Below are 43040 nucleotides of genomic sequence, written 5' to 3' on the forward strand. Positions count from 1 at the left end.
GGACGGCGTGCCGCTCTACGACCGTGGTCCGGCGCTGGAGAACATCTGGGGCTCAACCACGATCGATCCGCACATGATCGAGAACATCGAAGTCTTCCGCGGCGGCAACAGCCTTTACTTCGGCTCGAACGGCGGCATCGGCGTCGTCAATGTCGTCACCAAGAAGCCCGACGGCACGACCAAGGGCGAGTTCGGCATTTCCTACGGCTCGTTCGCCACGCGCGAAATCTGGGGCAACTACTCCTTCGCGCTCGATGACGCAGGCAAGCATTCGGTGATGTTCTATGGCGCCATGCTGGCGACCGATGGCCCGCGCATCTTTGATCCGGCCAAGTTCACCGACAACGTCGCCCTTTCCGGCGGCATCCAGGACTATCCGCTCAACAAGAACGATGTCGGCGCTAAGTATCTCTGGAAGATCGACGACGATACCGAGTTCCGAGCCAACGTCATCTACATGGAAAGCTGGTTCCAGGACGCCTTTCCATCGGGTGAGAGCTATTCGCCGAACACCCTGCGCTATCCAATCGCCGACATCTCCTTCACCAAGCGGTTCAGCGACAACATCTTGCTCGAAGCCTCGGCCTATTATTCCAACCCGGAATTGTGGAACGCCGAAGTCTATCCGGAAATCTGCATGGTCCAACCCGCCGGCTGGGACCCGTCCCAACCGGTTCCAAACACCTGCGTTAACCCGAACGATCCGAAACAAACGCCGACCTTCCCGAACGGCACGCCAACTATTCCCTACGGCGCCTGGACGGGCGCGGTTGAACCGGCCCTGGGCCACGGCTTCGGCACATCCAACCAGTTCCGCAGCGGTTTCAAAGAACAGGGTGCGACGGTCCGCACCACGCTCAACCTGAGCCGTTACCTGGAACTCGTCGCCGGCGTCCAGTACGTCTCCTACGCCGACGACTCCGACAAGCGCTTCGCCACACCAGACAACAATTCGACCACGACCGGCGTCTTCCTCGACTTCCATCCCAAGCTGCCGTTCAGCCCGGCGACCAACATCTCCGTGGCGATCCGCCAGGACTACTCGGAAGCCTTCGACAGCAAGACGGTGTGGAAGTTCGGCTTCAAGCATCCGGTCGGCAATTTCTACGTCCGTGGTAATGGCGGCGTCTCCTACAGCCTGCCCCAGACCAACGAACTCTACATCAACAATCCCCGCCCGCCGGAAACCAATTCCAGCGTCCCCTATACGGTTATCGGCAATCCCAACCTGCAGGCTGAAGAGACGCAGACCTATAACGGCGCGGTCGGTTATCGTCACGTCGCGGGTAACTTCACCTTCTCAGGTGAAATCGGCGCCTTCGACACCGAAATCTCGAACCGCATCCGCACGACCACGGGCCAGCCGATTACCATCAACGTCAATGGCGCCAACCGTAATGTCGATACCTATTACAACGACACGGCCATTACCAAGATCAAGGGCCTGACCGCCGATGCGGACTTCACCGTCGGCGGCCAGTGGACGTTCGGCTTCGGCTACACCGCCCAGGACGCCGCCGCCGCTAGCGGGCCGCGCCAGGGTATCCAGATCAACGAGACCCCGGAATGGTTCATTATCGGCCGTCTGAACTGGGAATCGCAAGACGGCCGCCTGAAGGCACAACTGCTGTCGCGGACGCAAGGGCCTGAATGGGCGACCGGCGGACCGGCCGAGAAGTTCCGCGTCAACTTCGGCGATTATACAGTCGTCAACGGCACGCTGACCTACTTGGCCGGCAAGAACAAGGAGCATCGCTTCCAGCTGCGCGTCGCCAACCTGTTCGACACCTACTATGCCGAACGTTACGGCTTCGGCAACCAGCAGTATGGCGCCGAGTACAACCGCCTCAAGAACCTGCCCACGAACGACCCGCGCCGCATGACGACAGCCAGCGACGCCTACTATTACGGCTATCCGTTCGAAGGCAAGCCGCGCAGCTTCTACCTGACCTATTCGACGAAGTTCTAAGCTTCGGAGATACGAGCGATATCCAAGAAGTGTGCAGCGGTTTTTGGGTAAATATCGCGCCAAAACAAATAACTATCTCCTGACGACATCACACTGATGTCGTCAGGAGATAGCGAGGACCGGTAATTCCCCAGCCGGTCCTCGCCTTCTTATTTTCGAGGTCCTCCATGTTTACGCGCCGCCTGTTTCTCACATCGGCTTCGGCCGCCCTCTGGCTTCCGGCGGCCGCACGATCGGCCGCCCGTTATCCATTCACGCTTGGCGTCGCTTCCGGCAGCCCGCGTGACGACGGCATGGTGCTGTGGACGCGGCTGGCGCCCGATCCGCTCAATGGTGGCGGCATGCCGAAAGGTACAACCGAGGTACGCTGGCGGCTGTGCAGCGACGCCGCCATGTCGCAGGAGGTCCGCCAAGGCGTCTTCACCACCTCGGATGCCGTCGGCCACAGCGTCCACCTCGTCCTGAAGGGGCTCAAGCCCGGGCGCGAATACTGGTACCAGTTCCATTACGCCGACGCCGACAGCCCTGTCGGCCGGACGCGCACGACGTCGCGCGCAGATGCCAGCATCAAACTGGCCCATGCCAGCTGCCAGAGCTATGAGGGCGGCTACTTCACCGCCTACAAGGACATGGCCGAATGGACGCCCGACTGCGTCATCCATGTCGGCGACTATATTTACGAAGGCGGTATCGGCACGCTGGGCACACGAATGCGCGACATTGGACGCGGCCGCCGCCAGGCCTTCGAGACCGTCCGCCTGCACAACAGCGCCGAGATCGTCACCCTCTGGGATTACCGCAACCGCTACGCCCTCTACAAAAGCGACACAAACCTTCAGGCCGCCCATGCCGCGGCGCCGTGGATCGTCGCCATGGACGACCACGAGGTCGACAACAACTGGGCCGCCGGCATCCCGCAGGACCCGCACGCCCAGACCGAACTTGAATTCCGCGTCCGCAAGCTGGCGGCGTTCCAGGCCTACTGGGAGCACATGCCGATCGAAAAGCCGCCGGTGCTCAACGGCATCGACAGCACGCTCCAGCTTTACGGCCGCTATCGCTTCGGGCCGGCGGAGATCAATCTGCTGGATACGCGCCAGTACCGCGACGACCAGGCGTGCGGCGACAATCGCAAGCAACCGTGCGGGGTCCTGACCGATCCGGACCGCACCCTGACCGGCCGCGCCCAGGAACAATGGCTGCTCGACGGCATAGCGCGGTCCGACGCCGCCTTTACCGTCCTGGCGTCACAGACCTGGTTCTCGTCCTTCCGCTATAATCCCGCCCCCGAAGCGCCCGAGCGAAATCTCGACCAGTGGGACGGCTACCCGGCCCAGCGCCAGAAGCTGACCGACGCCCTGCAACGCGGCAAGGGACATCCGGTCGTCGTCTCGGGTGACTGGCACTGTTCGGCAGCCACGACGCTGCACAGCGATCCCTATGATGCCAAGACCAAGCGCATCGGCCATGAGTTCGCCGGCACGTCGATCGCTTCGGGCTGCCCGTGGGCGCGCGACATGACCGACGCGCTGAGCGAGAACCCGCACGTCCGCTACTACAACGGCGACAAGCGCGGCTATGTCCGCCACGTCGTGACCGCCGGCGACTGGACGGCGCAGTTCCGCACCGTCACCGATCCGGGCGTCGAAAACAGCCCCGTCACCACCGACACCGAAGTTCACACGAAGGATATCTGACATGACGCAGACCGACCGCCGTTCCTTCCTAAGCCTGATGGGCGCGGGCGCCGCCATGGCCGCCACGCCGTTCGCCAGCGCCATCGCCCAGGCCGCCAGCCTGCCGGCCAGACGCGTCACCGGCACCATCAAGGACGTGAAGCACATCGTCATCCTGATGCAGGAGAACCGCTCCTTCGACCACTATTTCGGCACGATGCGCGGCGTGCGCGGCTTCGGCGATCGCTTCCCGGTCCCGATGAGCGCCGGCCCGGTCTGGCAGCAATCCGACGGCCAGAAGGTCATCCCGCCCTATCACCTCAATACCCAGAAGACCAACGCCATCGCCGTCCCGGGTACGCCGCATAGCTTCTCGGACAGCCAGGCCGCCTGGAACCAGGGCAAGTTCGGCTTCTGGCCAAAGTACAAGAACCCCTATTCGATGGGCTATTACCAGCGCGACGACATCCCGTTCCAGTTCGCCCTGGCCGAAGCCTTCACCATCTGCGACCACTATCACTGCTCGATCACCACCGGCACTGATCCGAACCGCATCGTCTTCTGGTCGGGATCGAACCACGATCCCAAGCTGCGCGAACAGGGCATCAACGGCACCGAGGCCGATTCCGAGCCCAACAACATGCGCTGCTGGGTCAAGGGCGCCCTGCCCGAGCCCGGCTATCAGTACCAGGGCTCGGCCTTTCCGTGGCTGACGCTTCCCGACGTATTGGAAAACGCCGGCGTGTCGTGGCGCATCTACCAGGACCCGAACGACAACTGGACCGGCGCCATGCACGGCGGCCTGGCTTTCGAGAGCTTCCGCAATGCCAAGCCGGGTTCGCCTATCTATGAAAAGGGTATGAGCCACTGGTCGCTGGAACAGTTTGCCAAGGATGTGAAGGACAATGCCCTGCCGGCCGTCTCGTGGATTCTGCCGAACAAGGAATGGTCTGAACATCCGTCCGCCTCGACGCCTTTGCAGGGCGCGGAATTCACCGCCGGCATCCTCAACGCCCTGACCGCCAATCCGGATGTGTGGGGCTCGACCGTCTTCTTCCAGACCTTCGACGAGAATGACGGCCTGTTCGACCACCTGCCGCCGTCGGCGCCGCCCTCCTATGCCGCAGACGGTACGCTGATGGGGAAATCAACTGTTGATTTGAAAGGCTTCTACTTCAACGATCCACAGCGCAAGTTCCTTGATCCGTCCGACACGATCAGCGGCACAGTTCGCCCGTGGGGCCTGAGCGCGCGCGTGCCGATGTATGTCGTCTCGCCTTGGTCGAAAGGCGGTTGGGTGACGTCGCAGGTTTTCGACCACACTTCGGTCGGCCAGTTCCTGGAGAAGCGTTTCGGCGTCACTGTGCCGGCGATCAGCCCGTGGCACCGCGCGGTGTGCGGGGACCTGACCTCGGCGTTCGATTTCAGCCACGTCGAAGATCCGGCCTTCCCGGGTCTGCCGGATGCGTCGGGATCGGAAAAGGCCGTGCTGGCGCAGATCCACCGCAAGCGGATCGAGCCGCCGGTAAAGCCGGAGCCTCTGATCCAGGAAAAAGGCTCGCGGCCGTCGCGTGCCCTGCCCTATGCGCTGGATGTCAAGGCCGCAACCAAGGCTGGCGGCGTAGAACTGACCTTTGTCAATACCGGCACGGCCGGAGCGGTCTTCCACGTCTATGACAAGCTGGACCTCGAAGCCATCCCGCGCCGCTATACGGTCGAAGCCGGCAAGACTTTAAGCGATAGCTTCACCGGCGCGCGTCATGACCTGTGGCTGCTGGGACCGAACGGCTTCCACCGCGCTTTTGTCGGGACGGCGGAGACGGCCGGGATCGAAGTGACAGCCACCACGACGCCGCTCGCCTTGACTGTCCAGATGCGCAATCGCAGTTCGGCTTCCGTGACCTTGACTGTGGATGCCGAGGTTTATGGCCTGGGCGTGAAGACGGTGACACTGGCGGCGGGGGCGTCTCGCAAGGAGATGTTCGATCTGGCCAAGCAGGGGCACTGGTACGATGTGTCGGTCCGCACCGAAGGTTTCGAGCGCCGCTTTGCCGGACGTGTGGAAACCGGTGCGCATGGCATCAGCGACCCGGCCATGGCTGCCGTCGAACAGCCTGTGCCCGCTGCGAAACCGGAAATGCGCCTGCCGAAATTTTAAACTGCGTCACTCCTCCCTGTCGCGCAGCGATGGGGAGGGGGACCGCCAGCGAAGCGCAGCGGTGGTGGGGCCTACCGCCTGAGTCACCCCCCTCCGTCATCTTCGCTTCGCTCGATGCCACCTCCCCATGCCTTCGGCACAGGGAGGAGAATTCTTCGCATTAACCAATCTTAAGGCGTCGTTCACCATACTGTCCCGCATGGAACAACTGGTGCACCTCGCCCGCAATATCGACCCGATGCGTGTCTTCGGCCGGGTCGCCGTGGTCAACGGCCTGCTGATCGAAGCCAAGGGCGGCCTCAGCTACATGCAAGTCGGCGCGCGCTGCGAAATCATCCGCCGCCACGAAGCGCCCCTGCCTGTCGAAGTCGTCGGCTTCCGCGAGGACCGCGCCCTGATGATGCCCTTCGGCCCGGTCGAAGGCATCACGCCGGGCGCCGAAATCCGCATCTCGTCCGAAGGCGCCAAGGTCCATCCTACCACCGCCTGGCTTGGGCGCATCATCGATAGCTTCGGCGAGCCGATCGACGGCTTTGGCCCTTTGCCGCAAGGCCCGGAAGGCTATTTGCTCAAGGCCTCGCCGCCATCCGCCCACTCGCGCCAAAAGGTCGGCGAGCGCCTCAATCTCGGCGTCCGCGCCATGGATGTCTTCACCACCTGCTGCCGCGGTCAGCGCCTGGGCGTTTTCGCCGGTTCCGGCGTCGGCAAGTCGGTGCTTTTGTCCATGCTGGCGCGGGAAGCCACCTGCGACGCCGTCGTCGTCGGCCTGATCGGTGAACGCGGCCGCGAAGTGCGCGAATTCGTCGAAGAAACCCTTGGCCCCGAAGGCCTGCGCCGCGCCATCGTCGTTGTCGCCACCTCGGATGAGCCCGCGCTGAAACGCCGCCAGGCCGCCTATATGACCCTGGCGCTATCGGAATATCTGCGCGACCAGGGGCTGGAAGTCCTGTGCCTGATGGATTCGGTGACGCGTTTCGCCATGGCCCAGCGCGAGATCGGCCTGGCGACCGGCGAGCCGCCAACGACCAAGGGCTATACACCCACCTGTTTCGCCGAACTGCCGAAACTGCTGGAGCGCGCCGGGCCCGGCCCTATCCTGCCCGACGGCACGCGCACCGGCCCGATCACCGGCCTGTTCACCGTGCTGGTCGACGGCGACGACCACAACGAGCCAATCGCCGACGCCGTGCGCGGTATCCTCGATGGCCACATCGTCATGAGCCGGGGCATTGCCGAGCGCGGCCGCTTCCCGGCGATCGACGTGCTTAAAAGCATCAGCCGGACCATGCCCGACTGCCAGACCATCCCCGAACGTGAGATCGTTCGCCAGGCGCGCAAGGTGCTGTCAAGCTATACCAACATGGAAGAGCTGATCCGCATCGGCGCCTATCGCCAGGGCGCCGACCCTGACGTCGATCGCGCCATCATCCTTAACCCTGCCGTCGAAGATTTCCTGCGCCAGGGTAAGGATGAATACACACCTCTTGACGAGTCCTTTACACTTTTGGGTCAGATTTTAAGTCAGTCCTGATCGCCAGGATTAACGAAGTTCCGAATGCCCAGCATTCGGCAAGGGCGACCGCCCGCCGCGCATGTTTGCGCGTAGAAAGTGAAGGGTAGTGAAATGACCAAGTGGGCAAAGTCTCTGATCCGTCTGTCTACGTTCGAAGTCGAGACGCTGCAGAAACGCCTCGCTGAAGTGGTCACCCGCCGCACGCACATCGAAATGCGCGTTGCGACCCTGGATGCCGAATTTGAGCTGGAATGCGTTCGCGCCTCCCAGGACGCCACGCTGGCGCACGGCCTTTCCGCCTATAAGCACGGTTATAAGTTCCGCCGCGACACCGCCGTCGCCGAACTGGACCTGATCTCCCAGGAAGAAGCCGGCGTTCGTGACTCTTTGAGCAGCGCCTTCGAAGACCTCAAGAAGTTCGAACACGTCGCCGAAGTCACCAAGTTGAAGCAGGTCGCCGCCGCCAAGCGCGTCGAGGACGCCATGCTCGACGAAGCCGCGCTGCGCATCGCCGGCAATGCCGCCAAGGTCCAGCGCCGCGCCTGATCGCATGCAGCTGTCGCGGCGTAACCTGATCGCGGGCGCTTCGGCCCTCTTTGCCGCCCCTGCCTGCGCCAAGCAGGACTATATCTCCTTACCCCCGCTGAAATCGCTGCTGGCCTCACCGCTCGGCGTGGCCGTGCGCGACCTGCAGCTAGACGATCCTGAGTGGACGAAGCTTGCGACCACCCACTTTTCGCGCCTGACGGCCGAGTGGGAAAGCAAGATGGAATATGTGCTGAAGCCCGACGGCACACTGCAGTTCGACCGCGGCGACCGCCTGGCCCAGTTTGCCCGCGATAACGGCATGACCGTCCACGGCCACACCCTTGTCTGGTACGAGCAGGACGGCGAGCCCTTCCAGAAACTGAAAACGAACCGCGACGCCTTCCTGGCCTTCTATGCCGACTATATCAAGGCCGTCATGACGCGTTATCGCGGCATCGCCACAGGCTGGGATGTCGTCAATGAGCCCATCCTGTTCGAAGGCGAAGGCCTGCGCGACTGCCTGTGGCGCCAGGTCCTGGGCGACGACTATATCGGCCTGGCCTTCGCCGCCGCCCGCGAGGCCGACCCCGATGCTGTTTTGTTCGTCAACGAGTACCATCTCGAACACCGGCCGGTGAAGCGCAAGACCCTGCTGAAACTGGTCGAGAGCCTGCTGAAATCCGGCGCGCCGATCACCGGCATCGGCACCCAGACCCATATCTCGGCCGACATCAAGCCGGGCATGATTACCGAGGCCATCCGCGATATCACCTCGATGGGCCTGAAGGTCCATGTCTCCGAAGTCGATATCGCCATTTCGGACTACAAGTTCGGCAGCATGGCTGAACCGCGTCTCGACCAGATTCGGGCGCTGGAGGAGATCATCACCGCCTACAAGGCCATTCCGGCCAGCCAGCAGTACGGCCTGACCTTCTGGGGTCTGCGCGACTCCGATTCGTGGATCAATGCGCCACGCGAGACCAATGGCCGCGACGAGCCTTTGCTCTTCGACAAACTGGGCCGGCCGAAGCCATTGACGGCGGCCCTGGCCAAGGTGCTCGCCTAAGCTTTCTTAAACGGCAATTACTGCTCGGCCTTGCCGAAGCGCGGGCGGAAGAAGGGATCTTCCAGGATATTGCCGGTTTCCGGCTCGACGGTGGCCGGTGGTTCCGACGACGGCACTTCGAAGCGCAACGGATCGGGCCGCGACGTCGCCGGCTGGACCGTCGGCGCGGGTTGGGGTTGGGCGGCGGCCTCGGTCTGGGGCGCCATATACGGTGATTGCGGCCGCCCGGCCGGCGCCGGTTCCAGCTTTTCCTGATACTGGCGAAGCACGCGCAGGTCGTCGGCGATGCTCAACACCGCCATATAGAATTCGCAGAAGGCGCGCCACAGCATGACGCCGATCAGGACCATCAGCCAGCTGACGATCAGCACGCCGAAGGCCAGTAACGCGCCCCACACTGTGCTGTCCTTGATCGCCGACCCCACGGCAACACCCAGGAAACCCATGGCGGCGATGAAAAACAGGCCCAGGCCCAGCCAGTAGACGATATGGACGATCGGTCGCGCCGTCAGCCGGTCAAAGGTCAGAAGCGTGCGCGTGATGTCCGAAGGGCGAGTGCTGCCGAATGCCTGACGGATAATCTTGCTCATGGTATCCCTAACCTGGTCGTGTCGCGGGGCGCACTATACACGCAATTGCGCCAAAAAAACGAACTCTCACCGTCTGTTTCGTTCAAAAGGGACTTTGACGCAAAAATGTCAAGAGTGGAGCCATCAGCAGCATGGCGTCATCCTTAGACACAGAGTAACCTGCTAAAGCACGAACAGTGATTTTCAGCAAAGTCCCCCTTCCGTCAGCTTCGCTTAGGCTCGCTGCCACCTTCCCCGTAAACGGGGAGGAAAAGTGTATGGCATCTGTATTGTTCCTTCCCCGTTTACGGGGAAGGTGGCATTTGCAGAGCAAATGACGGAAGGGGGATTACCGTCTCAAGAAGGATTCAATGTACCGCATCGTGCTCCAACAATCGATCGCGGAGCGCCCTATGGAAAATAAGCTGATTACTGAAGAAGAAGCTGATCTGGAAGACATGATTGCTCGGCTAACGCCTGATGTCCTTCATGAGCCGGTTAGCACAGGTCCAGCGCTGGGCAACGAGTACGCTTAAACTCAAACCTGCCCGACGGTTTTCAACCGCACCTTCGGGTGGATTTCATTCTGGCTCATCACCACCGTATTGGCGCGGAAACGCTCAACGATTGACCGTACATAGGGGCGGATGTTCGGCGAGGTCAGGAGCACCGCGACCTCGCCCGTCATCGACACGCGCTCGAAGGTATCGCGCACGGTGCGGATGAATTCCTGCAGGGCCGACGGCGCCATGGTCAACTGGCGGTCTTCGCCCTGCCCCACCAGCGATGAAGCAAAGGCATTTTCCCAGTCGTGCGACAGGGTAACGATCGGCAGCGAATTGTCTTCCGAGCGGTTCTGCCAGCACAGTTGCCTTGCCAGACGAGAACGCACGTGTTCGACCATGTTGGTGATCGACTTGGTGTGCGCGGCGGCTTCGCCCAGGGCCTCGAGAATGGCCGGCAGGTCGCGGATCGACACGCGTTCCTTGAGCAGGGCCTGCAGCACGCGCTGGACCGTCGCTGTCGTCACCACGCTGGGGATCAGGTCGTCGGCCAGCTTCTTCTGTTCGGCCGGCAGGTCGCGCAGAAGCTTGGTCAGCTCGGCATAGGACAGCAGGTCGGCCATGTTGTCCTTGAGGATTTCGGTCAGGTGCGTGGTAATGACGGTCGCCGGATCGACGATGGTGTAGCCCAGAAAGGTCGCTTCCTCCCTCAGGTTCTGGTCGATCCAGGTGGCCGGCAGGCCGAAGGCCGGTTCCTTCATGTGCTCGCCGGGCAGTTCGACTTGGCGGCCCGATGGGTCCATGGCCATAAGCTGGCCGATGCGCACCTCGCCAGAGCCCGCTTCCATCTCCTTGATGCGCAGGCAATAGCCCTGGTTGGGCAGGCGCATATTGTCCAGTATGCGCACCGACGGCATGATGAAGCCGTATTCCTGGGCCAGCGTCCGGCGCAGGGCCTTGATCTGGTCGGTCAGTTTTCGGCCGTCGAGATCGTTGATGAGCCCGAGAAGCCCCAGGCCTAGTTCCATCTTGACGTCGTCGATGGCCAGGGCCGCCGAGATCGGTTCTTCCTCGGGGGGGAGGTTCTGTTGCTGTTCGCTGGCGGCGATTTCTTCCGGCGTTGGTCCCCTGGGCTTGGTGCCCATCTTGTAGGCCAGGAAGCCGGCGCCCAGGGCGACCGCGGCGAACGGCAGGATCGGCATGCCCGGGATAAGGCCCAGCACGCCCGATGCCGCCGACACCATGCCCAATGCCACCGGGTTGGTCGCCAGCTGGGCGACCAGCGCCTTGTCGGCCGAACCGTCGACGCCCGCCTTCGACACCAGGAAGCCCGCGGCCAGCGAAATGATCAGGGCCGGAATCTGGGTGACCAGGCCGTCACCGACCGTCAGGGCGATGTAGTTCTGCGCGGCTTCCCCGATAGGCAGCTGGTGGCTGAACATCCCGATCAGGATGCCGCCGACGATATTGATGGCGGTGATAATGAGGCCCGCGACCGCGTCGCCGCGCACGAACTTGGACGCACCGTCCATGGCGCCGAAGAAGCCCGATTCCTGCTCGACCTCCTTGCGGCGCTTCTTGGCTTCTTCCTGGTCGATCAGGCCCGACGACAGGTCGGCGTCGATGGCCATCTGCTTGCCGGGCATCGAATCGAGGGTGAAGCGCGCGGCGACTTCGGCGATACGGCCGGAACCCTTGGTGATGACGACGAAGTTGATCAGGATGAAGATGGCGAACAGCACGATGCCGATGATGAAGTTGCCTTGCATCAACAGCTGGCCGAACGCCTTGATCAGGGCGCCGGCGGCCTCTTCGCCTTCGTGACCGTGGCTGAGGATCAGGCGGGTCGAGGCCACGTTCAGCGACAGGCGGAACATGGTGGTGACCAGCAGCACGGTCGGGAAGGCCGAGAAATCGAGCGGCTTCTTGATCAGGATGGCGGTCATCAGGATCAGGATCGACGACGTGACCGACAGCGACAGCAGCGCGTCGAGCATCACAGCCGGGATCGGGATGATCAGGAAGACGATGATCAGGATGACGCCAAGCGCCATCACGACTTCGCCGCGTCTCAGCCAGCCTACGACGTCATTAAAGGAGATGGCAGGCCCATTGCCCGCGGCCGCAGCCTCAGCCACTTCGACGGCCTCCGGAAAACGCAAATAATGACGAGATGGCGCATGCAAAAACGCATGGCAGCTAGGCAAAATTTACCCGGAAGGTGGTGAACAAGGTGTTAAGAATGATGAATTTGGCGCATTGGACAGCGCCAACTGTCGTCGACCATCCGTCCGCTGTACTGGCGCGCTTCGGAGATTTCACCATGGCGGGCGACCATGGGGTTTATTGAGCCGGAATAGGCTTCGTCGCGCTTCAGAATGGTCTCGCGCATGGTGTCGTAACGACCTTCCTTGCGCAGGGTTTCGAACTGGTCATGGGCATTGAAGACCAGGACCGGCACTTCGAAGCGGCGTGCGGCACGGCTGGCGCCGGGATGCAGGCCGACCACGAAGAAGGCCTCGCCGCCGAAGCTTAAAGAAAAGGTGGCGTCTTCAGGATCGGAGCTGACGCGGGGATCGTAGGCCTGGCCGCGAGCCGCATCTATGCCTTCCAGAGCTTCGAGCCGTTTCCACAAAGCGGTTTCAAAGGCTTCTTCGCTTAAACGCTCCCCCATGTCGAACAGGACGACAAAGGTCTGGAACGGCTCGGGCGCGCCCTTGAAATTCTGGGCGAAGTCGCGAATAGCATCATACAAGGCGACGTCGTCGCGCGGGCAGCGAATGTCGCCGGCAACGAAGAACTGCATCTGCCGCCGCGCCAGGGCCGACTTGGCACCGACGCAGGGAAAATCCTTAGCCCTTATGTGGGATTCGAAACGCTCGATCAGTGCGCCTTGTGCGCGGATGGTATCTTCTGAAATCTGGGGTACGGGATACACGGCTACGCTTCCTTTGCTGGAAGCCGAACCTATCCGGAGCGAGGTAAGATCGAACCGTGAAAGCCGCTCCGCCCCGGCAAGAACCGTATAAGCCCTGGCGCAAGCCGGAATTTTATCAAAGACCGCGCGACGTCGCATAGGTTTGCGCCGCCTTTGCGAAAGCGCGCAGGCTTCATATGCCGTCCTTATCTTCCCTTGCCTATTGTGGGGGACAAGCATTCCTCAGGAGACGACATGATTACCGAAATCCCGCCGCGCTCAGGCGCCGCCTTCCGGCTTGCCAAGGGTCAACGGCTGCGCGTCATCGACCCCAACGGCGAACAGGTTTCGGACATGCTGGCCTTCAACGCGGAAGACACCAACGAAGTCATCTCATCCGGCCGGACGCTCGACTATGCGTCCAAGCTGTTCTTAAGCGTCGGCGATCCGCTCTATTCCAACCGCAGCAATGTCATGCTCAGGATCGTTGAGGACACCGTCGGGCGGCACGACTTCCTGCTGACCCCGTGTTCGAAGGATACGTTCCGCATCATCTACGGCGATGAACATCCGCATCACGGCTGTTTCGGCAACCTGGCGCACGCGCTGGAGCCCTATGGCATCCAGCCTGACCAGATCCCGGTGGCGTTCAACATCTTCATGAATGTCCAGGTCAATGGCGAGACCGGCGAACTGCGCGTCGATCCGCCGAAAAGCAAGGCCGGCGACCACATCCTGTTCGAAGCCGAGATGGACCTGATCGTGGCGCTGACGGCCTGTTCGGCCCTGCAGTCGAACAACTACGCGTTCAAGCCGATCCATTACCGGGTTGAGGAGACAGCGCTCGTTTAAGCAGGTGGGATATCTTACCTTCGCCTCCCCTATTTATGGGGGAGGTGGATTTGAGCGCGATCAGCGCTCAAAGACGGAAGGGGCCCAGCCATAGATGATGCGGGCGCCGGAGTATATTTTAACAAAGAAAGCCCCGCCCACCATCTGCTCCGCAGATGGTCCCCCCTCCCCATAAATGGGGAGGGCGAAAGTGCTTTTGCAACCAATAATTTTGCTATGGTGTTGCGGGAACTTACGCCGCGCTGGCGCCCGACTGCGGCGCAGGCACCGACACACCGGCCGCCGAGTACTCATTCAGTTTGTTGCGCAGGGTGCGGATCGAGATGCCCAGGATATTCGCCGCATGCGTCCGGTTGCCGAAACAATGGCTGAGCGTATCAAGGATCAGCTTCTGCTCGACTTCGGCAACGGTCGACCCAACAAACGTCCGCGCGGCGCTTTCCGCCGCCAGCGCCACGCGGCCGACATAGTCCGAGCCGATCGGCGCCACCGGATTGAGCGGCTGGCCATCCGGCAGACGGATGGCATCAGCGTCAATCTCGGCGCCGGCCGACAGCAGTACGGCGCGGTGCATGGCGTTTTCCAGTTCGCGGACATTGCCCGGCCACGGATGGGCTTGCAGACGGCGCTTGGCCTCGAGGCTGATTGGCTTCAAGGGAATGGCGTTGGCTTCGGAGTACTTCTTGGCGAAATATTCCGACAGGGCCAGGATGTCGGCCGGGCGCTGGCGCAGGGGCGGCAGGGCCAGGTTGATGACGTTCAGGCGGTAAAGCAGGTCTTCGCGGAAGGTGCCGTCCTTGACCGCCTGGGCGAGGTTGCGGTTGGAGGTCGCCAGGACGCGGATATTGACCGGCACCGGCTTGGCGCCGCCGACGCGGTCGATGACGCGTTCCTGGAGCGCGCGCAGCAGCTTGGCCTGCAGGCGCGCGTCCATTTCCGAGATTTCGTCGAGCAGCAGCGTGCCGCCGTCGGCCTCTTCGAACTTGCCGATGCGGCGGGCCATGGCGCCGGTAAACGCGCCCTTTTCGTGGCCGAACAGTTCCGATTCCAGCAGGTTATCGGGAATCGCGGCGCAGTTGACGCTGATGAACGGCTTTTGCGCCCGGCGCGACTTTTCGTGGAGGTAACGCGCCATGACTTCCTTACCGACACCGCTTTCGCCGGTGATCAGGATGGAGGCGTCGGACGCGGCGACCTGGTCGGCCAGCTTGACGACGGCCTGCATGGCCGGGTCGTTGGTGACCAGCGGGCGGGCGTCGTCCGAGACGGCGGCCAGGACGGCGGCGATCAGTTCGGCGTCAGGCGGCAGCGGGATGAATTCCTTGGCGCCGGCGGTGATCGCCTGGGCGGCCTTGCGCGGGTCGGGATTGACGCCGCAGGCGACGACATTGACCGAGATGTGCTCGCGCTCATTGGCCTCGATCAGGCCGGCGATATCCAGCTCGTAATCGACCATGAGCAGGTCCGCGCCCTGCCCTTTGCGCAAGGCGTCGGTGGCTTGGGTCACGGTTTCGACGTGAGCGACCTTGGCGCCGGTGTCCATGGCCATCTTGACGGCGACCGACAGCTGGCCGCTCAGCTTTCCAACGACTAAGAGCCTCATTGTCCCGCGTCCTCGCTTTTGATGATTTCCGTCATGGTCACGCCCAGGCGGTCGTCCACGACCACCACTTCGCCGCGCGCCACCAGGCGGTTGTTGACATAGATATCGATGGCTTCCCCGACCTTGCGGTCCAGTTCCAGCACGCTGCCCTGGCCCAGCTTGAGGAGCTGCGACACCGACATGTAGGATTTTCCCAGCACGGCCGAGATGTTGACCGGCACGTCGAAGACAGGCGCCAGGTCTGCCGCCGCCTTGTCGCCGCCATCGTCTTCCGTCATGGCGGGGCCGCCACTTTCGTCGAAATCTTCCAAACCGAGATCGGCCATGGGAGGTAACCTTTACTAAAGCGCCAGGCCAATCGGCATAGCGCGGGAAAAATTCAGTGCCCTGGGCCTTGCGAGCCAGAGACGCGGTTAGCGTGATAGGCCTCGGCTTCGAGCGCTTCGTTAAGCGCCTGGCTGAGGGTATCGAAAACCTGTTGCGGGTCGAAGCTGGCGCGGCCATCGGACCAGACGATCTCGAACGCGCCCTTCGGCATCTGCGGTGTGTCCCGGAACTGGATGGCGCCGGCGAAACCAGCCATCATTGCCGCTTCCTCGGCGGCGGCCTTGACCGCGTCGTCGGCATCGCGCGCCAGCAGCACCAGCCGCGTCGCCTTCTCGATCTCCATGCCTAGCGATTCCAGAGCGGCCTTGACAGGCGCCTGCGGGAAACGGTCGAGTGCCTCGGCCGCGATCTTCTGAGCGCAGACAAGCGCCAGTTGCACGCTGGCCTGCTTGTGGGCGTGGATCGCCTGGGTCAGGCCTGACAGGCCCTGCTGGGCGCTGCCGGCCAGATCCTGAATGGCCGCGGCCTGAGCCATCTGCGCGCGGGCCATGGCGGAATTTTCACCCTCGGCATAGGCCTGGGCGCGGATGGCTTCGACCTCTTCAGGGGTAAAGGCCTTCTTTTCGCGCTTCGGCTGGGCGACGACATGGCCGCCGTCGCCGAAAACAGTGCCGAATTCGAACTTCTTGTGCGGAACGGCGGTCATGCAGCCCTCCGCGTGTTAGGAAGGGTTGAGAACTCTTCGCCTCCCCCATTTATGGGGGAGGTGGCGCGGCGCTTTAGCGCCGTGACGGAAGGGGCCAACTGAGAAGTAAAAGCAAGCGCCAGCGTTTGATGTTGGCTAAGAAGGCCCCGCCCACCGCCTTCGGCGGTCCCCCCTCCCCATGAATGGGGAGGGCGAAGAATAGAGCCTCCCAGACCCAGCGAGCCCGCGCTCAAGCAGCGAAGCAATAGCGCAACGAAATGACGAGCTGAATGCAAACTAGTAAATAAGCTCATCATCGCCTCCCTGACCGGCAAGCATGATTTCGCCCTTGGCCGCCAGGTCCTTGGCGATCTGGACCATCGACATCTGGGCGGCATCGACGTCCTTGAGGCGCACAGGGCCCATGCTTTCCATGTCGTCGCGCATGATCTTGGCGGCGCGTTCGGACATGTTGGACATGAACATGTCGCGCAGACTGTCCGACGCCCCCTTGAGCGCCAGGGCCAGCTGGTCCTTTTCAACCGCGCGCAGCAAGGTCTGGACGCCGCCCGGATCGAGCTTCGACAGATCTTCGAAGACGAACATCAGGGCACGGATACGCTCGGCCGATTCGCGGTTGCGTTCTTCCAGGGCGGCGACGAAGCGGCTTTCGGTCTGGCGGTCGAAATTGTTGAAAATCTCGGCCATCAGTTCGTGGCTGTCACGCTTGGACGTCCGCGCCAGGTTCGACATGAATTCGACGCGCAGGGTCTGCTCGATCTTGTCGAGGATTTCGCGCTGCACCGGCTCCATGCGCAGCATGCGCTGCACGCATTCCAACGCGAAGTCTTCCGGCAGGGACGACAGGACGCGCGCGGCGTGGTCGGCTTTGATCTTGGACAGGACGACGGCCACAGTCTGCGGGTATTCGTTCTTGAGGTAGTTGGCCAGGACGCCTTCATTGACGTTGCCCAGCTTGTCCCACATGGTCCGCCCGGCCGGACCACGGATCTCCTCCATGAGGGATTCGACTTTTTCCGGCGGCAGGAAGTTGCCGAGCAGGCGCTGGGTCTGCTCGAACGAACCCATGATGGTGCCGGAATTGCTCATGCCTGAGACGAATTCGACCAGCAGTTCTTCGACGACGTTCGACGCGACCGTGCCGAGCGACGACATGGCCTGGGAGATTTCCTTGATCTCCTCCTCGTCCATGGCCTGCCACAGGGCGACGTGGTCTTCACCCAGCGCCAGCAGCACGACGGCGGCCTTTTCGACCCCGCTCAGGCGCTTCGGATCATCGATGACGTTCTTACGTGCCATGGATCACCCTTACGAATCGTGCAGCCAGGAGCGGAGAATCGACACCGACTCTTCCGGATGGCGGTCGACGAACTCCGACACCTTCTTGACCGAGGAGGCCTTCACCTGGCCCTCGATGCGCGCGATGTCGATGCGCTGTTCGGCTTCGCTATGGGGCGCCATGGCGGTGGCGGGCGCCGATAGCGGCGGCGCTCCGGCAGCGGCGGCCTGAGGCAACGGGGCCGCGCCTCCGGCCGTGGCCAGTTGCGGTCCGCCGGCGATGCCGGACACGTACGTCGTCGGACCCGAATTGATGAACTTCATCAGCGGCTTGGCGACAAAGAACAGGGTCAGGAGCGCCACGATCAGCAGGACGGCGATTTCGGCGCCGCGCATGATGTCGTTCTTGTCGAAGTCAAACAGGGGCGCCTTGGAGGCTTCGCCGCCGGCCGTACCGCCGACGTCGTGGCTGAAGCGGACATTGACAACCTGGACCTGGTCGCCGCGTGCCTGGTCGAAGCCGATGGCGGCCTTCACCAGGGCGTCGATCTTCTGCATGTCCTCGGCCGAACGCTTGGCATAGGTATCGGGCGCCTTGCCGTCCGCCGACGGCGTGACGACGTCGTCGACCGCGACCGAGACGGCCAGCTTGCGGATATCGCCCGGACCGGTAACGGTCGTCGTCTTGGTCGTCGAGATCTCGTAATTGGTGGTTTCGGATGTCGTGCCGGACTGGGTGCCGCTGCCCGTTACGCCGGGCGTCTGGGCGCCGCCGGGGATGTTGGCGGCGGCGGTGGTGACCCCGTTGGGATCGGCTTCGGTCGAACGGTCGTTCGATTCCGAGGTCTGGGTCGAGCGGACGACCTGGCCGTCGGGGTTATATTCAACGGACTCACGCGTCGTCGAGGTCTTGTCGAGATCGGCGGTGACCGTCACGCGGGCCGCGCCTGAGCCTACGACGCCTTCGACGATTTCCTTGACGCGCTTGCGCAGGGATTCTTCGAGGTCGCTCTTGTGCGCCGCGCCCGCGCCGCTCATGGCCTCTTCCTCGCCGGCGGCGGCCAGCAGGCGGTTACGGTCATCGACGACGGTCACCTTGTCAGGCTTCAGGTTCGGCACGGCCGAGGCCACCAGGTTGCGGATGGCGCTGACCTGATCCGCATTGAAGTCACCGCCGGCGATACCCAGAACGACCGAGGCGGTCGGCTGCTGGGCGGCGTCATCGAACAGTTCGCGCTTGGGCATGACCAGAAGCACCCGCGCCGAAGTAATGCCGCGAATTGAGCGTATGGTTCGCGCCAGTTCGCCCTCCAGCGCCCGTTGATTGTTCAGGTTCTGGACGAATTCGGTCTGGCCCAGGGCCGGGGCATTGTCGAATATCTCATAACCGACGCTGGCGGCGGTCGGCAGCCCCTTGGATGCCAGCATCATGCGCGCGGTGGCGACTTCGTCGCGGTTGACCATGATGGTCGACCCGTCGCCCTTGACCTCGTGCTTGATGCCGGCCTGTTCCAGCGCCACGCTGATTTCGCCCGCTTCCTTGAGATCGAGATTGGAGAAGAGCAGCGCCTTTGGCTGGGCGGCGAAATTAAGGAAGACAGCAGCCAGCACCCCGGCCACGCCGGCGGCGATGCCAAGGATGGTCATCAGGCGGCCAAGGCCAAACTTCTGTAAACCTGAGAAAAACGAACCCACGCCGGCTCCATCACCATTAAAGGCGAGGTTCGACCTCACCTGTCACTAGGCAGTAATTTCCCAGTGGTGGGTTAATGTGGGTTTAATTTTCACGCCGATGTGAAGCGATTTTTAAGATTCGACTTTGATTATAAGCCTATAGAATAACAATGGTTTTAGAAATTTGGTTAAAGTCGATTAACCAATGCCCAAAGGTCTGCCGGTACCAAATCCGTGAACGCCTTTAACGGACCTGGGCGTATGCCCGGATCCGTCAAAGAAAATAACCGGATGCCCGCAAACCGCGCAGGCCTCCCCTATTCACAGCCTATCATGCGCTGAGACGGCGTCATGCCATCTCACCCACGATATTTAGCGATACTGCTGGATGCGCGTGGTGCGCAGGCCGGCCATGCCGTGGTTCTCGATCGCCTTCTGCCACGCCAGGAATTCCTCCGACGTGATATTGTAGCGTTCACACGCCTCATCGAAGGTCAGAAGACCGCCGCGCACGGCAGCGACCACCTCAGCCTTGCGGCGGATAACCCAGCGCTCCGTTCCCGGAGGCGGCAGGTCGGCCAGTGTCAGTTTAGCCCCAGTCGGACCAATCACGTATTTTTCGCCCTTACTATCGCGGCGTTGCTGTTCTTGAAGCATGGCATTTTGCCTTTACTACCATCACCATTATCGATGAATGTAGCGCACCTCTCTCAACATCCGCTTAATCGCCATAGTAAATATGGGATTAATGTTTGCCCGGAAACCATATTAAACTTTCGTTTAATATAATGGAGAGGATACTTCTTTTATTAACGCCGGTTAATGAGTGTAAATATATTGCGAAAAACAGAAATATCTTTCGCAATACTCTTAAGGTGGTAGTTATTGCTTTATGCTTAACAGCTCCTGCAGCATCTGGTCGGCCGTCGTGATGATGCGCGACGACGCCGAATAGGCCCGCTGGGTGGTGATCAGGCTGGTAAACTCCTGCGACAGGTCGACCGTCGAAGCTTCGAGGCTGGCCGGCGCCAGCAGGCCCGTACCGCCCAGGCCGGGGACTTTCAGCGAATAGGTGCCGGAGTCGCGGCTGACCGTGTAGGCGTTGCCCGAGACCGGAGTCAGGCCGTCAGGATTGATGAAGCTGGCGACCGCCACCTGGGCGATGTTGCGCGTGACGCCGTTGTCAAAGATGGCCGTGACCATGCCGTCTTCGCCGACCTGGATTTTCGACAGGTTGCCGAAGGCCGTACCGTTCGAGGTGACGGACTGGGTCACCGAGTCGTCGTCATATTGCGTCAGGCCGGATTTGGCGCCTGAAAAGGCCATGGTGACGGTCTGGCCGGCGACGCCGAGCGACGTATCCCAGTGCGGATTCGTTGTCGCCGCCGACGCGCCGATGACGAGATCGGGCGAAAATGCCCCGGCCACGCCGGTCGTCAGGTTGACGCTGGTCGATGCGGCTTCGTCGAACTCACCCGAGGTGGTGAAGGCCAGGGTGCCACGCGCGATCTGGCCAAGGCCGCCGGTGGCGATGGTGTCGCCCGCCGCATCGGCGATGTTCGGCGACCAGACCTCATAAGCCCAGGTGTTGGCGCCGGTCTTCAGCAGTGACATGGTCACCGATTGCTGGCCGCCCTTCGAGTCCGACACCGGGATCGAGATTTCAAAGTCCGGGCGCGTGCCGGGCGATGAGCCCGACGACGGATCGTAGACCGACATCGACGCTGTCGGATCGGTCGCGTCGTAGGTGCCTGCCGTCACGGCCGTCGATACCGGCTGGCTGGAGCGCAGGTTGCCGTTGATCGCCACCTGGGTCGTCGCTTCGGCAGTACCGCCGATGTTCGAGATGTTGATCGGCTCAAGCTTGGTCAGGTCGGACGAGTCGGAAGACACCGAACCATCGGCATTGACCGGCCAGCCCTGCAGATAGAAGCCGGCCGCGTTCTTGAGCTTGCCCGTCTTGTCCGCCGCGAATGATCCGTCACGCGTGAACAGGACCTGGCGCATGGCGGCGTCATCTTCCGAAGAGCCCGACACAACGAAGAAGCCTTGGCCGTCAATGCCCAGATCCAGGCTTGAATTGGTCGCCGCCAGTTCACCCGGGGTCGAGATGTTCTGGCGGAAGGTCGCGTTGACGCCACCGCTGTTGAAATGGCTGTTGGTCGTCGAACCGGTAACAATACTCTGGAAGCTGGTTGACACGCGCTTGTAGGCCGTCGTGTTGACGTTGGCGATGTTGTTGGAGATGGTCGTGAGCGCAGCCGAATTGGCGGCGAGGCCCGTCACTCCGGTTTGCATGGCGCTGTTGATGCTCATGGGATTTCCTTCTGGAAGAACTTAAACTTAAGAAACTTTGGTGACGGCGGACATCGGCACGCGGGTATTGCCGACCTTGAGCACGATGGTGCCGTCGATATTTTCCGCGGATGAGACGAGGCCCGACAGACTGATGCTGCTGTCGATCTTGGCGTTACTGGCCGTCTTGGCTTCGACGGTCAGGGTATAGTCCCCGGCCGGCGCGGCCTTGCCGGCGGTGGTCTTGCCGTCCCAGGTAAAGCTGTTGGCGCCCTTGGCGAGGCCGGCGCTTTCGGCATCACCCGTCCACACCACCTTGCCGTCGGCGTCCAGCACGCTCAGCTTGGCCGATCCGGCCGTGGCGCCCAGGTCGTAGTTCCAGGTCGCGGAGCCGTCCTTCAGCGTCGCCGTGTCGGTGGCGACTGAAACCGTCTTGCCGATATAGCTGACGGCGGCGTTCATCGATCCTGCGGAATTGTTGCTGGCGATCTGGGCCAGGTACTGGTTGCCCTTGAGCTGCTGCTCGACCGAGGAATACTGCACCAACTGGTTGGTCCACTGGGTGGTGTCCATCGGCGACAGCGGATCCTGGTTGCGCACCTGGGCCGTCAGCAGGTTGAGGAAGGTCGAATAGTTGGCGCCCAGCGACGATGTATCCGTGATCGAACTGGTCGACTTCGACGGCTTGCTGGTGTCGATCGGCACATAGGTGGCGGTATCGGAAATGGTATAGCCCATGTGAGTTCCTAAACGATCAGGTTGAGCGCAAGCGTCGAAACGCCCCTGCGCATGGCCGAGGCGGCCGTATCGAGAATGGCGTTGAGGTCGCTGTCATCGGCGACCTTGTTGGCGGCCTTGATCGCGCGGGCCGCCTGGCGGGCCTGCGATTGCTGCTGGTCCTGCGCCAAGGCCGAACCGAAACCGCCGTCGCGCGACGAGAAGGACAGGCTGTCCTTGTCGAGCGACACACCAGCGTCGGCCAGTTGCTGGCGCAACTCCGGCTCGCTGGCGCTGAAACTGGCGGCGGTCACGGGCGAATCGAAGGTCAGGTGCGCGGTCGTCTTGCCGTCGCGGCCGATGTGCAGCGACACCTCGACCTTGCCAAGGTCGGCGGGATAAAGCTCGATGGCGAATTTGGTCGAGCCCTGCTCCAGCTTCTTGCTGATCTGCATCGACAGGGCCGACAGCGATTCCACGGCGGCTTTCGACATGTTGGAACCGGCCGTGGTACTGGCGCCCGTAGCGGAATAGCTGCCCGAGGTATCGGTGATGGCCTGCAGCGAAAAGGCCTGCGGCTGGGTGGCGGATTGCGCGTCCGGCGCGGCGGCGCTGACGACGCGCGGATCGGTGGCGGGTTGAGCCGCTTGCGGCTCCGTGCCGGTCACGGCGTCGCGCACCTTGGCCAGGGTGTCCCTGGGGTCGGTCTTGGCGTCGGCCTTGACAGGCTCGGCGCTCGTCTTCGCGGATATGTCTATAGAGTCCGCAGCCTCTGCCGTCTCGGCCTCTCCGGCATCCTTGTCCTTGCCGACGACCGTAAGAGTGAACGTCTTTTCCGGCTTTGGCTTCGACGCCTTGGCATCGATAGCGATCGCGGGCAGGGACTGTTCCGGAGCCGTCTCGGTGGCCTTGGCCTGCGGCTGGACGGCGGGCGCGGCCACCATGGTCATCTGCGCGGCGGCAGCCGCCACTTCGGTCTCAACCTCTTCGCCCGGCAGCTTTTCGGTTTCCGGCAAGTCCTCTTCAGGTGCGGCGACCTTCAGATCGTTCATCAATACGGCCGCGGTTACCTCACCCTTGGCGACCGACGCGGCCACGGCCTCGGCCTCGGCCTGAACCGGCGTTTCCGCGGCGATCTGCTGCAGCAGGACATCGAAAACGGACACGCCGCCTTCGGGCATAAAGCCCGAAGCCGCGCCCGTGGCCGCATCCGTGGATGCGCCGGCGGGTATGGCGGCAGAATTGACCGGCAAGGGTGTGGACAGCGACATCGGAACTCGCGCAAACACTCGAGGGATCCATCGCCGCGTTTCGCAGCCTTCAGGACCTGGTTCAGGGCGACGCAGTTCTTGCGCAAACCAATCGCCTCACCGGCTGCAAGCGCCGGGCCAGTTCCAACTTATTGATTTTATTCATTTTAACTTATCAGGAGACGGGCGATATTTGCCTGCCCGGCAGGCGCGGCAGTCAAAACTTGCCGACTTTCCAAAGGGTTAACCACAGGCCAACAGCCTCTTTATAATCGTGGCACGTGAATTGAAACCTTACGCTTCAGAATCGTAACCGCCCGCAGAGACAAAACTCTAAACCTATGAAAATATTGAGTTTTAAAAATCGCCGCGCAGGAACGTCCCGGCAGGATTTGCCGGGTGCGGTGCAGGCTTTGCCGAAATGTGGTTGCTGGAAGATTAAGGATGATCAGCCATGTCGCTGAATGCCATTATGAATATCGGTGTGTCGGGCCTGATGACCGCGCAGGAACAGTTGCGCGTCACCTCCGACAATATCTCCAACGTCAACACGCCGGGCTATATCCGCAAGCAGGCCAACCAGACCTCGGTCACCGTCGGCGGCAAGGGCGCCGGCGTCACCTCGGGCCAGATCACCCTGGCGGCAGACCGTTACCTGCAACAGGCGTCGTTCAAGGCCAGCTCCGAAGCCTCGCAAAGCGCTGCGACCTATGACCTGCTCGACCAGATCCAGGCGCAGTTCGGCGACATCACCGACGAGAACAATCTGTTCAACCAGATGAACAGCGCCCTCACCTCGATGGCCAAGGCCGGTGAAACCCCCAGCTCCAGCGCCCTGCGCCAGGAAGTGCTCTCCAACCTGTCGGGCTTCCTGGCCGAAGGCGGACGCATCTCCGACAAGATCCAGCAGGTCCGCGCCGACGCCGATGCCCGCATCGCATCCGATGTCACCGCCATCAACGACCTGCTCAAGAACATTTCCAAGCTGAACGCCTCGATCTCGTCGGCGACCGTGGTCGGCGGCGACGCTACCGGCGCCCAGAGCGCGCAGACCGGTTATATCGACCAGTTGTCGAAACTGATCGACGTCAAGGTGACGCAAAACGAAAACGGCGGCGTGACCGTCCGAACCCAGAACGGCACCGTCCTGAGCGGCGATACCTATGCCACCCTGTCCTATCAGCCGACATCGACCGTATCGAGCTCAACCACGTTCAACTCGATCATGATCAAGGGCATCTCTGGCGAAACCCGCGACTTCGGCGACAGCATCACCTCGGGCGAGCTCAAGGGCCTGATCGACATGCGCGACGTTACCGCGCCGGCGATCAATGACCAGCTCAATCAGTACATGGCCAAGTTCACCGAGCAGATGAACGCGGCGCATAACGACTCGTCGTCGGTCCCTGCCCCGACCTCGCTGACCGGCAAGGCCCTCAGCCAAACCCAGACCGAAGCCCTGACCGGCATGACCGGCACGACCAATATCGTCATGCTGGACACCAATGGCGCCATCGCCAGCCGGATGCAGATCGATTTCAGCGCCAATACCTGGACGCGCTACCCGGCCAGCGGCGCCCCCGTATCGGGCACTTTTGCCGATGCCAGCTTCGCCGCCGACATCCAGGCCGGGTCGGGCGGTGGCCTGGCGCTCAGCTTCACCGGCGGTGCCCTGTCGGTCAGCGCCGCGGGCACCACCGCCGGCATCGCCATCGCCGATCCGGCGACCGGCGGTTCGAACAAGCTGGGCCAGGGCTTCTCGCAATATTTCGGCTTGAACGACCTCATTTCGTCGTCCGTGCCGACCAGCAACCAGACGGGCCTGACCGCCACATCGGCGCACGGTTTTGCCGGCGGCAGCCAGATGTCGTTCAGCATCAAGGGTGAAAACGGCTCGACGATCGCCGATATCGACTTCACCATCCCGACCACGGGTGTCACAACCCTCGACGACCTGCGTGTGGCGCTGAACAATACCTCAACCGGCGTCGGCCGCTACGGCACCTTCGCGCTGGACAGCAGCACCGGCGCCCTGACCTTCAGCGGCTACGGCAGCCCGGCGGCCCAACTGGCTGTGTCATCGGACAACACCTCGCGCAACGGCGGCGCTTCCTTCAGTACCTTCTTCGGCATCGGCGGTACCTCCGGCAAGGTCGCCAGCAGCCTGTCGATCAACAGCACCATCAATGGCAACCCGTCCAAGATGGGGCTGGCCCACGTCAATCTGTCGGCGACATCACCCGATCCCGCGCTGGTGTCCGGTGACGGCTCGGGCGGCCTGGCCATGTCGGACATCGCCAATGCGTCGATCACCTTCCCGAAGTCCGGCCTCAACGGCGGCGGCACGTCGACGCTTGAACGCTACGCTTCGGACCTCGCTGGCCAGGTCGGTAACCTGGCCGCCAATGCCGAAACCAACAAGACGGCCTCCGAGGCCCTTCTGAAGGAGGCGACGAACCGCCGCTCCGCCACCGAAGGGGTCAATCTCGACGAGGAACTGATCAATCTTACCATTTACCAGCAGGCTTACGGTGCTTCCGGCCGCCTTATCCAGGCAGTGTCGGAAATGTATGACGTCCTGCTCAACATGGGACGCTGATAGATGCGTATCTCAACCGGACAAATCTGGGGCAACGCGCTGGGCAACCTGATGGACGCCCAGCACCGCATGGCGAAGGCAAACGACCAGGTGTCGACCCAGAAGGTCGCCACCGACCTGATGGGCCACGGCCGTTCCTCCGAAATCATCGCCGCCTATCAGTCGTCCCTGGCCAAGTCGGAAGGCTATATCGACGTCAACAAGACGGTAGCCGATCGCCTGGAAAGCCAGGACCTGGCGCTGACGACGGCCAGCGATTCCGCCGCCAGCGCCAAGGACGCCATCATGAACGCCCTGGCGTCGGGCGAATCCTCTGCCATGATGACCTCGCTGCAGGGGGCCTTCTCCTCGGCGCTCGACGGGCTGAACTACGTCCATAACGGCCAGTACCTGTTCGGCGGCGGCAATGACGATCAGCCGCCTGTGACGGTCACCAGCATGTCCGGGCTGACAGCGCTGGGCTCCGTGGCCGCCGGCTTCCAGAACGGTGACATCAAGAAGTCGTCGCGCATCGACGTCCATACCACAGTCCAGACCGGCATGCTGGCGTCGGACCTGGGCACCGCGCTCATGCAGACCTTCCGCGACATCCAGGCCTATAATGACGATCCCCTGACCGGCCCGTTCGGCGCGGAACTGACTGACGCGCAAAAGGCGTTTTTGACGACCAAGTCGCAGGAGTTCAACACCCATTACGACAACCTGGTCCAGCAGACCTCGCTTAACGGCACCCTGCAGAACCGCGTCGACAACACGACCAAGTCGCTGGAGGGCCAGGTCAAGACCTTGTCGGGCCTGATCAGCGACCGCACCGATGTCGACTTGGCCAAGGCCTATACCGATCTGCAGATGGCGCAGGTTTCGGTCCAGGCCTCGGCCCAGGTCCTGTCCAGTTTGAACCAGACCTCGCTGCTCAACCTGCTCAAATAATATTGTACTATCAATAACATAATTGACAGGTGCTTTTCATTCTTGACGGAATGCGGCATCGAATGATACCGCTAACATAAACGCCCGTCCCGAGGCGTCTCCTTGTCAGGAAGGAAAACCGATGACCCGTTTGCAAACTCTCGCAGGCCGCCTGCTGGCGACAACAGCACCCGTTGCCCTGCTGTGCGCCGTCACCCTCAGCACGCCGGCGCAGTCCGCCACCCCGGAAGCCTGCGCCGCGGCCGCTTGCGCCTATCTCGATCCCTCCCAAAGCGTCGATGCACGCGCGAAGGATTTGGTCTCGCGCATGACGCTCGAGGAAAAGTCGTATCAGCTTGGCCACACGGCCCCCGCCATTCCGCGTCTGGGTGTACCCGAATACAACTGGTGGAACGAAGGCCTGCACGGCGTCGCCCGCGCCGGCATCGCCACCGTCTTCCCGCAGGCGATCGGCATGGCCGCCTCATGGAACCCGCCCCTGATGCAGCAGGTCGGCGATGTGGTCTCGACCGAGTTCCGCGCCAAGTATAAGGAACGCGTCCATCCCGACGGCGGCACGGAATTCTATCGCGGCCTGACCGTGTGGTCGCCGAACATCAATATCTTCCGCGACCCGCGCTGGGGCCGTGGCCAGGAGACCTATGGCGAAGACCCGTATCTGACCAGCCGCATCGGCATCGCCTATATCCACGGCCTGCAGGGCAGCGACCCGAAATATTTCAAGACGATCGCCACCTCCAAGCACTTCGCCGTCCACTCGGGGCCTGAGTCGAACCGTCACAGGGAGGACGTCTATCCGTCGGCCTACGACCTGGAAGACACCTACCTGCCGGCCTTCCGCGCCACGGTGACCGAAGGCAATGTCCAGTCGATCATGTGCGTCTATAACGCCGTCAACGGCGTACCGGGCTGCGCCAGCGACTTCCTGATGGAAGAAAAGCTGCGCCGGGACTGGGGCTTCAAGGGCTATGTGGTGTCGGATTGCGGCGCCGCCGCCAACATTTACCGCGAAGACAGCCTGCATTACAAAAAGACCGCGCCCGAAGGCGTCGCGGCGGGCTTTACCGCCGGCATGGACCTGATCTGCGGCGACTACCGCAACAACATGACGACCGAGCCGGAAAACATCGTCACCGCCGTCAAGACCGGCCTGATGACGCAAGCCGTCGTCGACAAGGCCCTGGTGCGCCTGTTCACCGCGCGCATCCAGCTCGGCATGTTCGACGCCCCCTCAGGCGTCTTCGCCGGGATTACCGCGAAGGACTACAACACGCCCGCGCATCACGCCCTGTCGCTGAAGATGGCCAAGGACTCGCTAGTCCTGCTCAAGAACGACGGCAATCTGCTGCCGCTGGCGGCCACGGCCAAGACGATCGCGGTCATCGGCCCCAATGCCGACAGCTATGACACCCTGGTCGGCAACTATTATGGCCGCCCATCCAAGCCCGTCACCGTGCTCGACGGCATCCGCACCCGCTTCCCGAACGCGAAAATCCTCTACACCGAAGGCACCGGCCTGATCGGTCCGGCCGAGGCGCCGGTGCCGGACGCGGCCTTAAGCACCGACATGGGCGGCAAGACCAAGGGCCTGAAGGCCGAACACTTCAGCGGCCCGCAATTTACCGGCACGGCAACGACGCGCATCGAACCGAACGCTACGGTCAGCTGGATCGCCGAGGACAAGAACACTTCGGCGCGCTGGACGGGCACCGTCACCGCACCCGAAAGTGGCGAATACCGCTTCCGCTACGCCTCTGAGAATGGCTACAAGATCTGGGTCGGCGACAAGCTGATTGTCGACGAATGGGGCGTGGGCGACGCGCCGTCGATCGCCTCTGGCAAGATCATCCTCGAAGCCGGCAAGACATATCCCATCCGCGTCGAGGCCTTCCAACGCGACGCCACCGGCGACCAGAAGCTGGTTTGGAGCACACCCAGCCAGAACGGCGACGACGCCGTGGCGATGGCGAAACAGGCCGATGTCGTGATCTTCGTCGGCGGCCTGTCGGCGCGCATCGAAGGCGAGGAGATGAAGGTCGAGGCGGCCGGCTTTGCCGGCGGCGACCGCACCAGTCTGGACCTGCCGGCGCCGCAACAGAAGCTCCTCGAACGTGTCCACGCCACCGGCAAGCCGACCGTCCTGGTGCTGATGAACGGCAGCGCCCTGTCGGTCAACTGGGCCGACCAGAACATTCCCGCCATTGTCGAGGCCTGGTATCCCGGCGCCGAGGGGGGCACGGCCGTCGCCGAACTGCTGGCGGGCGATTTCAGCCCGGCGGGCCGCCTGCCCGTTACCTTCTACAAGTCGGCCAACGACCTGCCGGCCTTCGGCGACTACAGCATGAAGGGCCGGACCTACCGTTACTTCAAGGGTGACGTGCTTTACCCGTTCGGTCATGGCCTGAGCTATACGACCTTCGCCTACGACGCGCCGAAGACCTCGGCAAAGTCGATCAAGGCGGGCGATGGCGTCAAGGCAACCGTCAGCATTCGCAACACCGGCCCGCGCGACAGCGATGAGGTTGTACAGCTCTACGTCAAAAAGCCGGGCGATGCCGCCAACCATACCCTGGCGGCCTTCAGGCGCATTCACCTCAAGGCCGGCGAAAGCCAGGCCGTGACCCTTGACCTTGACGCCCGTGCTTTGTCGCAGGTCGACGACAAGGGTGTGCGCAAGGTCGTGCCCGGCGCCTATACCCTGCATCTCGGCGGAGGCCAGCCAGGCCAAGCCAAGACAGTCTCGACCGAGGTCTCGGTCACAGGCGAACAGACGTTGCCGAAATAAGGAAAATCCGCCCTTCCTGGCCGGAGGGGCGGTTTACTCGCCTGCCGTCGGCGGCGTAGCTACGGCGCCATACCAGGCGGGCAGAAAATTCGCCGTCATGCGCCAGGACAGGGCGGCGTACATTTGTAACGCAAACGCTATAGGCATAGGATACTCCAACTCAGGCCAGCGGCGCGGGCGTCGTGTCTTCGCCCAGGTCGTTAGCGTTATCACGATTCGGCTGGTCGCCTTCCCTGCCTTGCGTGTCGTTCACGGACGATTCCACTGTATCCAGAGGGTCGTTGCCGGCATCATCGAGCGGCAGGTCGGTATCATCGATCTCGCTGCCGGGATCGCCCTCCTCGGTCGACTGGTCGCGCCGGCCGCGCGAGCCGACGCGGTCAACGAACTGGCGTGACGCTTCGTCCAAAGCGCCAGGCGTTCGGGATTTCAGATCTTCAGCGGGCATGACATCCTCCATGCTGTTTTGCCCGATTGTAGGCTTCACCGCATAAGGCCGCGCCATGTTCCGATCCGACGCCCATAAGGTTATGATATTGGCCGACCTAGCAATTGGCGCGGTTTTCCCTTATCTAGCCGCCATGACCGAGTGCCCCGTACCCCTGATCCTCGACGCCGATCTTGACGCCGCCATCGCCGCCACGCGTGACGCCGTAGGCCTGCCGCAAGGCGCGCGCGTCGTTGCCGCCATGTCTGGTGGCGTCGATTCAACCGTTGTCGCCGCCCTTTTGCACCAGGCAGGCTATGAGGTCATCGGCGTCACGCTTCAGCTTTACGACCACGGCGCCGCGCTGAAGAAGACAGGCGCGTGCTGCGCCGGCCAGGACATCCACGACGCGCGCATGGCCGCCGAAAAGATCGGCATTCCGCATTATGTCCTAGATTACGAAAGTCGTTTCCGCGACCAGGTGATCGAGGAATTCGCCGACAGCTACCTGCGCGGCGAAACGCCGGTGCCTTGCATCCGCTGCAACCAGACGGTCAAGTTCAAGGACCTGCTCGATGTCGCCCGTGACCTGGGCGCCGAGGCCATGGCAACCGGCCACTATGTCGAACGTGCCGACGATGGTGCGGTCGTTTCCTTACGCCGCGCCGCCGACCCGTCGCGCGACCAGAGCTATTTCCTGTTCGCCACGACGCGCGAACAGCTGGCCTTCCTGCGTTTTCCGCTGGCCGGCATCCCCAAGCCGCAGGTCCGCCATATCGCCGTGCAGCTGGGCCTCAAGATCGCGCACAAGCCTGACAGCCAGGACATCTGCTTTGTGCCTGAGGGCAAGTACACCAACCTGATCGACAAGCTGCGTCCTCAAGGCCGCGAAAAGGGCAGTATCCGCCATGTCGATGGCCGGGTGCTGGGGACGCACGACGGCATTACCGGCTATACGATCGGCCAGCGCCGCGGCCTCAATATCGCCGTCGGCGAGCCCCTGTTCGTGACCAGGATCGCGCCGGAAACGCGCGAGATCGTCGTCGGTCCGCGTGAGGCGCTTTTGACGCGCGGCCTGTCGCTCAAGGAAACCAATTGGCTGGGCGACGAAGCCGATCTGGAGGCGGCTGCCCATGCGCGCAAGCCCGTGCTGGCGCGCGTGCGTTCGACGCGGCCGCCGGTGCCGGCCCATATCGTCGGCACGGACGCCGGCATCGAGGTCGAGTTCGTCGATCCGGAGGAAGGCGTGGCGCCGGGCCAGGCCTGCGTGCTCTATGACACCAGCGATTCCGGCCGCGTTCTGGGCGGCGGCTTTATCGCCGCCACGCGCAGCGCCTACTAGAGCGATATGGCGAAAAGTGCCAAGAAGCGTCTTTGCGGTTTTCGCCTTGAATATCGCGCCAAAACAAAAACTTAGATCGGTATGATGTTTCCACTTAAAATCATACCGATCTAATTTCTGCTATAGAATTTCGGCGTAGATTTCGCCCAAGGTACGTGCGTCCGGGTTGCGGCGCAGCTGGACATCGTCAGGTGACACAGTGCCATTACAGTGCGCGCAATGGGTCACCGGCTCGATGACGTGGCCGCAGGCGTTGTGCACCAGTTCGACCGACGGCGTTTCATTGGTATAGATGTACTTGGCGCCCCAGTCGGCCATGTACAGCATCAGCGGCCGCAATTCACGCCCCTTTTGGGTCAGCACGTATTCAAAGCGACGCGGCCGCTCGCAATAGAGCCTCTGTTCAAAAACACCATGAGCGACGAGGTGCTTGAGGCGGGCGGCCAGCACGTTGCGCGCCAGGCCTAAGTTTTCCTGCCATTGTTCGAAACGCGATATGCCGCGAAAGGCGTCGCGAATGATCAACAAGGTCCAGGGTTCACCAATGATATCCAGGCTGGCGGCGACCGTGCACCTTTGCCTGCTGTAGTCAGCTGAGCGTCCCATTCAATCTTAACTCGTACTTTCTTGTTCTAAGCGTGAGGCTTTCCCGGCCGCGCCTGTTGCGCGCAACATGACTCATGCGTGAAGAAATCACCAGTACAAAAATCGCGTGATTGTCGCTTTATGACAGTCGCGCCACAACCGGAACATCGTTATAATTCACGATGTTACCGTAAGGGAACTATCGGTTGACGGCGTAAAGCGCCGACGCGACACGCGCCATGTCCGCCTCGTCGGAGCGGATGAAATCCTGCGCGAACTGGCCATCCTGCCAGTGCAGCAGGACGGAAATTCCGCCATCCATGGCCATGATCAGGCCGTCGGCGTTCATCCGGATAGGGGCGTCGGCGCAGGCCGTCGCGAAGTTGCCGCAATCAACGGCGTAAGCACCGGCCGGCACGACGCGCAAGGCTGGCGCTATCGCAGCATCAAAGCTGGTGACGCGTTGGTCGCGGCCATCGGCCAGGCGGACGTGGACGGCGATGCGGCCACTGTCGGCTTCGTTGACCAACCGCAGGGAATCGGTGCGGCCGTCACCGTCGAAATCGCCGTCGCGCAGGACCGGCTGGGCATTGCGCTGGGTTCGCAGATCCGGGGACAGCTGCGCGGCCTCGGCAAGGCCAGCCGTTGTGGCCATAATAAGCGCCGCCAATCCGATCGCCAAACGTCCCTTAGAAGCCACCGTCATCACCTGTTCCGTCTCTGCGTCTTGTCCTGAAAAAATACAGGATTAAGGTTTTCGTAACCCTATTCGCAGGTTTGGTGCCAGATGTGCCAGATTTCCCGGCAATTTGGAATAATAATTTGTTAACCAGTTAAGTTATTGAGGGAACGTCGTTTTATCGGATGATGTTACCGCCTGCGCATCGTCCTTTCGCTCCGGCGCCGTGCTGTCGTCGGCGATCCAGCTCCAGTCCAGCGTGTCGCGCGCGGGCTTGGCCTGGGCCATCAGGGCGGTAATCAGTCCAGAACCAAGGCTTAGCAAGACCATGAGTCGCTCCTCATTCTAATAATGAGAATAACTCGCAAATTCAATTTGGCAAGAGGCCGGGCTTCACATCTGCCGTGAGCAGGATGAGAAGCGGTGTATCAGACGTCAGATCCCTTCCCCCCTTTAGGCGGGAGACGGAATTCCGGCTTATTGTGTAAGGTTGATCGCGCCGATGACCGCCGGGTCGGCTTCCGGCTTCACCGGATTGCCGCGGGCATCGAGATTGTCCCACTGGCTTTTGGCGATGAAGGTAAAGCTGTCGCCGCTGACAAAGCCCTGGGTCGGCTGGGACAGCAGCCGATCGGAGCGCAGCAGGACCTCGACCGCCTTCACCTGCGTCCAGTCGTCCGACATGCGCAGGCGCAGGATACGGTTCGGCTTGAAACCTGTCTGCACCGCGATCAGGTCGCGGCCATGGCGCGCCAGGTAGGAGATGCCCAGCAGGGCGGCATCCGTCGGCGGCGTCAGGCGCGTCATCCCACCCGACGCCAGATCGACACGATAAAGCCCTGACACGAAGTCGGCGACAATCAGCGACACGGCATCCTCGCTCTCGGCCAGGCCGCCCGGTGAATCCATATAGCCTTCCGGCACAAGGGTCTCGAGCGTTCCGTCATAACCCGCCAGGCGCAGGACCTCGCCGTGTTCGCTGTCGGCGACATAGAGGTCGTCGCGCCCGGCCAGCAGCTTGCCGAAACGACGGCTCTTGGCGCTGTCGCTGAAACTCTTGTCAACAACGCCGGTCTTGGGATCGATGACGACCACCTTTGAGCTTACTGGCTTCGCCTTGGGGTCGAAGCTTTCGGTCTGGCGGCTGGCCGCGGTCGTCGCCCACAGCTTGCCGTCGCGCAAAGCCAGGCCATAGGCGGCCACGCCGGGGCGGAAGGTCAGGACGTCGCGCCCACCCTCGGCGGAGATGGCCGTCACCGTGCCGGTACGGATGCCGCTGACGAACACTTCCTTCCCGTCATCGGTCTGGGTCAGACCTTCGGCCAGGATAAAGCCTGGCGAATTCGATACGACGCGCATCTGGCCGACCGGACTTTCGTTCAGCTCCAACAGGTCGTTCAGCTCGGCGTCCCAGACCTGATTGAAATCGGGATTGCGGGCCAGGTCGAGGACATAGCCGCGCTTCAGGTAGTCCTTGAGTGCTGCTTTTGCATCGGCCTTCTTGCGCTGCTTCATGGCTACCTGGGCCTTCAGCAACAGGATGGACGGCGAATCGGGCAGAATGGCGCCCGCCTTTGTGAAGGCCGCCATGGCGCCGGTCGGGTCGTTCTGATCAAAGGCGGCCATGCCTTCGGCGCGATGGACCTGGAACTGGCCCAGGTCCGACGCCGGATCAACGGCATGGGCCGATCCCGCCAGGAGGCCCGCCATCAGCAGGAACCCGATCGTACGCCTATGCCGTTTCATTTGCCCTCCTCAGGGTCGTGCCGGTTCATGACCAGCCGGATTGGGACCGCGGTCGTTGCCTTGACCGAGCGCATGATGATGCGGCTTTCGACACCCGACACCAGGTCCGATGCCAAAAGCTTGTCGCGCAAAAAGTCATCATAGGCGTGCATGTCGCGCGTCATGACCCTCAACATATAGTCCTCGTGGCCCGTTACCGTGACACAGGACACCACTTCCGGCCAGTCGCCCAGGCGCGCCTCAAAAGCCTCGAGGTTGGCGCGCGACGGCAGGGACAGCTTGACGGCGGCATAGACTTCGAAGCCCAGGCCCAGCTTGTCGGCGTCGAGCAGGGTAACGCGCCGGCGGATAACGCCTAAGTCCTCCAGCCGCTTGATGCGCCGCCAGCACGGCGAAGGCGACAGCCCGACCCTTTCGGCCAGATCGGCCACCGACAGCGAGGCATCTTCCTGGATCAGATCGAGGATGCGCCCGTCCAGTTCATCAATCAAATCCGACAAAATATTCCCTCAACGCCACCAAGACCCTTACATATCCCACATAATGGCGCGTGTGTGCGAAATATTCCACCCCTAACGACCCGGTTCGTTCATTCAGCGTGCAAATTGCACGGCCTCGGGTCTTTACGAAAAATCCTTGCCGAGAGGCTTGAACAGGCGGACAGGATTGGCTATAGCCTCGCCTCCGCAAACGGCGTAGATTTTGGTCTTCCGTTTGAATTCGGCATGGTTGGGTAGCTCAGATGGTTAGAGCGGCGGATTCATAACCCGCAGGTCGGCGGTTCGATCCCGCCTCCAACCACCAATTCTTTCTCCTGTAGTGTTTGTCGCCTGAAGGCTGTCACGATGACGTCGCTTATTCGTCATCTTCCTCCAGTATGTATTCCAACTCCTCGTCGTCGGGGACCAATTTCAGAACCAGGGCAGCAAGATCCGCTTTCGACATGCGGAGCAATTTCTTCTCGATACGAGACACATGTTGCTGGCGTTCTATAAACGCCGCGTTGGGTTCGTAGCTCTGCGCCATGACCGCTAGTGCGACTGCGGCGATATGCTTGCACGGCCCGAACTCATCCACCGCGGGGCAGGTGCAATCGCCACGTAGCTTTTTACCATCGCGGTTTAGCATGACATTGTAGAGACGTGTGCCACCGCATTTCGCGCTGACCTGGTCGTCCGTCACCTTGGTCAGTTGCAGTTGCCCGGCCACAAGGTACGCTCGACCACGGTCGATATAACGGTCTTCAACTAGAGCTCTGATCTGTTCCAGTGTCAGTTTCATAGAAGCAATGTTCCGATTTCGCAGCGAGGTTCCTATAGCCGGCTTCGCGCTTCTGAGCCATTTTCGCCAAAACAGCCTCGTTCATATCTCGACAGTCGTAAATGGACATTGATCTTTCCGGTGTACACGCTTGCGATACGCCCCCTTCTGGCTATTGCTCGTTTCCTTGCGCGACAGAACCTGCCCGAAGCTGTCCGTCTGATAGGTCACCACAGGCCCCACGCCACTGTCGTTCACCTGGCTCAGATTGCCGTTGGCGTCGTAAGCATAGCTGGCCTGCCCATCGTCCCACCCGACACCGACGCCGTCTGCGCCTTCGCCTGGTTCCACCACGTGTAGGCCGTGGCGCTGGTGACCGTCGTGGTCAAGTATCCGTTCTGGTACTGCCTGTTGACCGAACCCGTAACGACGCCCAGGTCGATCCCGCCCAATTGCCAATCGGGTGGTGAGGCGCGGATTTATCCGCGCGATGTCTGCTGTCTTTGCGGCAAGTCCACAACGGTCATTCTGCAAGCTCAAGAGCTGCCAGTACGGTCTTGCCTAAATCGGGTGAACCTTCGGAAAGCTCTACCGCTTTGTCCGTCATAGGTTCAAAGCCGTCACTTCCACCCATATTGCGGTAAGGTGTGATCTCTAGCCTTCCGTCTTTGAGGTGTACGTCTACGCATTTCGCCAACTTAGAGAATGTGCTCCAGGAAGAGACGCCAGCTGCTGACAGCAAAGAACCGACAAGATCGGCATCTCGTGCTGGTGTAGGGATTCTATTTTGGGAACGTGCGAGCGCTTCAACGACGGCCCTTTGTACGTCGCCTTCATCACTTGATCCCACAACAGAGGTCTCCTCGTCCGCAACCCAAAAACCAGCTTCAGTCTTGTGGGAAGCTGCAATGAACAACGCACCTTTGCGGCGATAAACGGTTACCAATTTGCTCATGCTGAGAACCTCAATCACGGATAGTGGATGACATTGACGGTGACCCCCTTCGTCGAACCGTATTTAATGATTTGATTAATTGTGGCCTGCTGTGCCGCTGATCCGCTATGCGGAACCACGATGTCAAGAGCGCGACCAGAAATCTGGCTTGAGCGAATTGTTGGCAATTATATACATGACAAAGCAGGCTGTTAAGGCTAGCCCCGACTGGCGTCGGGCGGTTGATAACACGCAGACAAGGGAAAGCGCGCCCCACGTATTTCCCGCACGGGGTAACTAATCCCGTGTTGAATCAGGGTGTTACATTCCGTGGGCCACCCGACCTATGCAGTCGGAACCCTTGTCGTGCGCATCAGCGCGCGCTGAGCCGGTTACCACGCAAAAGCCCTTGCGCCTCCAATCGGCTGCCTCTGGCGTATGCATCCTCAACGAATCCTTGATAACGGGTGCCGACGGCGTCAGCGAATTCTGAACTCGTCTTAAACCCTGACTTCCCAATCAATGGTCCCACGAACTCAGGTGCACTGTTTGCGGCAACACTTACGCGGTAAGCATATTTCTAATTTTCTGCAGCAATATCGCCCCAGATCTAGCGTCTCCATTTTTATACGCTCTTTCTGCGTCGCTAGACATTTTCTTTATTTCCTCAAACGCCCCCTCGTTATCGATCATTTCTTTGCAATATTCTATACCGCTATTAATCTCGACGAAACCAGATTCTAAGTTCAATCGATCATCAGGAGCAAAGCGGTCAGGCGCAAGCAACACCACAAATGCAATGGCTTCCTTCAGTTCTTTAATAGTTTTTGAATTCACATTCATTGCGAGACCCTCTAAAATACTGTTTTCGATCCACCAATTTGAGATGGCCTCACAATTGTTACTCTTCCAACACCTGAGAACGTTGTGAAGTCTTGCACTTGCGGCGTAAAAATCGACTTGCTTCCAAGTGTCAGGTCATAAATCCTATTTGTGCCGGCGACTCTTAGATCAGGAATTCGGTAACTTGTGCCCGCAGAATTATATAGACGCTGATTGACGCTTACCAGTCCGCTGTCTTCGATTCCTTCCTCTACGAGGAATCCGCGAATGTCGCGGCGAGCAAAATCGTCAACAAGCTGCCCCTTGTAGGTGTTCAAAGGGACGCCTTTCGGGGGCACCAAAGCTCCTTGTGCTTCCAAAGCTTGCACATTGGCGTAACCCCGGTCAGCTGCTGCTTGATATCGAGTAAATACGGCGTCTGATAGTTCTGAGGTCGTTCGATACCCTGACTTGCCAATTAGTGGCCCCACGAACTCAGGTGCACTCTCTGCGGCTACCAAAGCTTCTTTGGCTGCGAGGCTTTCCACAGAACCGGCCGCCCGCGCGAAACCGCCGGCCTTCGTCACCTTGGCCGCAGGAAATACGGACGTAGCCAATTCCGCCACGACAACGCCGGTAAGTTTGCCGGACCGGGCCGCCACGGCCTCAAGTCCCTGGCTTGATGTATTTTCCCAACTCGCTGTGTGATTGCCCGCGGCACGGCCGATGTCTGCCCACAAGTTGGCCTTTTCAGTGCGGAGGTTATCCGCATATTCAAGCCCCCTGCCAGCAAGCCCCCTCATCGACTCGACCATGGGGCCAGCGTTTGGAAGGCCCGGTGCAACTTTCACACCCATTGTCTCGGCGGCGTAAACTGACCAGCCAACGGGATTACTGTTGTAAAACAGGTTACCGGTCTCTTTGACCATGCCGCCAAGAGCCCCCATCGCGCTGTTCCTCGCTTCGGCGATAAAGGTCCCGGCCGCGTGAACACCGGCCGCAGCCCGTTCATGCCCCCATCCCTCAAGCAGCTCTGATGCACGATAAGAAACCAGCGTTTCCGGTGAATAGTACGACGCCTTCTTCACAAAACTCGCCAAGCCGCTCTCAAAGGCGCGGTACTGCTTCGAGATCCATCCCAAAAATGACGGCTTCGGAGCAGTGATTATAACCGCATCGCCCTCTACTGACGCGAAACCCTCGCCTGATCTCTCAAGGGTGAAGTTCATGGCCGAACTGGTGGTCGTAGGCTGCCAACCCGGCTTGCCGTCAAAGCCAAGAATATTGCCGATCATGCTGACAGCGTTTTTTGCCCCGTTGACTAACCGGTCCAGGAAATCCCAGCGTCCTGTTGATGAACCAGCCCCGACCTTGTCCTTACCCGCTCCGCCGAAAAGCGCCTCATTGCCACTACCTCCCATTAGAGTGTCGTCCATACCATCGACACTAGCAGCGGCCTCTACTTCGTCTATCGAAGCTCCTCCGTTCTGCATCGCCCCCACGATCGCGCCGCCGATCATATTGCCGATGGTCGAGGTGATGGCGTCCGACAGGCTTTCGCGCACGCTCTTGCCGAAGCTCTGGCCGGTTAACAGGCTCTTGGTCGCCGCACTGGCCAGCATCGAAGCCGTGCCGGTCAGGACCCGGGTGCCGACAGGCCCCACGCCCTGAAGCGATTTTATGCCGCCAAGCCCATAGGAGATACCACCTGTTATTCCGGCAACCGCCAACCCTGCCCAGTCGAACTTTTCCTGCAGGCCCACCGCCATGTTAACGTGTTGACGGATATTGTTAATCTGCAAGGCGTTCTTGGCGGCGTCCCAGGCATTCTCGAACCTAAGCCCCTTGCTGATCAGCCCTGCCCCGCCGGCAATACCGCCGGTAATGGCGCTGGCCGCCAGTTCGCTCCAGTTGAAAGTCTTCTGGTTGCCGACGGCCATTCGCGTGCCCTGGTAGGCTACGTCCGCGCTCCCCATGACCAAGGCGCCCGCCAGGACCTTCTCACCCACACTCATCCCTGCTTTAGGACCGGCGTAGGAGGTGACGACCGCCGCGACCACGACCGCGACAATGACCGCGATGATGTCGCCAACGACGCCGCAGCCCTGCTTGCGCACCGGAGGCTGGGGCTCCGGCGGACGGGTCGGCGTCGTATTGCCCATCGCATCTAGCGCATTGTACGGCTTGAACACGCCGGACGCATTGTGCATGTTGGCGATCTTGCCCGGGATGCTCAGGCTCTGCCCCGCCACCAGCGTGCCGCCGCTGCTCAGGCCATTGGCCTCGGCCACCAGGAACCACAGCGACGCATCCCCCCAGACAGTCTGCGCCACCGACTGTAGCGTATCCCCCGCCATCACCGTATAGGTCGACCCCGTCTGTGCCACCGTCGCCGTGTTCAGCGGCTGGTAGACCTCGAAGTTGCCGTACGCACCGCCCAGTGTCGGGGTCGAGGTGTAGTTGGTCGTGCTGGGCAGCATGGCACTGCTGCGGTTGGCCGCCAGGGCCTGCGCATAGTCGGTCTGGCTGGCCAGCTTGTCGTTGCCGACATCGCCCACCCCGTGGCCTTCCAGGTAGAAGAAGTTGCGGTAAGCCCCCTTCTGGCCATTGCTCGTTTCCTTGCGCGACAAGACCTGACCGAAGCTGTCGGTCTGGTAGGTCACCACACGCCCCACGCCACTGTCGTTCACCTGGCTCAGATTGCCGTTGGCGTCGTAAGCATAGCTGGCCTGGCCCGTCGTCCCACCCGACACCGACGCCGTTTGCGCCTTCGCCTGGTTCCACCACGTGTAGGCCGTGGCGCTGGTGACCGTCGTGGTCAAGTATCCGTTCTGGTACTGCCTGTTGACCGAACCCGTCACCACGCCCTGGTCGATCCCGCCCGACAGATAGCTGTTGGTGATCTCGTTGGTGTAGCTCGTGCCGTTGTCGTTATGGATCTGGGTCGTTTCGAACGTCACCCGGCTGTCGGCGTCGTAAGTGAGCGACCGCGTCGACAACACCGTTGTGCCGTTCGCCTTGTACTCCGTATAGCCCGTCAGCCGCCCCAGAAGGTCCGTCGTGCGCTGGGCCCCCAAGATCCCGCCCGTGGTGACCGTCTGCAGATAGCCGTCGGCCGTATAGGTGTAGGTTTCGACATGGCCGTCGATGCCATGGGTGGTGCTCGTCCGGTCGCCGCGGGCATTGTAGGTGATGTCGATCCCCGTCGTCCCCTTGACGATCGCGCCGTTATCCAGCCTGCCCTTCACCAGTGTGAAGCGGTTCATGCTGTCGTACTTGTACCAGTAGTCCTCCTTCAACAGCGGCGAGCCCGTCGCGCTGTCGCTGGCCAGGTAGGTCATCGCTCCCAAGCGGTCGACATTGACATAGGCCGTCTCCACCCGGCGCCGGTTGCCATTGGCGTCGTAGGCATACTTGATGTCCGCATTGGCGTCGCGGATCTCGCTCACCCGGTTCAGCGCATCGTAGGTGATGTAGGCGTTCTGGTAGCTGCCCGCCGAACCGATGCGGTAATAGCCCTCGATGATCCGGTTGCCGTTCCGGTCATAACCGAACACCGACTTGATGCCGGTGGCCGTGTCCGTCACGCTGCCCAGCTGGCCGCTCGCGGTATAGACGTAGGTCAGGGTCTGGCCCGCCGTCGAGCTCTGCTGCGTCAACTGGCCGGCCTTGTCGTAGGTGTAGGTGAAATTGTGGTCGCCGAAATCCTTGCTGGAAACGATCTTGCCGAAGTAGTCGGTCGTGGTCGTCGCCGTCTTGCCGACAAGATTGGTTGTCGTCTGGGTCCAGGAACCGATACCGCTCTGGCCGGCTATCACCTTGCCTGTCGCTGTCCTCGCGTTCCAGGTGAAATTGTAATTTGTCGTCTGGCCGCCGAAGGTGACCGATTTGGTGACACGGCCCAGAAAATCGTAATCGGTTGTCTCGGCGCCGCCCAGGACATTGTTGGTGTGCCGGATACGCTGGCCAAATCCGTCATAGACATAGGTATCGATGAGCCGCGAGCCATCCGTCCGCGCCGCGTGTTTGCTTTCGATCAGCCGGTTGTTCTTGTCATAGGTGTTGGCTGTCACCGCGCCGATGGCGTCCGTCACGGTCAGCGCGTTGCCAAAGATGTCGTAGGTCGTGATGACGCTGCCGCCATCGGGATTGTACTGCGTCGTTACAAGCCCGGCCGTGCCGCCATAGCCCGTCCCCGCCAGCAGCACCTGCGTCATCAGGTTGCCGTTGGCATCCCTATGCCCGATCTGGCGTCCGGACTTGTCGTAGTAATATTCATCGACCGGGTTCATGAGGCTGGTGACGCCGTTTTCACCCACCACGGCGACCTGCGCGCCCGTTCGCCTGACCAGGTTGCCAAAGGCATTGTAGCCAAAAGTCGTGGTATTGCCGCGGGCGTCGGTCTGGCTGGTTACCTCACCGAACGCATTGAACGCCTGAGTGCTGTCGCTGTGGGTTACGGCGGCAGCCACATTATTCAGATTCCACAGGCTGCCGTTCGCCACCGGCGTGAACACCTGAATGGTCGAGAAGGCCGATGCCGTCGGGTTGGCGCTGCCGTCGAACGTCACCGTTCCAGTCTTCGCGTCAACGACATTGCCGTCAATATCGGTTGCGCGGTACTTCACTTCCCAGCTGCTGCCGGCGGCGGAATTGAACGGCGCCTTGGTCAGGTCGACGAAGAAGGCGCCGACAACTGGATTGTTGGCGGCGTCGCGGACCTGCGATGCCGTAACCGCCGTATAGCCGCCCGAAGAACCTGCCGGGCGCACATACATGGTGACGGCCGTTGCATTCGGTACCGCAGCCTTCAGCGCCTTGCCGACTGGCTTGGACAGAACCAGGGCGGGCTTGGTCGTATTCGGCACACATTGAACGTTGAACTGCGATGTCCCCAGCGGGATTGCCCCTGACGGCGAGTCCTGGGAAACCTCAATTGTGAAGCTAACGGTTTTGGGGGTGAAGTTCCCGCCTTGTTGCGGTTGGGGGCCGTTCCAGAACGACATCGAATAGGTGCCGCTCGTCGTCGAACCGGCCGGGATTGTGGTCTCAAAGACTTGAACCGGCGAATCATTTGCCGTGATCTTGATACGGACGACGCCAGAACCGTTAGTCGTCGTCAGTTCCGCGCTGTTGAATGAGACCTTCGTCTGTACCGTCGTATAGTTCGCGGGATCGGTTGATGGCCCCAACGGGCCGCCGACCGAGCTGTATTCGACCTTCATCCAGCCGCTGGTATCGACGACGACATTGCCGCCGCTGGCGACGGTGCCGTCGAGATTGACGCTGACGGGCCGTCTGACGTCGATCAGTTCGTTGCGTTTGTTATA

Annotated in this window: 36 protein-coding genes and 1 tRNA gene (1 of these 37 cut by a window edge); 13 read left to right on the forward strand and 24 right to left on the reverse strand. The window is 61.5% G+C overall.

Annotated elements, in window-relative coordinates:
• The 6 genes from J2X24_RS11160 to J2X24_RS11185 all read left to right on the forward strand — a co-directional run.
• On the forward strand, positions 1–1969 hold the 3' portion of the coding sequence (locus tag J2X24_RS11160; RefSeq protein ID WP_209721123.1) for a TonB-dependent receptor plug domain-containing protein. Its footprint begins 362 nt before the window's first position; the window shows 1969 of its 2331 coding nt (coding positions 363–2331); its start codon lies off the left edge, out of view; its stop codon occupies positions 1967–1969.
• 167 nt (positions 1970–2136) lie between these two features.
• Complete coding sequence (locus tag J2X24_RS11165; RefSeq protein WP_209721126.1) at positions 2137–3666, forward strand: alkaline phosphatase D family protein; 1530 nt, start codon at positions 2137–2139, stop codon at positions 3664–3666.
• 1 nt (position 3667) lies between these two features.
• On the forward strand, positions 3668–5803 hold the full coding sequence (locus J2X24_RS11170) for a phosphocholine-specific phospholipase C (protein ID WP_209721128.1): 2136 nt from the start codon (positions 3668–3670) through the stop codon (positions 5801–5803).
• 199 nt (positions 5804–6002) lie between these two features.
• Positions 6003–7334: a flagellar protein export ATPase FliI gene (fliI, locus tag J2X24_RS11175; protein WP_209721264.1), complete on the forward strand. Its 1332-nt coding sequence runs from the start codon at positions 6003–6005 to the stop codon at positions 7332–7334.
• A gap of 93 nt (positions 7335–7427) precedes the next feature.
• On the forward strand, positions 7428–7862 hold the full coding sequence (locus J2X24_RS11180) for a flagellar FliJ family protein (RefSeq protein ID WP_209721131.1): 435 nt from the start codon (positions 7428–7430) through the stop codon (positions 7860–7862).
• Positions 7834–8910, forward strand: a complete 1077-nt coding sequence (locus J2X24_RS11185) for an endo-1,4-beta-xylanase (RefSeq protein ID WP_245344616.1) — start codon at positions 7834–7836, stop codon at positions 8908–8910. The genes J2X24_RS11180 and J2X24_RS11185 overlap by 29 nt, the downstream gene beginning before the upstream one ends.
• Positions 8911–8927: 17 nt before the next feature.
• Here J2X24_RS11185 and J2X24_RS11190 read toward each other — a convergent pair whose 3' ends face one another.
• Positions 8928–9500, reverse strand: coding sequence for a DUF4282 domain-containing protein (locus J2X24_RS11190; RefSeq protein ID WP_209721134.1), 573 nt, complete (start codon positions 9498–9500; stop codon positions 8928–8930).
• A gap of 350 nt (positions 9501–9850) precedes the next feature.
• Here J2X24_RS11190 and J2X24_RS11195 point away from each other — a divergent pair, with 350 nt between their 5' ends.
• A complete protein-coding gene (locus J2X24_RS11195; RefSeq protein WP_209721137.1) occupies positions 9851–10015 on the forward strand; it encodes a hypothetical protein in 165 nt (54 codons plus the stop codon).
• Positions 10016–10017: 2 nt separating this feature from the next.
• On the opposite strand, the gene flhA is transcribed toward J2X24_RS11195, so the two are convergent.
• The gene (gene flhA, locus J2X24_RS11200; protein ID WP_310003215.1) at positions 10018–12120 is read right to left on the reverse strand and encodes a flagellar biosynthesis protein FlhA; all 2103 of its coding nucleotides are present in this window, start codon (positions 12118–12120) and stop codon (positions 10018–10020) included.
• Between the two features lie 98 nt (positions 12121–12218).
• Entirely contained in the window at positions 12219–12920 is a 702-nt protein-coding gene (gene gntA, locus J2X24_RS11205; RefSeq protein WP_209721140.1) for a guanitoxin biosynthesis heme-dependent pre-guanitoxin N-hydroxylase GntA, read from the reverse strand.
• Positions 12921–13154: 234 nt separating this feature from the next.
• Here gntA and J2X24_RS11210 point away from each other — a divergent pair, with 234 nt between their 5' ends.
• Positions 13155–13751, forward strand: coding sequence for a DUF1989 domain-containing protein (locus J2X24_RS11210; protein WP_209721143.1), 597 nt, complete (start codon positions 13155–13157; stop codon positions 13749–13751).
• Between the two features lie 232 nt (positions 13752–13983).
• On the opposite strand, the gene flbD is transcribed toward J2X24_RS11210, so the two are convergent.
• The 9 genes from flbD to J2X24_RS11255 all read right to left on the reverse strand — a co-directional run bounded on the left by flbD (position 13984) and on the right by J2X24_RS11255 (position 23622).
• On the reverse strand, positions 13984–15354 hold the full coding sequence (flbD, locus tag J2X24_RS11215) for a sigma-54-dependent transcriptional regulator FlbD (protein WP_209721146.1): 1371 nt from the start codon (positions 15352–15354) through the stop codon (positions 13984–13986).
• Positions 15351–15632: a flagellar motor switch protein FliN gene (fliN, locus tag J2X24_RS11220; protein WP_245344636.1), complete on the reverse strand. Its 282-nt coding sequence runs from the start codon at positions 15630–15632 to the stop codon at positions 15351–15353. The genes flbD and fliN overlap by 4 nt, the downstream gene beginning before the upstream one ends.
• Before the next feature lie 101 nt (positions 15633–15733).
• Complete coding sequence (locus J2X24_RS11225) at positions 15734–16387, reverse strand: FliH/SctL family protein (protein WP_209721152.1); 654 nt, start codon at positions 16385–16387, stop codon at positions 15734–15736.
• Between the two features lie 276 nt (positions 16388–16663).
• Positions 16664–17686, reverse strand: a complete 1023-nt coding sequence (gene fliG / locus J2X24_RS11230; RefSeq protein ID WP_209721155.1) for a flagellar motor switch protein FliG — start codon at positions 17684–17686, stop codon at positions 16664–16666.
• A 9-nt stretch (positions 17687–17695) separates the two neighbouring features.
• Complete coding sequence (fliF, locus tag J2X24_RS11235; protein WP_209721158.1) at positions 17696–19360, reverse strand: flagellar basal-body MS-ring/collar protein FliF; 1665 nt, start codon at positions 19358–19360, stop codon at positions 17696–17698.
• Between the two features lie 351 nt (positions 19361–19711).
• Positions 19712–19996: a CtrA inhibitor SciP gene (gene sciP, locus J2X24_RS11240; protein WP_209721161.1), complete on the reverse strand. Its 285-nt coding sequence runs from the start codon at positions 19994–19996 to the stop codon at positions 19712–19714.
• A gap of 225 nt (positions 19997–20221) precedes the next feature.
• Positions 20222–21655, reverse strand: coding sequence for a flagellar hook protein FlgE (locus J2X24_RS11245; RefSeq protein ID WP_209721164.1), 1434 nt, complete (start codon positions 21653–21655; stop codon positions 20222–20224).
• A 27-nt stretch (positions 21656–21682) separates the two neighbouring features.
• A complete protein-coding gene (locus tag J2X24_RS11250; protein ID WP_209721167.1) occupies positions 21683–22372 on the reverse strand; it encodes a flagellar hook assembly protein FlgD in 690 nt (229 codons plus the stop codon).
• A gap of 8 nt (positions 22373–22380) precedes the next feature.
• Complete coding sequence (locus tag J2X24_RS11255; protein ID WP_209721170.1) at positions 22381–23622, reverse strand: flagellar hook-length control protein FliK; 1242 nt, start codon at positions 23620–23622, stop codon at positions 22381–22383.
• Between the two features lie 433 nt (positions 23623–24055).
• Here J2X24_RS11255 and flgK point away from each other — a divergent pair, with 433 nt between their 5' ends.
• The 3 genes from flgK to J2X24_RS11270 all read left to right on the forward strand — a co-directional run bounded on the left by flgK (position 24056) and on the right by J2X24_RS11270 (position 29915).
• A complete protein-coding gene (gene flgK / locus J2X24_RS11260; RefSeq protein ID WP_209721173.1) occupies positions 24056–26200 on the forward strand; it encodes a flagellar hook-associated protein FlgK in 2145 nt (714 codons plus the stop codon).
• A gap of 3 nt (positions 26201–26203) precedes the next feature.
• Entirely contained in the window at positions 26204–27130 is a 927-nt protein-coding gene (locus J2X24_RS11265; protein WP_209721176.1) for a flagellin, read from the forward strand.
• Between the two features lie 121 nt (positions 27131–27251).
• Entirely contained in the window at positions 27252–29915 is a 2664-nt protein-coding gene (locus J2X24_RS11270; RefSeq protein ID WP_209721179.1) for a glycoside hydrolase family 3 C-terminal domain-containing protein, read from the forward strand.
• A 160-nt stretch (positions 29916–30075) separates the two neighbouring features.
• Here the strand turns inward: J2X24_RS11270 and J2X24_RS11275 are convergent, their stop codons facing one another.
• On the reverse strand, positions 30076–30363 hold the full coding sequence (locus J2X24_RS11275; protein ID WP_209721182.1) for a hypothetical protein: 288 nt from the start codon (positions 30361–30363) through the stop codon (positions 30076–30078).
• A gap of 133 nt (positions 30364–30496) precedes the next feature.
• Between J2X24_RS11275 and mnmA the strand changes: the two genes are divergently transcribed.
• Complete coding sequence (gene mnmA / locus J2X24_RS11280) at positions 30497–31684, forward strand: tRNA 2-thiouridine(34) synthase MnmA (protein ID WP_209721273.1); 1188 nt, start codon at positions 30497–30499, stop codon at positions 31682–31684.
• A 120-nt stretch (positions 31685–31804) separates the two neighbouring features.
• Here the strand turns inward: mnmA and J2X24_RS11285 are convergent, their stop codons facing one another.
• The 5 genes from J2X24_RS11285 to J2X24_RS11305 form a co-directional block, all read right to left on the reverse strand.
• Complete coding sequence (locus J2X24_RS11285) at positions 31805–32290, reverse strand: winged helix-turn-helix transcriptional regulator (RefSeq protein WP_209721184.1); 486 nt, start codon at positions 32288–32290, stop codon at positions 31805–31807.
• A 178-nt stretch (positions 32291–32468) separates the two neighbouring features.
• The gene (locus J2X24_RS11290) at positions 32469–32924 is read right to left on the reverse strand and encodes a hypothetical protein (protein WP_245344617.1); all 456 of its coding nucleotides are present in this window, start codon (positions 32922–32924) and stop codon (positions 32469–32471) included.
• Between the two features lie 183 nt (positions 32925–33107).
• Positions 33108–33278 (reverse strand): hypothetical protein, encoded by a 171-nt coding sequence (locus J2X24_RS11295; protein ID WP_209721190.1) that lies wholly within the window; start codon positions 33276–33278, stop codon positions 33108–33110.
• 147 nt (positions 33279–33425) lie between these two features.
• Positions 33426–34694 (reverse strand): tetratricopeptide repeat protein, encoded by a 1269-nt coding sequence (locus J2X24_RS11300; protein WP_209721193.1) that lies wholly within the window; start codon positions 34692–34694, stop codon positions 33426–33428.
• The gene (locus J2X24_RS11305; protein ID WP_209721196.1) at positions 34691–35194 is read right to left on the reverse strand and encodes an Lrp/AsnC family transcriptional regulator; all 504 of its coding nucleotides are present in this window, start codon (positions 35192–35194) and stop codon (positions 34691–34693) included. The genes J2X24_RS11300 and J2X24_RS11305 overlap by 4 nt, the downstream gene beginning before the upstream one ends.
• Positions 35195–35421: 227 nt before the next feature.
• Between J2X24_RS11305 and J2X24_RS11310 the strand changes: the two genes are divergently transcribed.
• Positions 35422–35498: transfer RNA gene (locus J2X24_RS11310), tRNA-Met, on the forward strand.
• Between the two features lie 51 nt (positions 35499–35549).
• On the opposite strand, the gene J2X24_RS11315 is transcribed toward J2X24_RS11310, so the two are convergent.
• The 6 genes from J2X24_RS11315 to J2X24_RS11335 form a co-directional block, all read right to left on the reverse strand.
• Positions 35550–35975, reverse strand: a complete 426-nt coding sequence (locus J2X24_RS11315) for an SWIM zinc finger family protein (RefSeq protein ID WP_209721199.1) — start codon at positions 35973–35975, stop codon at positions 35550–35552.
• Positions 35976–36217: 242 nt separating this feature from the next.
• A complete protein-coding gene (locus J2X24_RS11320; protein WP_209721202.1) occupies positions 36218–36406 on the reverse strand; it encodes a hypothetical protein in 189 nt (62 codons plus the stop codon).
• 71 nt (positions 36407–36477) lie between these two features.
• A complete protein-coding gene (locus J2X24_RS11325) occupies positions 36478–36909 on the reverse strand; it encodes a hypothetical protein (RefSeq protein WP_209721205.1) in 432 nt (143 codons plus the stop codon).
• A 14-nt stretch (positions 36910–36923) separates the two neighbouring features.
• Positions 36924–37076, reverse strand: a complete 153-nt coding sequence (locus J2X24_RS22940) for an endonuclease toxin domain-containing protein (RefSeq protein ID WP_404977819.1) — start codon at positions 37074–37076, stop codon at positions 36924–36926.
• Between the two features lie 373 nt (positions 37077–37449).
• Positions 37450–37731, reverse strand: a complete 282-nt coding sequence (locus J2X24_RS11330; protein ID WP_209721208.1) for a hypothetical protein — start codon at positions 37729–37731, stop codon at positions 37450–37452.
• An 11-nt stretch (positions 37732–37742) separates the two neighbouring features.
• A partial coding sequence (locus tag J2X24_RS11335; protein ID WP_209721212.1) for a LysM peptidoglycan-binding domain-containing protein occupies positions 37743–43040 on the reverse strand: 5298 nt, incomplete at its 5' end.

The organism is Asticcacaulis solisilvae, from assembly GCF_017875235.1.
GTDB classification, from domain to species: Bacteria; Pseudomonadota; Alphaproteobacteria; order Caulobacterales; family Caulobacteraceae; genus Asticcacaulis; species Asticcacaulis solisilvae_A.

What these genes read in the sequence shown, in the direction of transcription:
- J2X24_RS11300 (WP_209721193.1), bottom strand. Translation starts at nt 34,694, where the DNA reads ATGAAACGGCATAGGCGTACGATCGGGTTCCTGCTGATGGCGGGCCTC.
- J2X24_RS11325 (WP_209721205.1), bottom strand. Translation starts at nt 36,909, where the DNA reads ATGAGCAAATTGGTAACCGTTTATCGCCGCAAAGGTGCGTTGTTCATT.
- J2X24_RS11255 (WP_209721170.1), bottom strand. Translation starts at nt 23,622, where the DNA reads ATGTCGCTGTCCACACCCTTGCCGGTCAATTCTGCCGCCATACCCGCC.
- J2X24_RS11185 (WP_245344616.1), top strand. Translation starts at nt 7,834, where the DNA reads ATGCCGCCAAGGTCCAGCGCCGCGCCTGATCGCATGCAGCTGTCGCGG.
- J2X24_RS11210 (WP_209721143.1), top strand. Translation starts at nt 13,155, where the DNA reads ATGATTACCGAAATCCCGCCGCGCTCAGGCGCCGCCTTCCGGCTTGCC.
- flbD (WP_209721146.1), bottom strand. Translation starts at nt 15,354, where the DNA reads ATGAGGCTCTTAGTCGTTGGAAAGCTGAGCGGCCAGCTGTCGGTCGCC.
- sciP (WP_209721161.1), bottom strand. Translation starts at nt 19,996, where the DNA reads ATGCTTCAAGAACAGCAACGCCGCGATAGTAAGGGCGAAAAATACGTG.
- fliN (WP_245344636.1), bottom strand. Translation starts at nt 15,632, where the DNA reads ATGACGGAAGACGATGGCGGCGACAAGGCGGCGGCAGACCTGGCGCCT.
- J2X24_RS11190 (WP_209721134.1), bottom strand. Translation starts at nt 9,500, where the DNA reads ATGAGCAAGATTATCCGTCAGGCATTCGGCAGCACTCGCCCTTCGGAC.
- J2X24_RS11170 (WP_209721128.1), top strand. Translation starts at nt 3,668, where the DNA reads ATGACGCAGACCGACCGCCGTTCCTTCCTAAGCCTGATGGGCGCGGGC.
- flgK (WP_209721173.1), top strand. Translation starts at nt 24,056, where the DNA reads ATGTCGCTGAATGCCATTATGAATATCGGTGTGTCGGGCCTGATGACC.
- fliI (WP_209721264.1), top strand. Translation starts at nt 6,003, where the DNA reads ATGGAACAACTGGTGCACCTCGCCCGCAATATCGACCCGATGCGTGTC.
- J2X24_RS11250 (WP_209721167.1), bottom strand. Translation starts at nt 22,372, where the DNA reads ATGGGCTATACCATTTCCGATACCGCCACCTATGTGCCGATCGACACC.
- J2X24_RS11330 (WP_209721208.1), bottom strand. Translation starts at nt 37,731, where the DNA reads ATGAATGTGAATTCAAAAACTATTAAAGAACTGAAGGAAGCCATTGCA.
- J2X24_RS11285 (WP_209721184.1), bottom strand. Translation starts at nt 32,290, where the DNA reads ATGGGACGCTCAGCTGACTACAGCAGGCAAAGGTGCACGGTCGCCGCC.
- J2X24_RS11165 (WP_209721126.1), top strand. Translation starts at nt 2,137, where the DNA reads ATGTTTACGCGCCGCCTGTTTCTCACATCGGCTTCGGCCGCCCTCTGG.
- J2X24_RS11315 (WP_209721199.1), bottom strand. Translation starts at nt 35,975, where the DNA reads ATGAAACTGACACTGGAACAGATCAGAGCTCTAGTTGAAGACCGTTAT.
- mnmA (WP_209721273.1), top strand. Translation starts at nt 30,497, where the DNA reads ATGACCGAGTGCCCCGTACCCCTGATCCTCGACGCCGATCTTGACGCC.
- J2X24_RS11180 (WP_209721131.1), top strand. Translation starts at nt 7,428, where the DNA reads ATGACCAAGTGGGCAAAGTCTCTGATCCGTCTGTCTACGTTCGAAGTC.
- J2X24_RS11225 (WP_209721152.1), bottom strand. Translation starts at nt 16,387, where the DNA reads ATGACCGCCGTTCCGCACAAGAAGTTCGAATTCGGCACTGTTTTCGGC.
- J2X24_RS11290 (WP_245344617.1), bottom strand. Translation starts at nt 32,924, where the DNA reads ATGGCCACAACGGCTGGCCTTGCCGAGGCCGCGCAGCTGTCCCCGGAT.
- J2X24_RS11245 (WP_209721164.1), bottom strand. Translation starts at nt 21,655, where the DNA reads ATGAGCATCAACAGCGCCATGCAAACCGGAGTGACGGGCCTCGCCGCC.
- fliG (WP_209721155.1), bottom strand. Translation starts at nt 17,686, where the DNA reads ATGGCACGTAAGAACGTCATCGATGATCCGAAGCGCCTGAGCGGGGTC.
- J2X24_RS11270 (WP_209721179.1), top strand. Translation starts at nt 27,252, where the DNA reads ATGACCCGTTTGCAAACTCTCGCAGGCCGCCTGCTGGCGACAACAGCA.
- J2X24_RS11295 (WP_209721190.1), bottom strand. Translation starts at nt 33,278, where the DNA reads ATGGTCTTGCTAAGCCTTGGTTCTGGACTGATTACCGCCCTGATGGCC.
- J2X24_RS11275 (WP_209721182.1), bottom strand. Translation starts at nt 30,363, where the DNA reads ATGCCCGCTGAAGATCTGAAATCCCGAACGCCTGGCGCTTTGGACGAA.
- J2X24_RS11265 (WP_209721176.1), top strand. Translation starts at nt 26,204, where the DNA reads ATGCGTATCTCAACCGGACAAATCTGGGGCAACGCGCTGGGCAACCTG.
- J2X24_RS11195 (WP_209721137.1), top strand. Translation starts at nt 9,851, where the DNA reads ATGTACCGCATCGTGCTCCAACAATCGATCGCGGAGCGCCCTATGGAA.